The organism is Polaromonas sp. CF318, assembly GCF_000282655.1.
Lineage (GTDB): Bacteria > Pseudomonadota > Gammaproteobacteria > Burkholderiales > Burkholderiaceae_C > Polaromonas.
In genome coordinates this window covers 1-46,504 of the sequence record NZ_AKIV01000092.1, presented here as the reverse complement: position 1 = coordinate 46,504, position 46,504 = coordinate 1, and the positions used below count along the sequence as shown (strand labels likewise).

The 46,504-nt window shown below is 66.6% G+C and carries 38 protein-coding genes and 1 other RNA gene; 17 read left to right on the top strand and 22 right to left on the bottom strand.

The window, feature by feature from the left end:
- The 3 genes from PMI15_RS17290 to PMI15_RS17280 form a co-directional block, all read right to left on the bottom strand.
- A partial coding sequence (locus tag PMI15_RS17290; RefSeq protein ID WP_007871905.1) for a ferredoxin--NADP reductase occupies nt 1-311 on the bottom strand: 311 nt, incomplete at its 3' end.
- A 36-nt stretch (nt 312-347) separates the two neighbouring features.
- Nucleotides 348-1,124, bottom strand: coding sequence for a GntR family transcriptional regulator (locus tag PMI15_RS17285; RefSeq protein ID WP_007871903.1), 777 nt, complete (start codon nt 1,122-1,124; stop codon nt 348-350).
- Between the two features lie 7 nt (nt 1,125-1,131).
- Nucleotides 1,132-2,226 (bottom strand): aromatic ring-hydroxylating dioxygenase subunit alpha, encoded by a 1,095-nt coding sequence (locus PMI15_RS17280; RefSeq protein WP_007871901.1) that lies wholly within the window; start codon nt 2,224-2,226, stop codon nt 1,132-1,134.
- Nucleotides 2,227-2,377: 151 nt separating this feature from the next.
- Between PMI15_RS17280 and PMI15_RS17275 the strand changes: the two genes are divergently transcribed.
- Nucleotides 2,378-3,493 (top strand): 5-methyltetrahydropteroyltriglutamate--homocysteine S-methyltransferase, encoded by a 1,116-nt coding sequence (locus tag PMI15_RS17275; protein ID WP_007871899.1) that lies wholly within the window; start codon nt 2,378-2,380, stop codon nt 3,491-3,493.
- A 25-nt stretch (nt 3,494-3,518) separates the two neighbouring features.
- Here PMI15_RS17275 and PMI15_RS17270 read toward each other — a convergent pair whose 3' ends face one another.
- On the bottom strand, nt 3,519-3,755 hold the full coding sequence (locus PMI15_RS17270; RefSeq protein ID WP_007871898.1) for a DUF2061 domain-containing protein: 237 nt from the start codon (nt 3,753-3,755) through the stop codon (nt 3,519-3,521).
- Between the two features lie 320 nt (nt 3,756-4,075).
- On the opposite strand from PMI15_RS17270, the gene PMI15_RS17265 reads away from it, so the two are divergent.
- The 8 genes from PMI15_RS17265 (at nt 4,076) to PMI15_RS17235 (ending at nt 21,900) form a co-directional block, all read left to right on the top strand.
- Nucleotides 4,076-5,803, top strand: a complete 1,728-nt coding sequence (locus tag PMI15_RS17265) for a ShlB/FhaC/HecB family hemolysin secretion/activation protein (RefSeq protein ID WP_007871897.1) — start codon at nt 4,076-4,078, stop codon at nt 5,801-5,803.
- Between the two features lie 39 nt (nt 5,804-5,842).
- Entirely contained in the window at nt 5,843-15,568 is a 9,726-nt protein-coding gene (locus PMI15_RS17260) for a YDG domain-containing protein (RefSeq protein ID WP_162130766.1), read from the top strand.
- Between the two features lie 120 nt (nt 15,569-15,688).
- Complete coding sequence (locus PMI15_RS17255) at nt 15,689-16,732, top strand: SPFH domain-containing protein (RefSeq protein ID WP_007871893.1); 1,044 nt, start codon at nt 15,689-15,691, stop codon at nt 16,730-16,732.
- A gap of 38 nt (nt 16,733-16,770) precedes the next feature.
- Nucleotides 16,771-18,288, top strand: a complete 1,518-nt coding sequence (locus PMI15_RS17250) for a DUF4178 domain-containing protein (protein ID WP_007871891.1) — start codon at nt 16,771-16,773, stop codon at nt 18,286-18,288.
- Between the two features lie 63 nt (nt 18,289-18,351).
- A complete protein-coding gene (locus PMI15_RS17245; RefSeq protein ID WP_007871890.1) occupies nt 18,352-18,573 on the top strand; it encodes a DUF350 domain-containing protein in 222 nt (73 codons plus the stop codon).
- Between the two features lie 53 nt (nt 18,574-18,626).
- Nucleotides 18,627-18,702: non-coding RNA, sX9 sRNA (locus tag PMI15_RS24430), on the top strand.
- Between the two features lie 52 nt (nt 18,703-18,754).
- A complete protein-coding gene (locus tag PMI15_RS17240) occupies nt 18,755-20,302 on the top strand; it encodes a polyamine aminopropyltransferase (protein ID WP_036839640.1) in 1,548 nt (515 codons plus the stop codon).
- Nucleotides 20,281-21,900 (top strand): FAD-dependent oxidoreductase, encoded by a 1,620-nt coding sequence (locus tag PMI15_RS17235; protein WP_007871888.1) that lies wholly within the window; start codon nt 20,281-20,283, stop codon nt 21,898-21,900. Before PMI15_RS17240 ends, PMI15_RS17235 begins: the two co-directional genes overlap by 22 nt.
- A 103-nt stretch (nt 21,901-22,003) precedes the next feature.
- On the opposite strand, the gene PMI15_RS17230 is transcribed toward PMI15_RS17235, so the two are convergent.
- On the bottom strand, nt 22,004-23,395 hold the full coding sequence (locus PMI15_RS17230) for an aminopeptidase P N-terminal domain-containing protein (RefSeq protein WP_007871887.1): 1,392 nt from the start codon (nt 23,393-23,395) through the stop codon (nt 22,004-22,006).
- Nucleotides 23,396-23,426: 31 nt separating this feature from the next.
- Nucleotides 23,427-24,158 (bottom strand): N-acetylmuramate alpha-1-phosphate uridylyltransferase MurU, encoded by a 732-nt coding sequence (gene murU / locus PMI15_RS17225; protein WP_007871883.1) that lies wholly within the window; start codon nt 24,156-24,158, stop codon nt 23,427-23,429.
- 64 nt (nt 24,159-24,222) lie between these two features.
- Between murU and PMI15_RS17220 the strand changes: the two genes are divergently transcribed.
- On the top strand, nt 24,223-25,008 hold the full coding sequence (locus PMI15_RS17220) for a nucleotidyltransferase domain-containing protein (RefSeq protein ID WP_036839634.1): 786 nt from the start codon (nt 24,223-24,225) through the stop codon (nt 25,006-25,008).
- A gap of 6 nt (nt 25,009-25,014) precedes the next feature.
- Here the strand turns inward: PMI15_RS17220 and speD are convergent, their stop codons facing one another.
- Nucleotides 25,015-25,392 (bottom strand): adenosylmethionine decarboxylase, encoded by a 378-nt coding sequence (gene speD / locus PMI15_RS17215; RefSeq protein WP_007871879.1) that lies wholly within the window; start codon nt 25,390-25,392, stop codon nt 25,015-25,017.
- A gap of 120 nt (nt 25,393-25,512) precedes the next feature.
- On the opposite strand from speD, the gene tkt reads away from it, so the two are divergent.
- The 3 genes from tkt to PMI15_RS24095 all read left to right on the top strand — a co-directional run bounded on the left by tkt (nt 25,513) and on the right by PMI15_RS24095 (nt 30,020).
- Nucleotides 25,513-27,555 (top strand): transketolase, encoded by a 2,043-nt coding sequence (gene tkt, locus PMI15_RS17210; RefSeq protein WP_007871876.1) that lies wholly within the window; start codon nt 25,513-25,515, stop codon nt 27,553-27,555.
- Nucleotides 27,556-27,605: 50 nt separating this feature from the next.
- On the top strand, nt 27,606-28,604 hold the full coding sequence (gene gap / locus PMI15_RS17205; protein ID WP_007871874.1) for a type I glyceraldehyde-3-phosphate dehydrogenase: 999 nt from the start codon (nt 27,606-27,608) through the stop codon (nt 28,602-28,604).
- Between the two features lie 162 nt (nt 28,605-28,766).
- A complete protein-coding gene (locus tag PMI15_RS24095; protein ID WP_007871872.1) occupies nt 28,767-30,020 on the top strand; it encodes an adenylate/guanylate cyclase domain-containing protein in 1,254 nt (417 codons plus the stop codon).
- Between the two features lie 28 nt (nt 30,021-30,048).
- Here PMI15_RS24095 and PMI15_RS17195 read toward each other — a convergent pair whose 3' ends face one another.
- From PMI15_RS17195 to PMI15_RS17150, 10 genes are all read right to left on the bottom strand, one after another.
- A complete protein-coding gene (locus PMI15_RS17195; RefSeq protein WP_007871869.1) occupies nt 30,049-30,513 on the bottom strand; it encodes a hypothetical protein in 465 nt (154 codons plus the stop codon).
- A 44-nt stretch (nt 30,514-30,557) separates the two neighbouring features.
- Nucleotides 30,558-31,118 (bottom strand): hypothetical protein, encoded by a 561-nt coding sequence (locus PMI15_RS17190; RefSeq protein WP_007871868.1) that lies wholly within the window; start codon nt 31,116-31,118, stop codon nt 30,558-30,560.
- Between the two features lie 28 nt (nt 31,119-31,146).
- Nucleotides 31,147-31,944: a hypothetical protein gene (locus PMI15_RS17185; protein ID WP_007871865.1), complete on the bottom strand. Its 798-nt coding sequence runs from the start codon at nt 31,942-31,944 to the stop codon at nt 31,147-31,149.
- Between the two features lie 174 nt (nt 31,945-32,118).
- Nucleotides 32,119-33,192, bottom strand: coding sequence for a pirin family protein (locus tag PMI15_RS17180; protein WP_007871863.1), 1,074 nt, complete (start codon nt 33,190-33,192; stop codon nt 32,119-32,121).
- 97 nt (nt 33,193-33,289) lie between these two features.
- Nucleotides 33,290-34,051, bottom strand: coding sequence for an ABC transporter permease (locus PMI15_RS17175; protein WP_007871861.1), 762 nt, complete (start codon nt 34,049-34,051; stop codon nt 33,290-33,292).
- Nucleotides 34,048-35,004: an ABC transporter ATP-binding protein gene (locus tag PMI15_RS17170; RefSeq protein WP_007871859.1), complete on the bottom strand. Its 957-nt coding sequence runs from the start codon at nt 35,002-35,004 to the stop codon at nt 34,048-34,050. The genes PMI15_RS17175 and PMI15_RS17170 overlap by 4 nt, the downstream gene beginning before the upstream one ends.
- Nucleotides 35,005-35,402: 398 nt before the next feature.
- A complete protein-coding gene (locus PMI15_RS17165; protein ID WP_007871857.1) occupies nt 35,403-36,032 on the bottom strand; it encodes a glutathione S-transferase family protein in 630 nt (209 codons plus the stop codon).
- A 24-nt stretch (nt 36,033-36,056) separates the two neighbouring features.
- Nucleotides 36,057-36,404: a YciI family protein gene (locus PMI15_RS17160; RefSeq protein ID WP_007871855.1), complete on the bottom strand. Its 348-nt coding sequence runs from the start codon at nt 36,402-36,404 to the stop codon at nt 36,057-36,059.
- A 10-nt stretch (nt 36,405-36,414) separates the two neighbouring features.
- Entirely contained in the window at nt 36,415-36,846 is a 432-nt protein-coding gene (locus tag PMI15_RS17155; RefSeq protein WP_007871845.1) for a VOC family protein, read from the bottom strand.
- Nucleotides 36,847-36,927: 81 nt separating this feature from the next.
- Nucleotides 36,928-37,401, bottom strand: a complete 474-nt coding sequence (locus PMI15_RS17150; RefSeq protein ID WP_007871843.1) for a VOC family protein — start codon at nt 37,399-37,401, stop codon at nt 36,928-36,930.
- Between the two features lie 146 nt (nt 37,402-37,547).
- On the opposite strand from PMI15_RS17150, the gene PMI15_RS17145 reads away from it, so the two are divergent.
- Complete coding sequence (locus PMI15_RS17145) at nt 37,548-38,231, top strand: TetR/AcrR family transcriptional regulator (protein ID WP_007871840.1); 684 nt, start codon at nt 37,548-37,550, stop codon at nt 38,229-38,231.
- 9 nt (nt 38,232-38,240) lie between these two features.
- Here PMI15_RS17145 and PMI15_RS17140 read toward each other — a convergent pair whose 3' ends face one another.
- The 3 genes from PMI15_RS17140 to PMI15_RS17130 form a co-directional block, all read right to left on the bottom strand.
- On the bottom strand, nt 38,241-39,275 hold the full coding sequence (locus PMI15_RS17140) for a porin (RefSeq protein WP_007871837.1): 1,035 nt from the start codon (nt 39,273-39,275) through the stop codon (nt 38,241-38,243).
- 184 nt (nt 39,276-39,459) lie between these two features.
- Nucleotides 39,460-40,452: a tripartite tricarboxylate transporter substrate binding protein gene (locus PMI15_RS17135; RefSeq protein ID WP_007871836.1), complete on the bottom strand. Its 993-nt coding sequence runs from the start codon at nt 40,450-40,452 to the stop codon at nt 39,460-39,462.
- On the bottom strand, nt 40,449-41,333 hold the full coding sequence (locus tag PMI15_RS17130) for an N-formylglutamate amidohydrolase (RefSeq protein ID WP_007871834.1): 885 nt from the start codon (nt 41,331-41,333) through the stop codon (nt 40,449-40,451). Before PMI15_RS17130 ends, PMI15_RS17135 begins: the two co-directional genes overlap by 4 nt.
- 79 nt (nt 41,334-41,412) lie before the next feature.
- On the opposite strand from PMI15_RS17130, the gene PMI15_RS17125 reads away from it, so the two are divergent.
- The gene (locus PMI15_RS17125; RefSeq protein ID WP_007871832.1) at nt 41,413-42,315 is read left to right on the top strand and encodes a LysR substrate-binding domain-containing protein; all 903 of its coding nucleotides are present in this window, start codon (nt 41,413-41,415) and stop codon (nt 42,313-42,315) included.
- A gap of 18 nt (nt 42,316-42,333) precedes the next feature.
- Here PMI15_RS17125 and PMI15_RS17120 read toward each other — a convergent pair whose 3' ends face one another.
- Nucleotides 42,334-43,284, bottom strand: coding sequence for a LysR family transcriptional regulator (locus tag PMI15_RS17120; RefSeq protein ID WP_007871827.1), 951 nt, complete (start codon nt 43,282-43,284; stop codon nt 42,334-42,336).
- Nucleotides 43,285-43,393: 109 nt separating this feature from the next.
- Between PMI15_RS17120 and PMI15_RS17115 the strand changes: the two genes are divergently transcribed.
- The gene (locus PMI15_RS17115) at nt 43,394-44,602 is read left to right on the top strand and encodes an MFS transporter (protein ID WP_007871823.1); all 1,209 of its coding nucleotides are present in this window, start codon (nt 43,394-43,396) and stop codon (nt 44,600-44,602) included.
- A 62-nt stretch (nt 44,603-44,664) separates the two neighbouring features.
- Here the strand turns inward: PMI15_RS17115 and PMI15_RS17110 are convergent, their stop codons facing one another.
- Nucleotides 44,665-45,531: an oxidoreductase gene (locus PMI15_RS17110; protein ID WP_007871822.1), complete on the bottom strand. Its 867-nt coding sequence runs from the start codon at nt 45,529-45,531 to the stop codon at nt 44,665-44,667.
- Between the two features lie 133 nt (nt 45,532-45,664).
- On the opposite strand from PMI15_RS17110, the gene PMI15_RS17105 reads away from it, so the two are divergent.
- A partial coding sequence (locus PMI15_RS17105) for a LysR family transcriptional regulator (protein WP_007871820.1) occupies nt 45,665-46,504 on the top strand: 840 nt, incomplete at its 3' end.

Below are 46,504 nucleotides of genomic sequence, written 5' to 3'. Positions count from 1 at the left end.
TGTTTGTGGGGCCCGCTGAGCTCCAGCCGGTCGCCGGCGGCCAGCTGCCACATCGCGCGCGAGCCGCCGCGGCCGTCGTCCAGCCGTTTCACCGCGATGCGCCAGCTTTGCCCGTCGGGCTCGCCGACCAGGGAATAGGAACGCTGCTGCGGTCTGCCGCCCACCAGCAGCTGCACCTGCAAATGGCTGCCGGGTTCGTGGCGCGGCACGCCCTGCCCGTCCGCGGGGCGTATGCGGAACTCGCGCACGGTAGGCGTGAGGTCTTCAAAAGAGTCAATGACCGCGTCGGTCCAGGTAGCGTTGGCTTTCATTCAGTTTTCCGTGGTGTGGGCTCTCGTCCGCAGACGTCATTTCTTCCGGATAAGGCGCACGCCCGGCATCTGGTCCAGGTTGTGGCTGGCCACGGCGGCGCGCAGGTTGCGCTGGGCCAGGCGCGAGTGCTCGCGCATGATGGCTTCGGCGCGCGAGCCCTCGCGCTGCTCGATGGCGTCCAGCACCTGGCGGTGCTGGTCCTGCGCCACGATGAGCATGTCGCGCGCGCGCGGCGAGTTGGCCTGCACCACCACAAAGCCCGAGGCCGAGGCAAAAGGCAGGCTGGAGACACGGTCCAGTTCTTTCGCGATCACCTCGCTGCCCGCCATTTCGCTGAGCAGCGCGTGAAAGCGTTCATTGAGCGCCACGTAGTCCGAAAACGCCTCGTCGTTCAGGGCCGGCTGGCTCAGCACCGCGTCGATGCGGTTCAGGCATTCGCGCGCTTCGCCCAGCACCACCGTGGGCGCGCCGCGCTCGGCCGCCAGCCGCGCCGACAGGCCCTCAATCGTGCCGCGCAGCTCGATGGCCTCGGACACATCACGCTCGGAAAAGGTACGCACCGCAAAACCGCCGTTGGGCAGCGATTCGAGCAGGCCTTCCTGCTCCAGCCGCATCAGCGCGGCACGTATCGGCGTGCGCGAAACACCCAGCTTTTCGACGATGGACAGCTCGGCGATGCGCGCGCCGCCGGGCAGCTCGCCCGCCAGGATCATCTCGCGCAGCTGCAGTTGCGCCCTTACTTGCGCGCTCTCCAGGCTGTTGCCGGGGGCGTTGGCTGGGCTGCCTGCGTTGGCCATATTGAGTGTTTTCATAGAAGGTTCAGGCCGCGAGCCGTATCGGGATCACAGGCGCCGGCGGCGCTTCCTGCGCGACCATGCGGTCTATCAGGCGCCTGGCCCACATGGAGCCGGCATCGATGTTGAGGTTGTAAAACTGGTGGTCCGGGTGTTCCTCAATCGCGACCTGCTGGGCCTCCAGCACATGCTCATCCTCGCGGAAGATGCCGGCCACACCTTCGCGCAGCTGGTGTGTCAGGCGTTGCTCGGCGAGGCAATAGTTGCGCGCAAAGGCCCAGAAGTAATGGCAGCTGCCGTCGGTCTCGGGCGTCACCGTGTTCAGCACAAAGCCGTTCACGCCCTTGCTGCGGTCGCCCGGCCGGCCGTCTTTGGGCGGCGCGCCCGATCCGGCCTCGGCCACACCGACGTCGATATTTACGGTGCAGGGCGCTTCAAATTTGATGATCTGCCAGCGGTCCACCTTGCCCTTGTAGCCGCGCGCATGCTCGATCTGCCCGGCCCAGAAGGGCGGCGCGTCGATGTTTTCCATCCAGCGCGTCACGGTGGCGGTGCGGTCGCCGTGCGTGGCCACAAAAGGCGCCTCGGCCACGGCGCGCTGGCCAATGCTGGAGCCGTGCACAAAGGTCTCGTGGGTCAGGTCCATGAGGTTGTCCACCACCAGGCGGTAGTCGCACTTCACGGTGATCAGCTTGCCGTCGCCGGCCCAGTCCGGGTCGTCGTTCCAGTGCATGTCGGGCACCAGCGCCGGGTCCGCCTTGGCCGGGTCGCCGGGCCAGATCCAGACGAAGCGGTGTTTTTCCAGCACCGGAAAGGCGCGCACGCAGGCCGAGGGGTTCAGGGTTTCCTGGCTGGGCATATGGGTGCAGCGGCCCTGGGCGTTGTAGACCAGGCCGTGGTAGCCGCAGGTCACTTCGTCGCCGTCCAGCGAGCCCATGGACAGCGGCAGCAGCCGGTGCCAGCAGGCGTCTTCCAGCGCGGCCACCTGGCCGTCGGTGCGGCGGAACATCACGAGCTTTTGCTTGCAGATCGTGCGCGCCAGCAGCTTGCGGCCGACTTCAACGTCATAGGCGGCGGCATACCAGGCGTTGAGCGGGAAAGTGGGTTTTTTAGCATCCATGGATACTCAATGTATACATAAATCGCCAAAAAGCCAAGTAAATGGCCAAAACTCAGGGTAAATACGGAGTCATTGTATTCAATGAGCTTGCTTCTAGCTGGAATACCATGATGCCTGTATTTGCCAACTCGCCAACCCTGGAGACTTTCCCATGACCGCCAAACTACCCGCCCGTTACGACCATGTCGGCAGCTTTTTGCGCCCGCAATACCTGCTGGAAGCCCGCGAGCAGAAAGCCAAGGGCCAGATCACGCCCGAACAGCTGCGCAAGGTCGAAGACCAGGCCATCACCGAAATCGTGAAGTTCCAGGAGGACGTGGGCCTCAAAAGCATCACCGACGGCGAATTCCGCCGCACCTACTTCCACATCGACTTCCTCGAGCAGATCGGCGGCGTGAAGACCGACATCCCGGTCACCATACAGCGGCCCGACGGCAGCATGGAACTGGCACCGCCCGTGATGCGTGTGATCGACAAGGTGCGCCACGTCAAGGACATCCAGCTTGCCGACTTCCAGTACCTCAAAAGCCAGGTCAGCGCCGGCAACACGCCCAAGGTCACGATTCCCTCGCCCACCATGCTGCACTTTCGCGGCGGCCGCGCCGGCATCAGCAAGGAGGCTTATCCCGAGCTCGAGCCCAGCTTTTACGACGACGTGGCCAAGGCCTATGGCGACGAGCTGCGCAGCCTGGCCGCGGCCGGCTGCACCTATGTGCAGATGGACGACACCAACCTGGCCTACCTCTGCGACGAAAAAATGCGCGAAGCGGCACGCCAGCGCGGCGACGATCCCAACGAGCTGCCGCACCGCTACGCCAAATTCATCAACAAGGTGGTCGCGCAAAAACCCGCCGGCATGACCCTGGCCATGCACCTGTGCCGCGGCAACTTCAAGAGCACCCATGCCGCGGCCGGCAACTACGAGCCGGTGGCCGAGGCGCTGCTCAAGGAGATGGACCTGGACGCCTACTTCCTCGAGTACGACGACAGCCGCAGCGGCGACTTCCGGCCGCTGCGCTACCTGCCCAAGGGCAAGACCGTGGTGCTGGGCCTGGTCACCACCAAGTTCGGCGAAATGGAAAGCAAGGACGACCTCAAGCGCCGCATCGAGGATGCCGCGAAATACGCGCCGCTCGAGCAGCTCGCGCTGTCACCGCAGTGCGGCTTCAGCAGCACGGTGCACGGCAACAATATCGCCGTCGAGGCGCAGCGCAACAAGCTGCGGCTGGTCGTAGAGACCGCACGCGAAGTCTGGGGCACGGCCTGAGCCGTATCACCCGCTACATTGAACGCTAGGCGCCCGCCGCCGCGGGCGCGGCCGCTCGCTGGCCGCCCCAGCGCTGCCAGGCCTTTTCATGGAAGAAAAAAGCAAAAGCCTGCACTGTCGGCTCCAGCAGGCTGAGCGTGATCGCCAGCAGAAAGCTGCCGGTCACCGCATAGGCCACCAGCGCCGCCACTGTCACGTGCACCACGTAATAGCTGGCGGTTTTTTTTAGGGTGGGCAGGTTGGCGCGCACAAGTTCAGTCATCAGCCTCTCCTTTGAAATAGCTAAAAGCGATTGATCTGCTACTAATAGTAGAGATTGACTAATCTTCTGGCCAATTGATTCGGCCTAAACAATCCATAGCGCCTGGGCCTGCAAACAGCCATCGGGACGGGTTTTTACAGATTGCAACATTCTGAGGGTCACCTCATCGCCTGACCCGATCGACACCAAAAAAGTGTGAAAAAACAAACAGATACGCGCTAAAACTGCGCCCCGAACAGGGAAACTGTTGGACAGAATGAACCCAAAAGACTACAACCTGTTTACAACATTTTGTTGCAATCTGGCTTAGGGGTTTGCTCTTGTCCCGTCCTCATGTTTTGCCGCTTCGGGCCCTGGCCTGGTTTGTTCTGGCTGCCTGCGCCGCCGGGGCTGCGCCTGCGCTGGCCCAGCTGCGGCCGGACGCCGGCACCTTGCTGGAGTCGCCTGGCGCCCTGCCCCTGCTGCCGTCGCGCAGCGAGCCACCGCTGGAACTGCGGCAACCCCAGGCCACGCCGCCCGCCCCCGGCGCGGCCCGCATCACGCCGGCGGCATTCAGCTTCACCGGCAACACGGTGTTCTCCGGCGAGCTATTGGCCGCCCTGCTCGCGTCCCGCCTTAACCAGCCCACCGACATCGCCGGCCTGACCGAAGCGGCCAACAGCGTCAGCGCCTATTACCGGCAAAAGGGCTACCTGCTCACGCAGGCCTATTTGCCCGAGCAGGCTTTCGCCGCCCAGGGCGGCAGTGTCACCATCGCCATCCTCGAAGCGCGCGTGGGCCGCGTCACGGTGCGTGTGGAAGGCGCGGGCATTTCGCAGGCCTTTGCCGAAGGCCTGGTGGCCGGCCAGCTCAAGACAGGCGACGCCGTCACCGAATACGCGCTCGACAAACCCGTGCTGCTGCTGCGCGACCTGGCCGGCTTCGAGGCCGCCGCGACCGTCCAGCCCGGCGAGCGCCCGGGTCAGGCTGACGTGCTGGTCACCGTGCAGGCCAAGGGCCCGCGCATCGACGGCTCCGCCAGCATCGACAACCACGGTGCGCGCACCGCCGGCGCCGTGCGCGCCGTGCTTAACGCCAATCTCAACAACCTGCTGGGCCGCGGCGACGTGCTGGCCCTGAGTGCCCAGGGCAGCGACCAGGCCGGCTCCACCCTTTACCGCCTGGGCTACACCGTGCCGGTGGGCGCTTCCGGCACGCGGCTGGGCCTGAGCCTGGCGCGGCTCGACTACGCGTTGGGCAAGCAGTTCGAGGCGCTGGGCGCCAGCGGCAGCGCCGACATCGCCGGCATCAGCCTGTCCCAGCCCCTGCTGCGCGGGCGCGGCGCCAATCTTTACGGCTTCATCAGCGCGGAACAAAAAAAGCTGGTCGACGAGACCCGCACGCCTGCGCTCAAAAGCGAGCGCGACATCCGCGCGCTCAGGCTGGGCCTGGCGGGCAACTTCGTCGACGATGCGGCGGGCGGCAGCGGCCTGAACAGCTACGCCCTCAATCTCACCTTGGGCCGGCTCACGCTCAATGCCGCCGACCAGGCGCTGGACGACGGCCTGGGCGGGCTGCGCACGGCGGGCGGCTTCAGCAAGCTGAACCTGGAATTCCAGCGCGCGCAGTTTTTTGACGCGCCCCACAGCTTTCACTTCGCGGCCCAGGCCCAGCTCGCCTCGAAAAACCTCAGCTCGGCCGAAAAAATGGTGCTGGGCGGACCCAACGGCGTGCGCGGCTATCCGGTGGGCGAAGGCGTGGGTGACGCCGGCGTGCTGCTGAACCTCGAGGCGCGCTACCAGTTCCCGCAAGCACCCTGGGGCGAGCCCCTGACTCTGCTCGCGTTCTACGACTTCGGGCGCGTGCGCTTCAACCAGAACGGCGCCACCGTGCCCGGCAATGCCAATACCTTGAGCCTGGGCTCCTTCGGCGTCGGCGCCACGCTGGGCCGGCCCGGCAAGTTCCTCATCAAAAGCTACCTGGCGTGGCGCACCACGCCCGCGCAGCCCTCCACTGGCGATCCGGACCGCGCGCCGCGCGCCTGGCTCTCGGCCCAGACCTGGTTCTAGTACTAGACCCGGCCTACCCCCCACTTCCGAATGTCCATCATGACCACCACCGCCTCCAGCTCCCACGCCGCCTACCGCCCCTGGGCCGTGCGCACGGTGGTGGTCCGTCTCTCGCGCAAGCTTCGCGCCACCTACCGCATCCGCAGCGGCCGCCGCCTGTCGCAACTGCTCGCGGCTTTGCTGGCCGCTGTCTCGCCCTGGGCTACCGCCTTGCCCGAAGGCGCGCAAGTAGTGGCCGGCCAGGCCAGCGTCAGCACGCCCTCGGCCAACGCCATGGTGGTCAACCAGGCCAGCGACAAGGCCGTGCTCAACTGGCAAAGCTTCAACATAGGCGCCGGCCAGTCCATGCAGTTCGTGCAGCCCGGCGCCGCGTCCGTCGCGCTGAACCGCGTCATCGGCAACGGCGCCTCGTCCATCTTCGGCTCGCTGAGCGCCAACGGCCAGGTCTTCCTGGTCAACCCCTCGGGCGTGATGTTTGCTCCCGGCGCGCAGGTCAATGTAGGCGGCCTGGTCGCCTCCAGCCTGGACATCAGCAACGGCGACTTCATGGCCGGGCGCTACAACTTCAGCGGTACGGGCACGGGCGCCGTCAGCAACCACGGTGGCATCGCCGCCGCGCGCGGCGGCTACGTGCTGCTGGCCGCGCCACAGGTCACCAACACCGGCGCCATCAGTGCCGAAGCCGGCTCCGTCGGCCTGCTGGCCGGCTCGCGCGTGTCCGTCGACGCTTCGGGCGCGGGGTTGGTGCGCTTCTCGGTGGACGCCGCGGCCGCGCAGGCCGCGATCAACAACAGCGGCAGCATTGCCGCCGCGGGCGGCCAGGTCGCCGTGCTGGCCAACGCCATGGGCGACGCGATGGCCACCGTCATCAACCAGTCGGGCGTGATCCGCGCCAACTCGGCGGTGGAGCGCAACGGCATGATTGTGCTGAGCGGCGGCGGCACCGGCGTGGTCCATGTCTCGGGCACGCTGGATGCCAGCGGCACGGCGCCCGGCCAGAGCGGCGGCACGGTGCGGGTGCTGGGCGACAAGGTGGCGCTGGACAGCGGCGCCTCCATCGACGTGTCCGGCCCCGCCGGTGGCGGCACCGCGCTGGTGGGCGGCGACTACCAGGGCGGCAATGCGGCCGTGCAGAACGCCTCGCGCACCTACATCGCCGCGGGCGCTGCGATACGCGCCGACGCGACCGACAGCGGCAACGGCGGCAAGGTCGTGGTCTGGGCCGACGGCGACACCCGGCACAGCGGTGCCATCAGCGCGCGCGGCGGCGCGAACGGCGGCGACGGCGGTTTTGTCGAGGTCTCGGGCAAACAGCTGCTGGACCTGCACGGCAGCGTTGACGTGGCCGCGCCGGCCGGCAGCGGCGGGCGGGTGCTGCTGGACCCGCAGGACATCCTCATCAACACCTCGGTCCAGGCCTCACCGCCCAACAATGCCGACGGCACGCCCGACGTGGCCTTCGCCGACCCGCCGGCCGCCGGCACCTACACCATCCAGGTCGCCGACGTTACCGGCTATAGCGAGCTCTACCTGCAGGCCACGAACAACATCACGCTGGCCAGCGCACTGGCCATGACGGCCGGCAACAAGGTCCGCTTTGAAGCCGGCAACACGATTGCCCTGAATGCCGCGCTGACGGCCTCCGGCGGCGTGAACCTTTCCGGCGCCAGCATCACCAGCACCGCCGCCGGCACCATCACCACCACCGGGGCGGCCAACACCAACGCCGGCAACGTCACGCTCAACGCGACCGGCACCATCAACCTGAGCGGTGCCATCACTGCCACCGGCGGTGCGACCGGCGCCGGCAACCCGGGCCGCAGCGGCGGCGCCGTCAGCATCACAGGTGCGGGCGTCACGGTTGCCGCCGTCACGGCCAACGGCTCCGCCGGGTCGGGCGCGGGGCAAACCGGCGGCGCCGGCGGCAACATCGGCATCACTTCCACCAACGGCATCAGCGCCACCGGCACCCTCACGGCCAGCGGCGCCGCAGGCGGCACCGGCCCATCGGTGGGCGGCAACGCGGGTAGCATCAGCCTCTCCAACAGCGGCGCCGGCAATATTGCGGTAGCGGGGTTGACGGCGAATACCGGCAATGCCCTGACCACCGGCGCCGGCGGCACGGCCGGCAGCATCTCGGTCACCAACAGCGCGGCGGGCGCCAGCCTGGGCACCGGCAATATCAGCACCGTGGGTGGCAGCAATGGCGACGGCGGCGCCATTACGCTCAACTCCGCCGGCGCGCTGAGCGCGGGCACCGTCACCAGCACCGGCGGCGCGGCCCTGGCCAACACCTCGGGCCGCAATGCCGGCGCGATCAACATCACGGCGGCGGGCGCCATCACCGCGCTGGGTGCCGTGACGGCCAGCGGTACGGCCGGCAACACGGCCGGCAACGGCGGCAATGCGGCCGGAGTCTCCATCAGCGCCACGGGCGGCATTGCCGGCGCGGCCATTACCGCCAGCGGCGGGGCTGGCGTGGGCGCCAGCGGAACGGGTGGCAATGCCGGCGGTATCACCGTCAGCAACAGCGGCAGCGGCAACATCGTGACGGCGGCACTGGCCGCGCAAACCGGCGCGGCCACAGGCACCGGCGCCGGCGGCACGGCCGGCAGCATCAGCGTCACCAATAACGCGGCCGGCGCCAACCTCAGCACCGGTGCCATCAACACCGCGGGCGGCGCGGGCGGCAGCGGCGGCGCGGTGACACTGGCCTCGCAGGCCGGCGTGACCGTGACCGGCACCCTGGGCACCAGCGGCACGGTGCTGGCCGCGGGCACGCGCGCCGGCAGCAACGCCGGCAATATCACCATCACGGGCGTGAACCGTTCTGTCACGGGCCTCATCACCGCCAGCGGCAGCGCGGCCAACGGCACCAACCAGGCGGGCGGCAATGCCGGTGTGGTCAGCATCACCGGCAGCGGCACGCTGGGCACCGTGGCCATCGCGGCGTCAACAGGCGCGGCCACCGGTACAGGCGCGGGCGGCACAGCCGGCAGCATCACGCTGAGCGGCACGGCCGTGACCACGGGCACGCTAACCACCACGGGCGGTGCCAACGGCGACGGCGGCAGTATCAGTGCCACTTCGACCGCCGGTGTGCTCACTGCCGGCGCCATCAACGCCAGCGGCGGCGCAGCCAATGCCGCAACCGCCGGCCGCAACGCCGGCACAGTGACCTTGCAAGCCACAGGCGGTTTGTTGACCGGCACGACCATCACCGCCAGCGGCACAAGCGGCGTGCTGACGGGCGACCAGGCCGGCGGCAACGGTGCGGCGATTGCCGTCACCGGCAACAGCGGCATCACGGTCACCAACCTGGCCGCCAACGGCGGCGCGGGCGTGGGCACCAACGCGGCCGGTGGCAATGCCGGCAGCATCACGGTCAACAACAGCGGCAGCGGCAATATCAGCACCGGAACGCTGACGGCGCAAACCGGCAATGCCGTGGGCGCTGGCGCCGGCGGTGTGGCCGGTAGCATCAGTGTGGCCAACACCGCGGCGGCGGGGACACTATCGACCACCGCTATCACCACCACGGGCGGCACCAAGGGTAACGGCGGCAATGTCAGCCTGTCGGCGCTGGGCCAGGTGTCCGTGTTCAACAACAACATCACCACCAGCGGCGGCACCACGGTCAGCGGTCTGGCCGGCCGCAATGCCGGCAGCGTCACCATCAGCGGCGGCGGCCTCAACATGGGCACCGGCACCATCACAGCCTCTGGCGGTGCGGCGGCGGCCACGTCCAGCCAGAAGGGTGGCAGCGGCGCGGCCATCAGCATCACGACAACCGATGCCGTGACCACCGGCGCCATTAGCGCCAGCGGCGGCGCGGGCGGCACGACCAACGGCGACGGCGGCGATGCCGGCAGCATCAACGTGCAGAACAACTCCGCCACTACCGGCGCGATTGCGCTGGGTGCGCTCACGGCGCGCACGGGCGCGGCGGTGGGCACCGGCGCAGGCGGCGCGGCCGGCAGCATCAGCATCACCAACAATGCGGCCGGCGCCAACCTCAGTACCGGTGCGATAGACAGCAGCGGCGGTGCCGGCGGCAACGGCGGCGCGGTCACGCTGGCCTCGCAGGCGGGCGCCACGGTCACCGGCACGCTGAATACCAGCGGCACGGCGCTGGCCGCAGGGACGCGTGCCGGCAGCAACGCCGGCAACATCACCATCACGGGCGTGAACCGCTCCGTCACCGGCCTCATCACCGCCAGCGGCAGCGCGGCCAACGGCACCAACCAGACCGGCGGCAGTGCCGGCCTGGTCAGCATCACCGGCAGCGGCACGCTGGGTGTCGCCGCGGGCATCACGGCTTCGACCGGCGGCGCCACCGGCACCGGTGCCGGTGGCACGGCCGGCAGCATCACGCTGAGCGGCAGCACCGTCACGGCCGGCGCGCTGACCACCACGGGCGGCGCCAACGCCCACGGCGGCGTCATCAACGCCACCTCGACGGCCGGCGTGCTGACGACGGGCGCCATCATCTCCAGCGGCGGCACGGCGAACGCCGGTACAAGCGGGCGCAACGCGGGCGCCGTCACGCTGCAGGCGACGGGCGGTTTGCTCACCGCCACCACCATCGCAGCCAACGGCTCCAACGGCGTCGCGGCCGGCGACCAGGCCGGCGGCAACGGTGCGGCGATTTCCATCACCGGCAACAGCGGCATCACGGTCACCAACCTGGCGGCCAGCGGCGGCGCGGGGGCCGGCACGAATGCGGCCGGCGGCAATGCCGGCAGCATCACGGTCAACAACAGCGGCAGCGGCAACATCGGCACCGGCACCCTGGCCGCGCAAACCGGCAATGCGCTGGGCACGGGTGCGGGCGGCACGGCCGGCAGCATCAGCGTGAGTAATACTGCGGGCAACCTCACCACGGGCACGATTTCCACCTTGGGCGGCACCTCGGGCCACGGCGGCAATGTCAGCGTATCGGCCGCGAGCGGTACGGTGGCCGTGGGCGCCATCACGACCACCGGCGGCGCAGCCACCGGCACGGCAAACGGCCGCAACGCCGGAACCGTGGACATCTCCGGCGCAGGCGTCACCACGGCCGCCATCACGGCCAACGGCAGCAACGGCAGCGGTACGGGCACGGGCGGCAACGGCGCCGCGATCACCGTGAGTTCCACCACGGCCATCAGCAGTAGCGGCACGCTCAGCGCCATAGGCGGCAACGGCGTCGGCGCCGGCCAGGCCGGTGGCCAGGGCGCGGCGGTATCACTGGCCTCCACCGGCGGCAATGTGTCGGTCGCGGCGATCACCACCACGGGCGGTAACGGCGGCACGGGCGTGGCGGCCGGCGGCAACGCGGGCAGCATCACGCTCGATGCGGCGGGTGCCACGCCCACCATCACGCTGGCCGGCGGCCTCACGGCGCTGGGCGGCAACCAGGCCGGCGGTGCGGTCTCAGGCGCCGGTGGTGCCATTCGCATCAAGGACGATGCCTTGCTCAACGCGGCCAGCATCACGTTGGACTCGCGCGGCGGCAATGCCGGCGCGGGTGTCGGTGCCAACATCCAGTTTGACGGCGCCGTCAACAGCCAGGCTTCGGGCCGCGCGCTGGTGCTGCAGGCAGGCAATGGCGACGTCGCCATCACCGGCACAACCGGTGCCAACCTGGCCCTGTCGGCGCTGACCGTGACGGCCAACGACATCGCGGTGGGCGCCATGGGCGGCGCCTCGGCGGGTGTCACCGGCGCCACCTCCTTGACGGCCACCACCAGCGGCGCCGACACCGGCGACATCAGTCTCAATGGCGCGCTCAATGTCAATGCACTGGCCCTGACGGCCGGAAGCGCCCTTACACAGACCAGCGCCATCAAGGCCAGTACCGCCACCCTCACGGCCGGCGCCGGCAACAACATCACGCTGAACAACGCGGGCAACGATTTCACCGGCGCGGTGTCGGTGGTGTCGGGGCTCAACGTCAGCCTCACGGATGCCAACGCGCTGACGCTGGGCACTTCCACCGTCTCGGGCACGCTGGCCGTGAACACCAGCGGCGCCATCACGCAAAGCGGCGCGCTTACCGTGACCGGCGCGACCACGCTGGCGGCCGGCGCGGCCAACGACATCACGCTGGCGACGGCGACGAATAACTTCTCCAGCGTCGCCGTGACCAGCGGCAACAATGTCTCGCTGCGGGACAGCAATGCCATCGCGCTGGGCACGTCCACGGCCGCCAGCAGCCTGACGGTCGTGGCCGGCGGCGCCATCACCCAGACGGGCGCCATCACCGCGCCCACGCTGAGCGCCAAAACCCTGTCCGCAGCCGCGGCGAACATCACGCTGAACAATGCCGGTAACGAAGCCGGCACGGTGGACCTGCGCGCCCGCAACGCCGCCGACACGGCCAATGCCGCCGGCGCCATCAGCTACCGCGACGCTACGGGCTTTGACGTGGCCGCAGCGAGCACGACTGGCGCGCTCACCTTGCAATCCGGCGGCAACATCACGCAATCCGGCGCTGTGGCGGCCGCTTCGCTGGCCGTGGCCGGCACCGGTGCGGGCTCGCTCAACTTCGGCACCCAGGCCAACAACATTGCCACGCTGAATGCGATCACGGCGGCGGGCGGCTTCGCGTTGAACAACGGCAACAACAGCACGGTGGTGGCGGGCAACATCAGCGCCACCAACAACGCGGTCGCCATAGACACCGGCACCGGCACGTACACGCAGAACGCCAACATCGACGTGACGGCCGGCAGCGGCCCCATCACCATCACGGCCGACACGGTCGCCATCGCCGCGAACACCGGCAACAATGCGCTGGCCACCAGCGGCGTGCTCACGCTCAAGGCCAAGACCGCGAACCGCGCCATGTCGCTGGCCGGCGCTTCCGGCTTTGACCTCACGGCCGCGGAAATCACCGCCTTCGCCACCGGCGCCACCGGCCCCATCGTCATCGGCGACACCGCCAGCACCGGCGTGATGACGATAGGCGGCCCGGTCAGCCTGGCCGGCAAGACCCTGACGCTCAATGCCGGCAGCATTACCGATGCGGGCGTGCAGACCATCACCGCGCAGAACGTCTCACTCAATGCCAACGGCCAGATCGGCACGGACGCCAGCAACGGCATCGACGTGGCGGCCACCAGCCTCAGCGTCAACACCACGGGCAACGCCAGCGCCTTTGTGCGCAGCGCGGGCGCCATCAACCTGGGCGTGGGCGGCACCGCCTCGAACGTGGGCAGCGGCACGCTGGACCTGGTCGCACTGGGCGCGGTCACCCAGACGGCGGGCACCGGCAACATCACGGCCGGCACGCTGAAGGTCAAGACCCTGGTCAACGCCGGCGGTGCCATCACACTCAACAACAGCGGCAACGCCAGCACCGCCATTAACCTGCAGTCGCGCAACGCCGCGGACACGGCCAATGCGGCGGGGGCCATTCAGTACGGCAGCGCCGCCGGATTTGACGTGGCGGCACTGGCCACAACAGCCAACGCCACCTTGTCCGCCGGCGGTACTGTCAGCCAGTCGGGCGCCATTGCCGCCTCCGGACTTGCGTTAACGGGCACAGGCGGCTACACGTTCGCAAACGCAGGCAACGCCGTCACGACGCTTGCCGCCAACGCCGGCAGTGTGGATTACAAACAGGCGGGCGCGCTGGCGGTGGGGACGGTCGGCGCCACGGCGGGCGTGACGGCCAGCGGCGCGGTCAAAATCGAAACTACCGGCGCGGCTTCCAACCTCACGCTGAACAACGCCGTGAGCTCTTCCGCCACCGGCGATGCCGTGGTGCTCAAGGCCGGCAGTTCCAATGCGGCCGGCGTCAGTACCGGCGGCCAGCTCATCAACAACGTGGGTGCGGGCGGCATCGTGGCTGCTTCCGGCCGTTACCTGGTCTACAGCGGCGACCCGGGCGCGACGCTTGAAGGCGTCACCGGCTACAGCAAGCGTTACAACAGCGACGCGAGCTATGTGCCGGCCGGCGGCGCCAACACCTTCCTCTACCGCATCGCACCAACCCTGACCGTCACGGCCGACAACAAGACCAAGGTCTATGGCGACAGCAACCCGCTGCTGACCGGCGTGGTCAGCGGCCTGATCGACGGCGACACCGCCGCCGGCGTGGGCGTCGGCTACAGCACCACCGCGGTGGACAGGACGGCCGTCGCCGCCGGCCCGGTGGCGATCACTACCAGCGTCACCAACAACGAGAACTACACCCTGGCGACCACCAACGGCGCCCTGACCATCACCCAGCGGGCCCTAACCGTCACGGCCACCGGCCAGAACCGCGTCTACGACGGCGGCACCACTGCCACCGTGACGCTGGTCGACAACCGGCTGGTCGGCGACGTGCTCAGCGCCAGTAACACCTCGGCCGCCTTCCTCGACAAGAACGTGGGCATCGCCAAGACCGTCAACGTGGGCGGCATCAGCATCAGCGGCGCCGACGCCGGCAACTACAGCGTCAACAGCACGGCCGCGACCACGGCCGACATCACGCAGCGCGCCCTCACGGTCAGCGCCACCGGCCAGAACAGGGTCTATGACGGCGGCACGGTTGCCACGGTCACCTTGACCGACAACCGTGTCGCGGGCGATGTGCTGACTGCCAGCAACACCGCTGCCAGCTTCGGTGACAAGAATGTGGGTACCGGCAAGGCCGTCAGCGTGAGCGGCATCGCCATCACCGGTACCGACGCGGGCAACTACAGCGTCAACACCACGGCGGCCACCACGGCCGACATCACGCAGCGTGCCCTCACGGTCAGCGCCACGGGAAGCAACAAGATTTACGACGGCAACATCACCGCCGGTGTGACCCTGTCCGACAACCGCGTCGCGGGCGATGTGCTGACCGCCAGCAATACCAGCGCCAACTTCGTCGACAAAAACGTCGGCACGGGCAAAACGGTCAACGTCGGCGGTATTGCCATCACCGGCACTGATGCCGGCAACTACAGCGTCAACACCACGGCCGCGACCACGGCCGACATCACGCAGCGCGCCCTCACGGTCAGCGCCACGGGAAGCAACAAGGTTTACGACGGCAACACCACCGCAGGCGTGACCCTGACGGACAACCGTGTCGCGGGCGACGTGCTCAGCGCCAGCAACACAGCCGCGAATTTTGCCGACAAGAATGTGGGCACGGGCAAGGTTGTCAGCGTCAGCGGCATCGCCATCACGGGCACCGATGCCGGCAACTACAGCGTCAACAGCACGGCCGCCACCACGGCCACCATCACGCCGGCCTCGATCGCGAACGTCAGCGGCATCACCGCCGCAGACAAGGTGCAGGACGGCACCACCGCCGCCACGCTGGCGACCGGCGCTGCCGCATTTACCGGCCGTATTGGCACGGACGTGCTCACGGTGGGCACGGCGACCGGCAACTTCGACACCCCCGCCGTCGGCAGCGGCAAACCCGTCAGCATCACCGGCATTACCTTGTCGGGTGCGGACGCCGGCAACTATGTGCTCCTCAATCCCACGGCGGCTACGACGGCCAGCATTACGCCGGCGCCGGCCAATATGGCCGAGCGCACCGGCGACGTACGCATGGCCAACGGAACGGCGCTGCCGGTGCTGGAGGCCGACGACAGGCGCGAGCAGGCTTTCCGCCGCGCGGCCGGCATACGGCCCGCCACAGAGCTGGCCGAAGCAGCGCAAACGCCGGCTTTTCGCCTGGCGGGCTTTCCCGATACACGCAGCCCCGACGGCCCGGCCCAGGCCGATTGCACGGGCGCGGGCAGCCGTGTGGCATGCCTGGCCGACCCGGTGGAAGCAGGCCAGGGGCAGTAAACGGCGCCGTCCGGCGCCGCCTTCCTTTTTCAGCTTGTTTCTACGGACAGAAATGGCTGCCCGGGCGCCATTTCCGGCGGTTATCATGTGGCCGATAACTCACTTCAAAGGGAGCGCGCCATGGCCTTAATGGACTTCATCAAGAAACAGTTCATCGACATCATCCAGTGGACCGAAGCCGATGACGGTACGCTGGCCTGGCGTTTCCCGATGGCCGACATGGAAATCCAGTACGGCGCCTCGCTCACCGTGCGCGAGTCGCAGATGGCGGTGTTTGTCAACGAGGGCAAGGTCGCCGACGTGTTCGGCCCCGGCATGTACAAGCTGACCACGCAGACCATCCCGGTGCTGACCTACCTCAAGAACTGGGACAAGCTGTTTGAATCGCCCTTCAAGAGCGACGTTTATTTCTTCAGCACGCGCCAGCAGATAGACCAGAAGTGGGGCACGCCCCAGCCGATCACCATACGCGACAAGGACTTCGGCGCCGTCCGCCTGCGCGCCTTCGGCAACTACAACTTCCGCATTGCCGACCCCAAGCTCTTCCACAGCGAAATCTCGGGCACGCGCGATCGCTACACCACGGCCGACCTCGACGGCCAGCTGCGCGGCTTGGTGCTGCAGAACATTTCCGCCGCCATCGCTTCCAGCAACATCGCCTTCCTGGACCTGGCCGCGAACCAGCTCGTGTTTGCGCAGGCGCTGGCGGCGCAACTCGTGCCCGAGTTTGCAAAAATAGGCTTGAAGCTCGAAGGCATGACGGTGCAGAACCTCTCGCTGCCCGAAGAGCTGCAAAAAATCCTCGACCAGAAAATCGGCATGGGCATGGTCGGCAACGACATGGGCAAATTCATGCAGTACCAGACGGCGCAGGCGATTCCCAAATTCGCCGAGGGCGCGGGCTCGGGCGGCGGCATTGCCGGCGACGCCATGGGCCTGGGCGCCGGCGTGGCGTTGGGCCAGGTGCTGGCGCAAAACCTGCAGCAAGGCCTGCAGGGCGGCGGCAACGCGGCCCAGGCTGTCACGGCGGCCGCGGCGGCGGCCGTGAAGCCCGACGACGTGATGGCCACGCTCGAGAAGCTCGGCGAACTCAAGGCCAAGGGCATACTCACGCAGGAAGAGTTCGACGCCAAGAAGGCCGAGCTGCTCAAGAAGCTGGTCTGATGCCGGTCACGCCGCGCATCGTTCACTGACCGCCCATCTTGGCATCCGAGCCCCAGCAACGCGCCTACCGCGCGCCGTGCCCCGGCTGCGGCGCGCCTGTTGAATTTCGCAGCGCGCAGTCCACGCACGCGGTGTGCGGCTATTGCCAGAGCACCGTCGTGCGCGACGGCGACACCTTGTCGCGCATCGGCAAGATGGCTGAGCTGTTCAACGACTTCAGTCCGCTGCAGCTGCAGGCCTCCGGCGCCTGGCAGGGCCGCAACTTCACGCTGGTCGGCCGGCTGCAATACCAGTACGCGCAAGGCACCTGGACCGAGTGGTATGCGGTGCTGGACGACGGCAAAGCCGCTTTCCTGAGCGAAGACAACGGCGCTTACGTTTTCAGCCTGCCCACCAGCCTGCAGCGCGCCGTGCCTCCGGCCGAGAATTTTCGCGTGGGCGCCACCACGGCCATCAACGCCAAGCCCTTCAGCGTGGCGTCCAACGAACGTGTCTCACTGCTCTCGGCCCAGGGCGAGCTGCCGCGCCTGCCGGCGCTGGGCGCGCCTTTTGCGATGGTGGAGCTGCGCAGCGCCGACGGCGACGTGCTCAGCGTCGACTACGGCGCGGTGGCCGGTGGCGGCGTGCCCGCGCTGTCGCTGGGCCGCTCCGTGCTGCTGGAGGACCTCAAGCTCACGGGCCTGAAGGACGAGTCCGCCAAGGACGAAAGCGGCAAGCAGTTCAGCTGCCCGAACTGCGGCGCGCCGGTCGAGGTCACGCTGGCCGGCAGCAAAAGCATTACCTGCCGATCCTGCAATAGCATCATCGACCTCACGCAGGGCACGGGCGCCGCGCTCAAGCATGCGATCCAGGACGAGCCCGTCAGCCCGCTGATCGCGCTGGGCACGACGGGCCAGCTCGCGGGCGCACAGTGGCAGGTCGTGGGTTTCCAGCACCGCATGGGCTACGAGGCCGACGATCCGGACGAGCACTTTGGCTGGGATGAATACCTGCTCTATAACCAGAAGCGCGGTTTTACTTTTCTGGTCGACGCCGAAGACGGCTGGAGCCTGGTCAAGCCGGTCACGGGCGCGCCCATCTTCAGGCCCGGCGAGAAGAGCGCCGTGTATCTGAAGACCAACTACCGGCTGCAAAGCAGCTATCGCGCTGAAACCAGTTATGTGGCCGGCGAGTTCTACTGGCAGGTGCAGCGCGGGCAAAAGACCTTCAACCGCGATTTCGCCAGCGGCAGCGCCCTGCTGTCGCAGGAAGAAGCGCCCAATGAGATCACCTGGTCCAGCGGCAGCAAGCTGGACGGCGAGCTGGTCGCCAAGGCCTTCAAACTTGACGGCAAAAAGGATTTGTTCAAGCGTTCGGACGCCAAGCCGCTGAGCAGCTCGGCCGGCATGGGCTGCGGCACCATCATCATCGTGGTGCTGCTGATATTGCTGTTTCTGTTTTTGATAGGCCGCTGCTCAAGCTGCGACCCGAAGTATGAAAATTGTTCCTCGTCCAGCAGCTCGCGCAGTTCGGGCGGCTCGTACGGCGGTTTTTCCGGCGGGGGCGGCCACAAATGAAGGCCGCCTCTTTTTGCTTCTTCACCTTCTGCGCAAGCTGGCAGACCTTTTCTGGAGACCATCATGGGACTTGAATGGCTTAAACCCGCGGCCTTCCTCGGCTCTATCCTGTTCGCGCTGATAGGCGTGATCATCTTCTGGCTCAGTTTTGTCATCATCGACAAGATGACGCCCTATGACCTGTGGCTGGAGATTGTCGAGAAGCAGAATGTGGCGCTGGCGCTGGTTGTCGCCGCAATGGCGCTAGGCATCTGCGTAATAGTAGCCGCCGCCATCCACGGGTAATTCCCGGCTACTGCGCGAACTGGGGGCGGCGTTGGCCGGTGCTCGGAATCCTCATGTACCCACAGGTACATTCCGGTTCCTGCGCGCCGTCCGCCTTGCCCGCAGCTCGCTCGCTACGCCCTTGGGGCCGTCGTGATACCGGCTCGCTTCGCATCGCACCTTCGCACATCCCTTTCTTCCCTTGAGCACTGAATCCTCCCCTCCCCCCACCCCGCGCCCTCTCGAGGTCGCGTTGCTGGCCAGCGTCTTTGTCGTGGCGGCATGCGGGCTGGTGTATGAGCTGGCGGCGGGGGCTTTGGCTTCTTACCTGCTCGGTGATTCGGTGCTGCAGTTCTCCACCATCATCGGCAGTTACCTGTTCGCCATGGGTATTGGCTCCTGGCTGTCGCGGTTTTTCGAGCGGCAGCTGCCTGCCCATTTTTTGCGCATTGAGTTGATGGTGGCGCTGGTGGGCGGCGCCTTGCCGGCCCTGTTGTTTCTGGCGAATGCCTATGTCCCAGGCGCTTTCCGCTTTCTGCTGTATGCCCTGGTGCTGCTGGTGGGCACGCTGGTGGGGCTGGAGATCCCGCTGGTCATGCGCATACTGCGGCGCAACGTGGCGCTCAAGGAGCTGGTCTCGCAGGTGCTGACCTTTGACTACCTGGGCGCGCTGGCCGTGTCGCTGGCCTTTCCGCTGGTGCTGGTGCCGCAGCTGGGCCTGATACGCACTGGCCTGCTGTTCGGCCTCATGAATGCGGCTGTCGCGCTGTGGGCGCTGTGGCTGTTTCGCGCCGAGCTGCGGCATGTCAGGTCGCATGCACTCGCCTGCTTCGCCGTCCTGTGCGCGCTGGCCGCCGGCTTTGCGGGCGCCAACCAGATCACCTCGCTGGCCGAAGACCATTTCTACCAGGACCGCGTGGTCTTCACCGCCACCACGCCTTACCAGCGCATCGTGGTGACCAACGGCCGTGGCGGCCACAGGCTGTTCCTCAACGGCAACCTGCAGTTCGCCGAGCGCGACGAATACCGCTACCACGAGGCGCTGGTGCACCCGGTGATGAGCGCGCACGGCGCGCCCAAAAAAGTCGCCGTGCTGGGCGGCGGCGACGGCATGGCGGTGCGCGAGATCCTCAAGTACCCCGGGGTGGAGAGCGTCACGCTGGTCGAGCTGGACCCGGCCATGACGGATCTCTTCAGCCGGCAGCCGGCCTTGAAGCGCCTGAACGGCGAGGCGCTGCTCTCGCCCAAGGTGCATGTGGTGAACGCCGACGCTTTTCAGTGGCTGGACAAAAGCGCGGACATGTTCGACATCATCGTGGTCGACTTCCCGGACCCCACCAATTTTTCCATCGGCAAGCTCTACACCAACTCGTTTTACGCGCTGCTGGACCGGCATTTGTCGGCCAGCGGCTATGCCGTGATCCAGACCACCTCGCCGCTGGTGGCGCGCCGCAGCTACTGGACGGTGGTGGCCACGCTGGAGTCCGTAGGCCTGAAGACCGCGCCCTACCATGCCAATGTGCCCAGTTTTGGCGAATGGGGGTTTGTGGTGGCGAGCCGCCGGCCCTTCAGCCCCGTGACGCAAACCGGCGCCCTGCCCGCCGGCCTGCGTTTCCTGGATGCGCAAACCCTGCCGCTACTGTTTGATTTTCCGCTCGACATGGCCCGTGTGCCGGCGCCCGTCAACCGGCTGTCCAACCAGGAGCTGGTGCACAGCTACGAGCAGGAATGGGGCAAGGTGCTGCGTTGAAGCGCCGTGACTTTCTGGCGGCCTCCGCGTTGCCGCTGCTGGGCTGCCAGGAGGCCCGGCAGATCGAAGGCGGCTTCCTGGGCGCGAACCATGAACGCGGCCACCTGCTGCGGCCCGGCGAGCCCGGCAAAGACCGCGCCTGGCCCGCTCCCTCCGCCACCCGGCGCACCCGTGTGCTGATTGCCGGCGGCGGTGTCGCCGGCCTCGCGGCGGCACGCGCGCTGCGCCTGCGCGGCATGGACGATTTTGCGATGCTGGAGCTCGAGGACAGCGCCGGCGGCAACAGCCGCGGCGGCGTGGTCGGCGGCCTGCCCTGCCCGCTGGGCGCGCACTACCTGCCGGTGCCCGGCGACGCCGCGCGCGACGTGCAGGACCTGCTGGAAGAGCTGTCACTGCGCCGGCGCGTGGCCGGACGCTGGGAGTATGACGAGCGCCACCTGTGCCACAGCCCGCAGGAGCGCCTTTTCATCCATGGCCAATGGCAAGAGGGCCTGCTGCCCCTGCCGGACATGGACGCCGCCCTGTTGGCCGATTACCAGCGTTTTGCAAGGCTGGTGCAGCAAGCTTCGGCCGCCGCCCCTTTTTCGATTCCGCTGACAGCGAGCGCACCGGCGCCGCAACACCGCGCGCTCGATGCCTTGACCTTTGAAGCCTGGCTGGACCAGCACCAGCTCACACGCGCGCCGCTGCGCTGGTACCTGGACTACTGCTGCCGCGACGATTACGGCGCGGGCCTGGACACGGTCTCGGCCTGGGCCGGCATCCACTACTTCGCGAGCCGCCATGGCTTCCAGGCGCCCGGCGATCCGCCTTCAGCCGAACGCGATGCCGGCGTGCTGACCTGGCCCGAGGGCAACGGCTGGCTGACCCGGCAACTGGCCGCGCCGCTGGGTGAGCGCCTGCACATAGGCCGCATCGTGATCCGCATCGCTGCGGGCCGGCACGGTGTGGAGGTCGACGCTTTCAATGCGGCCACGCAATCGGTGGAACGCTGGCAGGCCGAACACTGCATCCTGGCCCTGCCACTTTTTGTGGCCGCGCGTGTCGTCGAAAACCCGCCGCCCGCGCTGCGCGAGGCCGCCGGCCAGCTGCATTACGCGCCCTGGCTGGTCGCCAACCTGCACATCGCTTCAGCCCTGCACGACAGGCCGGGCGCCGCGCCCAGCTGGGACAACGTGGTCTATGGCGACAACCCCGGCCTGGGCTACGTCGACGCCACGCACCAGAGCCTGCAGGCCGTGCCCGGCGCCACGGTGCTCACCTATTACCGCGCTTTTGGCATAGGCGCGGCCGGCCGCAAAACCTTGTACGAGCGGCCCTGGACGCACTGGCGCGACAGCGTGCTGGCCGAACTCTCGGTGCCGCATCCCGACCTGCGCGGCAAGGTCACGCGCTTGGAAGTCATGCGGTATGGGCATGCGATGAGTACACCGGTGCCGGGTGTGCGCAGCAGCGCGGCGCTGCGGGCGTTGCAGGGGGCTTTGCCATTGCCCTGGCGGCGGCTGCATTTTGCGCACAGTGACTTGTCGGGGTATTCGGTGTTTGAGGAGGCTTTTACGCAGGGGCACCGGAGGGGTCGGGCTTTGGTTCTGGCTTGAGGTGCTCCGGCGTTGTGCCCTCTGCTGAGGACGGCTGGCCGGGCAACCCCCGGCCAGCAGCACTCAACAAGGAGCGCACCGCCGGCACAAGACCCGGTCGGCGTCAACCGACCATCAAACGCTCAATCTCATCCCCATCCACAGGCACGCCCCGCGTCATCAACTCACACCCCTTGGCCGTGACCAGCGCGTCGTCTTCAATCCGGATACCAATATTCCAGAACTCCTTGGGAACATTCTTCCCGGGGCGAACATAGAGGCCGGGCTCTATCGTCATCACCATGCCGGGCCGCAGGATGCGCGAAGGCTTGCGCATGATGGGCTGGCCCATGGCGTCCTTGTCGGGGCGGGGTTTGCTGCCGGGTTCGGTGTAGTCGCCGCAGTCGTGCACGTCCATGCCCATCCAGTGGCTGGTGCGGTGCATGTAAAACTGGCGGTACGCGCCGGACTCGAGCACGTCGTCGACCTTGCCGTGTTTGGCCTTGGCCAGCAGGCCGGTGTCGAGCATGCCCTGGGCCAGCACGCGCAGCGCGGCCTCGTGCGGGTCGTTGAATCGCTTGCCGGGTTTGGTGGCCTTGACCGCGGCGTATTGCGCTTGCACCACGATGTCGTACAGCCTGCGCTGGGCCGGCGTGAATGTGCCGCCCGCCGGGAAGGTGCGTGTGATGTCGCTGGCGTAGCCGTCGAGTTCGCAGCCGGCGTCTATCAGGCACAGCTCGCCGGCCTTCAGTTCGGCGTCGCCGGCGCGGTAGTGCAGCACGCAGGCATTGGCGCCTGCCGCCACGATGCTGGTGTAGGCAGGGAACTGCGAGCCGTGGCGGCGGAACTCGTGCAGCAGCTCGGCCTCCAGGTGGTATTCGCGCAGGCCGCCCTTGACGGGATTGCGCAGCATGGCCGCGGAGGTCTGCATGGCCCGCACATGCGCGCCCGCTGAAATTTTTCCGGCGCGGCGCAGGATGGCGATCTCGTGGCCGTCCTTGAAGAGGCGCATCTCGTCGAGCACGCCGCACAGGTCGTTGTGGCTTTGCGGGCATTCGTCGCCCAGGCGCACGCGGGCGCGTACCTTGTCCAGCCAGCCGTCCACGCGCGAATCCAGGCCCTCGTGCGTCGCAAACGGGAACCATACCGACTTCCTGTTGGCCAGCAGGGCCGGCATCTGCGTGTCCAGCGCCTCGGTGCTGAAGGCCGCGTCCACACCCAGCCGGCCCGGCGCAGCCTTGGGGCCCAGGCGTATGCCGTCCCAGATCTCGCGCTCCAGGTCCTTGGGGCGGCAAAACAGCGTGGTCTTGCCGCTGGCGTCTATCACCAGCCAGCTTTCAGGCTCATCAAAGCCTGTCAGGTAATAGAAATAGCTGTCGTGCCGGTACGGAAAGTCGGTGTCGCGGTTGCGCGGGTATTCGCGCGCGGTGGGCAGCAGGGCGATGCCTCCGCCGGCTGCTTTGAGCGCGCGGGCCACGGCGGCACGGCGTTTCTGGTAAATCGTGGTGGTGCTCATGGTGCGCTGCGCTTTTGGGGTTGGTTGTTGCTCAGTATGTGGTGCTCGCCTGGTTCAGCTCGTCCAGCCGGGCCGGTGTGCCCACGTCGGTCCAGGGCCCGGGGTACAGCTGGGCGCTGACCCGGCCATTGTCCATCGCCGCGCGCAGCAGCGGCGCCAGTGGGGCTTTCAGGCCCTGCGGGTTGCCGAAAGGCATGGCCTCAAACAGTTCGCGGCGGTACAGGCCTATGGTGCTGTAGGTGAACCTGGGCTCAGCGCTGTCCTTGGGCAGGTTCAGCGCCAGGCCGTCAGCGCCCAGGCCGAAATCGCCTTTGGGGTTATGGGCCGGGTTGGGCACCAGCCACAGGTGCGCCAGCTTGCCGCCGGCGGCAAAGCGGTCCACCGCGGCCTGCGTGAATTCAAAGCCCGGCACAAACACGTCGCCGGCCAGCAGCCAGAACACATCGCCCAGCAGCGGCAGCGCGCGCGCGATGCCGCCCGCGGTTTCCAGTGCGCCGCCGAAATCCAGGCCTTCGCGCGAATAGGCTATCGACGGCGGCGTTTGGCTTTGCTGCCCGAAGTGGTTCTCAATCTGTTCGCCGAGCCAGGCGGTGTTGACCACCAGGTCGGTGAAGCCGCCGCGTGCCAATGCCTCGGCATGCCAGTCAATCAGCGGCTTGCCGCGCACCTTGAGCAGAGGCTTGGGCGTGTTGTCGGTCAGCGGGCGCATGCGCTCGCCGCGGCCGGCGGCCATGATCATGGCTTTGATGGGTGCAGAGGGCATGGCGGCAGTTTAACGGGAGCCGCTCATGCAGAATGCAGGGCCACCGAAACCTGAAAGCCTGAGCATGATTCCTCCCGAGATCCACGCTGAAATCATGAACCGCCTCGCGGCGACCGAACGCGAGCACGGTGTGCGCATCCTGATGGCGATAGAGTCCGGCAGCCGCGCCTGGGGTTTTGCCTCGCCGAACAGCGACTTCGACGTGCGTTTCATCTATGCACGGCCGGCCGACGACTACCTCTCACTGGACCTTGAGGACCGCCGCGACGTGATCGAGTACCCCATCGTCGACGACATAGACCTCAACGGCTGGGACCTGCGCAAGGCATTGCGCCTGTTCTGGAAGTCAAATCCCGGCTTTGTGGAATGGATCCAGTCGCCGATCAAATACATCGAAAACGGCGCTTTCGCCGAAGAGGCGCGGCGGCTGTTGCCGCGGGTCTACTCGTGCGAACGGGGCATCCACCACTACCGCAGCTCGGCAAAAGGCAACTACCGCGAGCACCTTCAGGGCGAGATGGTGCGGCTCAAGAAGTATTTTTATGTGTTGCGGCCGCTGCTCGCGGTGCGCTGGCTGGAGCGCTACGGCACGGCCGCGCCACTCGAATTCGCCCGCCTGCTGCACCTGATTGACGGTGAAACGGCGCTGCTCGCCGACATTGCCGACATGCTTGAACAAAAACGCGGCGCGCCCGAACTGGGCCTGTCGGCGCCGTATCCGCGGGTGAACGCCTTTATTGAGGCTGAACTCGCCAGGCTGGATGCGGCGATTCCAACACCCGACGACCTGCGGCCCGTGCTGCCCTCGCTCAATGCGCTGTTTCTGGCGACCGTGCGCGAAAGCTGGTGAACCGGCTTACTGTGTATCTCCCCGGTCCAGCGAGCGCTGCTCGGTCCATTCCGGGTTGAAACGCCGCACCAGCGCGTCCATCAGGCTGCGCGCCCGGGCCGAGTGGTCGCCGCCGAAATTGCAGACGTACACGTCCAGCGTTACGGCTTTTTGTTCGGGCCAGGTGTGCACGCAGACATGCGATTCGGCCAGCAGCACCGTGGCCGTGATGCCGCCCGGGCCGTGTTCGGTGTCGGGGAAGGTGTGGAACAGCTGGTTGACGGCCTGCAGGCCGGTGGCCTGCACGGCCTGCACGCACCAGTCGCCCAGGCGGGCGGCGTCGGTGAGCCAGGCGGGATCGCAGCGGCATTTGTAAAGGTCGGCGGTCAGGTGTAGGCCTTGCATCCCCCGACTTTAGACGATGAGTGCCCGGACGCAGGTCTAAATCCCGGCAAATTCCCCGGCCGGGGCCAGACGGTAAAATACCGGGTTACCCCTGATCTTTCCCCCTCCGGAGCAGCCTACATGGCAAACACGCAAATGATGGCGAATGCGATACGCGCACTCGCAATGGACGCCGTACAACAAGCCAATTCCGGACATCCCGGCGCCCCCATGGGCATGGCCGACATGGCCGTCGCCCTCTGGGGCAGCCACCTCAAGCACAGCCCGCACAACCCCAACTGGTTCGACCGCGACCGTTTTGTGCTCTCCAACGGCCACGGCTCCATGCTGATTTACGCCGTGTTGCACCTGACCGGTTACAAACTACCCATCGGCGAACTCAAAAACTTCCGCCAGCTGCACAGCAAAACCCCCGGCCACCCCGAATACGGCTATACCCCCGGCGTGGAAACCACCACCGGCCCGTTGGGCCAGGGCCTGACCAATGCGGTCGGCATGGCGCTGGCTGAAAAGCTGCTGGCCAAGGAATTCAACCGCGAAGGCCACAGCGTCGTCGACCACAACACCTATGTGTTCATGGGCGACGGCTGCCTGATGGAAGGCATCAGCCATGAGGCCGCGGCCCTGGCCGGTGCCTGGAAACTCAACAAGCTGATCGCGCTTTACGACGACAACGGCATCTCGATTGACGGCCAGGTCGCGCCCTGGTTCATCGACAACACCGCCGTGCGTTTTGCCGCCTACGGCTGGAACGTGCTGGGCCCCATCGACGGCCATGACGCCGAGCTGGTCTCGCAGGCCATCGAAGGCGCGAAAAAGTCCAGCGACAAGCCCACGCTGATCATCTGCAAGACCCACATCGGCAAGGGCTCGCCAAACCGCGCCAACACCGCCAAGGCCCACGGCGAGCCGCTGGGCGCCGAGGAAATCAAGCTCACGCGCGAAGCCCTGAACTGGCCCCACGCCCCGTTTGAGGTGCCGAAAGAAACCTACGACGCCTGGGACGCCAAGGCCAAGGGCCTGGCCGCCGAGGCTGCCTGGGACGCGAAATTCGCCGCCTACAAGGCCGCCCACCCCGAACTCGCCGCCGAACTGGTCCGCCGCATGAAGGGCGAACTGCCCAAGGCTTTCGCGCAGCTCGCGGTCGACACCGTGATTGGCGCGCACACCAAGGCTGAAACCGTGGCTTCGCGCAAGGCCTCGCAGCTCGCGCTCGAAGCCTTCACCGCCGGCCTGCCCGAGATGCTGGGCGGCTCGGCCGACCTGACCGGCTCCAACCTCACCAACACCAAGTCCACGCCCAGCCTGCGTTTCGACATGAACGGCGAAGTCGTGCTGACGGCCAATGCCGACGGTGTGAGCGCCATAGGCCGCCACATCAACTACGGCGTGCGTGAATTCGGCATGGCCGCCATCATGAACGGCATCGCGCTGCACGGCGGCTACATCCCTTACGGCGGCACCTTCCTGACCTTCAGCGACTACAGCCGCAACGCCATCCGCATGGCCGCGCTGATGAAGCTGCGCGTGGTGCATGTGTTCACGCACGATTCCATCGGCCTGGGCGAAGACGGCCCGACGCACCAGTCCATCGAGCACGCCGCCAGCCTGCGCCTGATCCCCAACCTGGACGTCTGGCGTCCGGGCGACACGGCCGAAACGGCCGTCGCCTGGGCCGTCGCGCTCGAGAACAAGAGCAAGCCGACCGCCCTGCTGTTGAGCCGCCAGAACCTGCCTTACGCACCCAAGAAGGACCTCGGCAACATCAGCCGCGGCGCCTACGTGTTGGCCGATCCCGACGAAGTGGGCCTGAACAAAAAGGCCCAGGCCGTGATCATCGCCACCGGCTCCGAAGTGCAGCTGGCGCTCAAGGCCCAGGAACTGCTGGCCGCCCACAAGATCGCCGTGCGCGTGGTCTCCATGCCCAGCACCACCACCTTCGACAAACAGAAGACCGCCTACAAGACCGAAGTCCTGCCCGAGGGCATCCCCCGCATCGCGGTGGAAATGGGCGCGACCGACGGCTGGTGGAAATACGGCTGCGCGGCCGTGGTCGGCATCGACAGCTACGGCGAGTCCGCCCCCGCGCCCGTGCTGTTCAAGCACTTCGGCTTCACGGCCGAGAACGTCGCCGACACCGTGCGCACGGTGCTGCGCAAGTAAGCGCGGCCCGCCGATCCAACCCGAATTTCAACTTCCAGGAGCAACAGCAGATGACTATCAAACTTGGCATTAATGGTTTCGGCCGGATCGGCCGCAACGTGTTCCGCTCGGCGATCAAGAGCTTTAACGACATCGAAATCGTCGGCATCAACGACCTGCTCGAGCCCGACTACCTGGCCTACATGCTGAAGTACGACTCGGTGCACGGCCGCTTCGAGGGCGACGTGTCCGTCGACGGCAACACCCTCATCGTCAACGGCAAGAAGATACGCCTCACGCAGGAGCGCGATCCCGCCAACCTCAAGTGGGGCGACATCGGCGCCACCGTGGTGCTGGAATCCACGGGTCTCTTCCTTGACAAAGCCTCCGGCGAGAAGCACCTGGCCGCCGGCGCGAAGAAAGTCATCTTCTCGGCGCCGTCCAAAGACGACACCCCGATGTTCGTCTTCGGCGTCAACGACAAGACCTACAAGGGCGAGGCCATCATTTCCAACGCCAGCTGCACCACCAACTGCCTGGCGCCCGTGGCCAAGGTGCTGAACGACAAGTGGGGCATCAAGCGCGGCCTGATGACCACGGTGCACGCCGCCACCGCCACGCAAAAAACCGTGGACGGCCCGAGCAACAAGGACTGGCGCGGCGGCCGCGGCATCCTGGAAAACATCATTCCTTCTTCCACTGGCGCGGCCAAGGCCGTGGGCGTGGTGATTCCCGAGCTCAACAAGAAGCTGACCGGCATGTCCTTCCGCGTGCCGACCTCCGACGTCTCGGTGGTCGACCTGACCTGCGAACTCAACAAGGAAGCCACGCTGAAGGAAATCTGCGCCGAGATGAAGGCGCAAAGCCAGGGCGCGCTGAAGGGCATCCTGGGCTACACCGAAGACAAGGTGGTCGCCACCGATTTCCGCGGCGAGACCTGCACCAGCGTGTTTGACGCCGACGCCAGCATTGCGCTGGATGGCACTTTCGTCAAGGTCGTGGCCTGGTACGACAACGAATGGGGCTACTCCAACAAGTGCCTGGAAATGGTGCGCGTCGTGTCGAAGTAATTCGCCGCGGCTTCACCCAAAAAAGCGCCTTCGGGCGCTTTTTTTTTCGGCTTCGCACATCAAAAGGCCGCGAGCGGTCAATGTCCGTTGACCCAGACCCGTCCAGCCCGTATGGTCCCCGCATGCCGCGCCCATGCCGCGCGGCGCAAGGGAGGAATGACCATGGCGCAGCAGCCGTTCAGGGATTGGCTTGTCCAGAAAAGCTGGGCACAGGGCGTGTATTACAGCAAGGCGGTGGCCTGGCTGTTGCCGCCGGCGGCGCTCGCCGCCGACGCGCCTTACTTCAGCATCGCGCAGCAGCACTGGCCGGCGGGTGTAGCCGGCCTGCTGGCCTGGCAGCTCACGGCCGAGCTGTTCTTCATCGCGGTCATCCTGGCGGACCGGTTTGTGCCCCGGCTGCGCGGCCAGGAAGGCGCGCTCAACGCCGCCTGCGCCGGCGCCATGCTGTTGGCCACCTGGATAGGCGCCGTCCACGGCGCGATGTGGGGTGATTTGTCCATCTATGCCGCGGGCGCGACCTTTGTCGCGGCCGTCATGTGCACGCCCAGCCCGGTGCGCAAGCCCATGTACCTGCTGAGCTTCGCGGCGCTGGGCCTGGCCGCCGCCCTGCGTGGGCACGCGGGCCTGGAGCTCCTCGCCGCGCTGGTCAACCCGTTCTGCATCCTGGTGCTGTGCGTGGCGCTCGACAAGCTCATGCTGGCGCGCAATGCCGAGCTGTACACCGAGACGCAGCGCGCCGAGAGCGAATGCGCGCGCGCCGACAAGGTGCTGTACAACGTGCTGCCGGCCTCCATCGCCGATGAGCTCAAGCGCGACGACAAGGTCAACGCGGTGAAGTTCGACAACATGGGTGTGCTGTTCGCCGACATCGCCGGCTTCACGAGCTTTTCACGCGCCCTGCCGCCGGACGCACTGGTGCTGGTGCTGAACCAGATTTTCTCGGCCTTTGACGGCCTGGTGGAAAAGTACGGGCTGGAAAAAATCAAGACCATAGGCGATGCCTACATGGTGGTGGCCCATCACCGGCTCGACAGCCTGGGGCGGCTGGCGCTGGACATGGGCGAGGCTTTGCGGTGCTACAACGCCGCCAACGGCACACGGCTGGCCATGCGCATAGGCATGCATGCGGGGCCCGCGGTGGCGGGGGTGATAGGCGTCAAGCGCTTTCTCTACGATGTCTGGGGCGACACGGTCAATGTGGCCAGCCGCATGGAGGCCAGCGGCGAGCCGGGCGCCGTCCACGTCAGCGAGGTGGTCTACCTGCAGACGCGGCAGCACTTCGCTTTTGCCGCGCGCGAACCCATAGAACTCAAGGGCCGAGGCCGCATGGCCACCTACTGGTTGCTGGGGCCGGTGCTGAAGGAGCATCCGGCAGCGGAGCGGCGCGGCGCCGCGGCGGAAACCCTCGCGGCCTGAAGCGGCGAGGTGCCGTTGAAAACCGCGGTTAGCTGCCCAGCAGTTCGGCCGGCAACGCCAGGCCGGGCCGCTCGTCGTCCCAGGCCATGGCACTCATCTTCCAGCCCTCAGGTGTTTTGATGAACTGCGTGGAGATCACGCCGCGCGCTTCGAAGGTCTTGCCGTCCTGCGTCCCGGCCTTGCCATAGGCGCTGTAGCGGTGGGCAATGTTGCCGAACATTTGCGTATGTTCCGACAGCTCCCATTCCTTGAAGCGGGTCAGCGCGCCGCTGTCCACCAGGGCCTGGCGCGGCGCGATGAACTCCGCGACGCTGGATATTTCGGGCGTGGCCCCCGTGTTCTTGATCAGCAGGCCGGTGGCGATGAACAGGCCGTGAATGTCGCCATAGGACGGCACCTCACCGGGTTCAAACGACACCGCGCGAAAGAATCGGGCAGCCAGAAGATCGAGTTCCCGCTTCACGGCAACATGGCCAGGGTCTTTGTTCAGCATACCGCAGTGTAGGAGCTTGCGGCAAATCCTGCAGGGCTGCGGTCTTACAGCCCTTCGAGCAGCGGCTTGAGCGCGGCCCCGGCCAGGGCGATCACCAGCGGGTGTTTCAGGAAGGCCTTGAGCCTGGATTTCGCGTCGGCCTTTTCTGCCGGCGTGGCAGCGGACTTTTCAATCTGCTCGACGATGTTGCCCAGTGCCAGCCGCAGCTGGACGGCAATGTCGGTGTTCGTGCTGCTGTCCTCGTTGTGGCTGCTGTCGCTGTAGCTGGCTTTGCCGCCGAACCACGGGAACTGGATCACCACGGTGGCCGCGTCCATTTTTCCGAAGGGGGCGGGCTGCCCCTTCTTCTTGAGCCCGTCCTCAAAACTCTCGATGCCAAAGGGCGTGAGTTCAAAGCTGCCCAGGATGTCGTCCAGCTCCCGCGCGGTATCGGGCATGGGCTGGCGCTGCCGCAGGTAACCGGTCTTCACCAGTTCGCTGCCGGCCTTCAGGAAGTCGGCGGGGCTTGCGTCCCCGGCGGACACGCTGCTCAGGCGGATGGGCCCGGGGATCGAATGCTTGATGTAGCAACTGCCCATCATGAGATTGCGTACGTTGTCATTCATCATGCTCTCCTTGCGGTGTTTGCCCGCCTCAGCGGACTTCCAGGTATTGCGCCTGCTCCAGCAGCGATGAGATAAAGCCGTTGATGGTCTCCTGCCCGCCGCCCAGGTTGTTGTAAACCCCGACGACGCGCGGGTTGATGCGCGTGCCCGCGTCGTAAATCTTGGCCTTGATGGCGCCAAGCGCCATGATGGCGTTCTGGATGGTGGAGGCGTTGATCTCGCTGGGCATGGGAATGATGGTCGAGACGCTTTCCCCGCTGATGCCCAGGGTCTGCACCACCAGCGTTCCCGACACCTGCTTGGCCTGCGCGGCCGCGCCCAGCGCGAACAGGTTGCCCAGGTCGACCGAACCTTCGTTGACGGTGATGTTCGCCGTCAGGCGCAGGCCCACGCCGACGTACACCGGCACGATCACGGGCGGGCTTTTCTGGGCCGAGAGCGAGGCGGTTTTTTTGCCGTCCGAAACGGAGATGTCCACGCCGAAGGATTTGGTCTCGAACTTCACATAGTCCAGCACCACCACATAGCTGTTGCCGGCCACGCCGGCCTTGGCCGGGCCGAAGGTGATGCCGCCGTTGGCCTGGATCTGCCCTATCGCGATCCGCATGGTCTCGTCGGGAAGCGCGTCCAGGATTTTGGTGTTGCTGGGTGCCGTCTCGGCCTTGAGCCGGACCGGTAGTGGGTCTATGGGGTGGTAGCCGTAAGACGGCGCCAGTTGCGGATCACCCGGCGTCCTGGGAGGCGGCATGGGCCATGAGGTACAGCCAGCCAGCAGGGTGGCGAGCAGCAAGGCAGGCAGTGAAAGCAGCGGGGGAAGGCGACGCATGTTCAGATCCTCCTGATGTGCGTCCGCCGGGACAGCTTTTTTCCGGCACCGGATTCAGGGTCGGCTCGCTGTGCGAGGCAGACTGTGTCTACGCCCGCTCACACCTTAGTCCTCGCGCCTGAAAACAAAAAGCAAATATTCACCGAAAGAAGGGGCGGCGGTCGCCGCCCCCGCTCAGCCGCCGGCCGGCTTTTCTTCGCGCCCGCCCGGGTAGCGCGCAAAACGTGCCGGCTCGCGGCCGTGCACGGGCGCGTCGTCGGTGAAAGACCAGCCGCCAAACTGGGTGCGCTGGTAGTCGGCCAGGGTCTGCGCGATCTCGGCCTGGCTGTTCATCACGAAGGGGCCGTACTGCACCACGGGCTCGCCAATCGGCTTGCCCTGCAGCAGCAGGAATTCGGCTTCCTCGCCGCCGCTATTTTCCAGTTGCACGGCCTGGCCCGCACGCAGCGTGATCGCCGCCTGGCTGTCAATGGCTTGGCCGGCCACGCTAACGGAACTGCCCTTGAAGAAGTAGAGCTGACGCTGCGTGCCCTGGCCCGTGGCGGCCGGCAAAGTCCAGCGCGCGCCCGCCGCCATGCGGATGGTCCAGATCGCGACGTCGGCTTCGGCTTGCGCGGCCCAGGAGTCGGGCGGCGGCGCCAGCGGGGCGGCTTGGGCATCGCCCATGCGCCCGGCGATGAGGGCGACCTCGGTTGTGCGGCCCGCCTCGTCGGCCACCTGCTTGCGCGGGATGTCCTGTGACCAGAACATGGTGAAGTGCGGGGCCGACATCTTGCCGGCCGCCGGCAGGTTAAGCCAGATCTGGAACAGCTCCAGCGGGTTGGGATTGTCCGCATCGAGCAAGGGGAACATCTCGGAATGCACCACGCCCTGGCCGGCCGTGAGCCACTGCACGTCGCCGCGGCCGAAGCGCGCGGTCGCTCCCAGGGAGTCGGAATGGTCGACCAGGCCCTTGCGCACAATCGTCACGGTTTCAAAGCCGCGGTGCGGGTGTGCCGGAAAGCCCGGCACCGTGCTGCCGTGGTACATATTCCAGCCGTCCTTGCGCGCAAAGTCCTGGCCGATGTTGCGCCCCGCGAGCGAGGCGTCCGGGCCCATTTGTCCATTGGCCTTGGGGTAGGCGTCGTCGTGGTAGACGCAAAAGAGGAAAGGGTCCAGTGTCGCCCAGGGAAAACCCAGCGGCTGGACCTGGAGGACGGGGCTGGTGGCGGAATGGGCGCCGGCATGGGCGGCGTGGTCGTCAGGCATGGAAAAGCCTTTCTGGCGTGGAATGTTCAAAGAACAGATATGAGGCCGGCCGCTATTCCTTCAAGCGGCGTCGCCGGCCTGCGCCTTCCCGGCATTCTCAGGCCTTGAGCTTCCAGCCCGTGCGGAAGATCCACCACACCACGCCCAGGCACAGTGCCAGAAAGCCCAGGATGGCCAGCACGCTGAGGCCCACATTGACATCGGCCACGCCGTAAAAGCTCCAGCGGAAGCCGCTGATCAGGTAGACCACGGGGTTGAACAGCGCGATCTTTTGCCACAGCGGCGGCAGCATGTTGATGGCGTAAAACGCACCGCCCAGAAAGGTCAGCGGCGTCACCACCATCAGCGGCACGACCTGCAGCTTCTGGAAGTTGTCGGCCCACAGCCCGATGATGAAGCCGAACAGGCTGAAGGTCAGCGCGGTCAGCAGCAAAAAGCACAGCATCCAGAAAGGGTGGGCGATCTCATAGGGCACGAACAGCCGCGCCGTCGCCAGGATCAGCAGGCCCAGCATGACGGACTTGCTCGCCGCGGCGCCCACATAACCCATCACCACCTCCATGGAGGACACCGGCGCCGACAGCAGTTCGTAAATCGTGCCCGACCATTTCGGCATGTAGATGCCGAAGGCGGCATTGGAGATGCTCTCGTTGAGCAGCGACAGCATGACCAGGCCGGGGATGATGAAGGCGCCGTAGCGTATGCCCTCGATGTCGCCCATGCGCGAGCCGATGGCGGCCCCGAACACCACGAAGTAGAGCGAGGTTGAGATCACCGGCGAGGCGATGGACTGCATCAGCGTGCGGAAGGTGCGCGCCATTTCAAAGCGGTAGATCGCGCGGATGGCGTGCCAGTTCATGCGGCCTCCTTGTGGGTGGCGGGTTGGTCGGCATGCACCAGGCTCACGAAGATGTCCTCGAGCGAACTCTCGCTCGAGTGCAGGTCCTTGAAGTCGATGCCGAGTTCGGCCAGCTGCCTGAGCAGGGCCGCGATGCCGGTCTCCTCGGTCTGCGAGTCGAAGGTGTAGACCAGGGTATGGCCTTCCTGGGTCAGCTCCAGCGGCAACCCGGCCAGCGCGGCCGGAATGTCTTGCAGCGGTGTCTGCAGCTGCAGGCTCAGCTGCTTCTTGCCGAGCTTGCGCATCAGCACGGCCTTGTCTTCGACCAGGATCAGCTCGCCCTTGTTGATCACGCCTATGCGGTCGGCCATTTCCTCGGCCTCCTCGATGTAGTGCGTGGTCAGGATGATGGTCACGCCGCTGCCCTGCAGGTCGCGGACCATTTGCCACATGCCCTTGCGCAGCTCGACGTCGACACCCGCGCTGGGTTCGTCCAGGAACAGGATGGTCGGCTCGTGCGACAGCGCCTTGGCGATCAGCACCCGGCGCTTCATGCCGCCCGAGAGCGTCATGATCTTGCTGTCCTTCTTGTCCCACAGGGAAAGGTCGCGCAGCACTTTTTCGATATAGGCCGGGTTGGGCGCCTTGCCGTACAGGCCGCGGCTGAAACTCACGGTGGACCACACGGTCTCAAAAGCGTCGGTCGACAGCTCCTGCGGCACCAGGCCTATCTTGGCGCGGGCGGCCCGGTAGTCGCGCACGATGTCGTGCCCGTCGGCGGTCACCGTGCCCGAGCTGGGTTTGACGATGCCGCAGATGATGCTGATCAGGGTGGTCTTGCCCGCGCCGTTGGGGCCCAGCAGCGCGAGAATCTCGCCGCGTCGTATCTCCAGGTCCACGGACTTGAGCGCATGAAAGCCCGAGGCGTAGGTTTTGCTGAGTTGCTGTATGGAAATAATGGGATTGGCTTGCACGCGGCATCCTGATGAAAGTGGCACCGGAAGACCTGGTGCCGGAAGAGACCCGGATCATTCTATAGAGCGCGGGTGAAAAAGCGGGGACTAGGGTTTTCAGGGCAGTGCCGCGCGCCGCGCGGCCGTTTGTGAGGGCGCGCTACTGCCGATTGGGGACAGGGCGTCGCACGTCCGTCCTACAGCTCGTGCGGCCGCGGCTTGTCAACTTGGTCGCTCATCCTGTTGTCTGCATCAGCCATGGTTCTTTCAAGGCAGCCAGGCACCCAGTGGCCGGACCGGTGCCACCGGTGACACGGTCGTGATCGTTCCCGCCCCGGCCCGTTAAGCCTCCAGCTTTCGAATCGCGCAGGCCGGCGCACGCGCAAGCGTTCGCCGGCTTTTGTCCATTCAGCGGCGGATCACGCGGCCGTGGCGGCCTGCAATGCGGGAAAAGGCTCGCGCCAGGCCGGCAGTTCATTGAGTTGCGCATGCCAGCGCCGGATTTCCGGAAAGGCCTGCAGCGGCAGCCCGGTCTTGCCCGCATAGGGCAGGGTGATGGCCACCGCGAAGTCGGCCACGGTCAATGCGTGGCCGACGAGGTAGTCGCGCCCCTTGAGATGCGCTTCCAGCACGCCGGCGTAGCGTTCGAAGTCCGGCGTCACCCTCGCGATTTCGGCCGGGTCGGCTTCGCGGCGCAAAAAGCGCGGCTTGATGATGTGCTCGAAATAAAACGTGGCGGCGGCCGGCGCGAACTCGGTCGCATCCCACATCAGCCAGCGCAGCACCTCGATGCGGCGCTCGTCCCGCGGCCACAGGTCGGAGCCGGCTTTTTCGGCCAGGTGGCACATGATGGCGTTCGATTCCCACAGCGTGGTGGTTCCGTCCACCAGAACCGGCACCTTGGCATTGGGGTTCATCGCGCGGAACTCAGGCGTGCGGTGTTCGCCTTTTTCCAGCGTGACGTAGATGAACTCCACCGGCAGTTTCAGGTGCCTGGCGACGGCGCAGGCTTTTCGCGGGTTCAGCGTGTCCGAGTAATAAAGCTTCATGTGCTTCTTTCCATGCTGTGTGTTTTACGCGGCCATGCGCGGCAGGTCGGACCACACCGGCCTGACCTCTATGGTCGCGGCGCGGGCCATGGGGTGGCCGGCCGCGATGTCGATGGCTTCCTGCATGCCGGCGCAATCAATCAGCCCGTAGGCTGCCATTTTTTCCGCGCTGTCGGTGAAGGGACCACCGCTCACCACGCGTTTGCCACCCCGCACCCGCACCGTCATCGCGTCGTCGGGCGGGCGCAGCGGGTTGCCGTGCTGGAGGATGCCGCGGCCCTGCATGTCACGGACCCAGGTGCCTATCTCGGCGACCAGCGCCGGCGTGGGGGCAAAGGCCGCGTCATGGCAGATGATCAAAAGGAACTGCATGTGCCGCCGCTCAAGGCATGGGCCGCGGATTGATCACCATCCACGACACCCCGAAGCGGTCGACCACCATGCCGAAGGCCGAGGCGAAAAAGGTCTGGGTCATGGGCATTTCGACCTTGCCGCCTTCGCCCAGCGCCTTGAAGAGGCGCTCAGCCTCGGCATCGCTGGCTGCCGTCAACGACAGCGAGAAGCCCTTGAATTCGGGCTTGCCGGTGCCCATGCCGTCGGAGGCCATCACTTCGGTCTCGCCGATCTTGAAGCTCGCGTGCATGATGTTTTCGCCGGGGATGGCGCCGCCGTCGGGGCCGCAACCCTCGCTCGGAGGGTCGGGGTTTTCCTTGAAGCGCATCTTCATCGTGACTTGCGCGCCAAGCGCCTTTTGGTAGAACGCAATGGCTTCTTCGCAGCGGCCGTTGAAAAACAGGTAGGACTGGACCAGCATGGTGGGCTCCTTGGTGGGTTGATGGGGTTTGATGAGGGTTGATGGGTTTGGCTGTTTCAGCCACTCTTTGGCGCGGATTGCTCAGGCCCTGTCGTAAGCTTCCTTGAGGGCCTTGATATTGATCTTGCGCATCTTGAGCATGGCGCCCATGGCGGCGCCGGCCTTGGCCGGGTTCTTGTCACCCAGCATGTCGCCGAGCGCGGTCGGGATGATCTGCCAGGACAGGCCGAACTTGTCTTGCACCCAGCCGCACTGGTTGGGCGCGCCGCCGGCCGAGAGCTTGTCCCAGAGCTCATCCACCTCCTCCTGCGTCTTGCAGTCCACGAACAGCGAGATCGCCGGTGTAAAGCTGAAATGCGGGCCGCCGTTGAGCGCCATGAACTGCTGGCCCTCGAGCTCGAAGCTGCCGGTCATGACCGAGCCCTCCGGCCCCGGGCCTTCCTTGCCGTAGCGCCTGAGCATGGTGATCTTCGAGTTCTTGAAGATGGAGACGTAAAAGTTCATGGCCTCCTCGGCCTGGTCGTTGAACCACAGGAAGGGGGTGATTTTCTGCATGCTCGGGTTCCTTGTCAGAGCGGTTTCACAGGGGAAATCCGGGATTCGGGGTCTTGTGCGGTGGCCCAATCAGCAGTATTGTGTACACCGTCCACAAAAGAATAGCAAAGATAATGAACGCTGTCCACATAAATAAGTAACAAGCCATGTCGAGCGCGCCCCAGCTACCGCCCCCCCGCAGCACCTACCGCCACGGGGACTTGCGGCGCGCCCTGCTGGACGCCGCGGTGGAGCTGGCCCGCGCGGGCGGGCCCGAGGCCGTGGTGCTGCGCGAAGCCACGCGTCGCGCGGGTGTCGCGCCCAACGCGGCTTACCGCCATTTCGAGAACCGCCAGGCTTTGCTTTACGCGGTGCGCTCCGCCGCGCTGGCGGCGGTGGCCCGCGCCATGGAGGCCGAGCTGGCCGCCCTGCCGCAAGGCTTATCGCCCGCCGAATTCGCGCGGGCCAACCTGCGCGCGGTCGGCACCGGCTACCTGCGTTTTGCGCAGGCCGAAAGCGGGCTGTTCCGCACGGCCTTCGGCCCTTCGGATGACTTGAAGGAAAGAGCCCAGGGCACGCCCGCGGACAGTGAGCGCAAGGGCCAAAGCGGGCTGGACCCTTTTGAGCTGCTGGGCGCCGCGATCGACAAACTCGTGAGCGCCGGCGTGCTGTCGCCCGAGCGCCGCCCCGGCGCAGAGTTCCTCGCCTGGTCGGCGGTGCATGGCCTGGCCATGCTGGTCATAGACGGCCCGTTGGGCCCCATCCTGGGCCCGCAGATGCAGCAGATCGGCCAGCGCCTGATCGATATGGTGGAGAAGGGCCTGTGCGAGAAGCAGGCCCTGCCCAGCTGATCCGGCCGTTCAGAAGTTGTGCTGGATGCCCACGCCGTAAGCCCGGATCACGTCGTTGGCGACACGGTTGTTGGGGTCGGTTCGGTCATAGAAGGCGTACAGCGAGGTGCGGTTGCTCATCTTGTAGGAATAGCCTGCCTGGAAGCGTTTGAGTTTTCCGGCCGGATCGCTCTGCACATCCTTGCGGATGTAGTTGCCCATGACCTTGCTGGTGGGTGTCAGGTCCCAGGAGGCGCCGATCATCTGCGCATCGACCTTGCTGCGTGACAGCGGGCCCCCCGCGAAGTTGTCGCGGTTGTAGACCGCCCAGGCTCGCACCTCGCCGAAGTCGTAGGAGCCGACCAGCATCCATTTGTTCCTGAAGTCATTGAGCAACGCGCCGCCGCGCTTGCTGTCGGTGCCGTAACCGATGCCCAGGCCCAGCGGGCCGCCGCCTTCGCCGTAGCTCAGCGAGACATCGGTCTGCTTGTAGTCGCCCTCAAAGCGTATCGGGCCCGCCGGGTTTTCCGCCAGGCCTTCACCATTGAGGTAGTGGCCGGCGCGGAAAACAAAATTACCCATCACCGGGCTGGCGTAGCCGATGGCGTTCGACACGCGTGTGCGCGCGTTGAAGATGGAGGTGCCTATGGCCGTGGCGCCGGCGTCGTGGATCACATATTCCACGTTCCGGCTCAGGATCGCGTAAATCGGCGTGCGGCTGGGCGCGGCGGAGTCGATGCGGCCGATGTTGACCACCCCGAAGTCGCCGCCAATTCCGACAAAGGAATTGCGGTACATCGGTGTGCTCGAGGCACCGGTATCGGAAGAGATTCCCATCTCCAGCCCGAACAGGGCTTTAAGGCCTCCGCCCAGATCTTCGGTGCCCTTGAAGCCGAGCCGGGACGCATTGCCCGTGATCAGCGTCTGCGAAACGGAGCCGGTCTTCGAGTTCTCGAAGCTCGTGTCCATCCTCCCGTAGATCGTTACCGTGTTCTGTGCCAGCGCGGCCACAGGTGTTATTGCGCCGGCGGCTACCGCGGCCAGGCAGATCATTTTCAGTTTCATCCCTCACTCCTCAAAAGTTTTCTCGATGGCGGAGATTCATCGCCGCCGTTTGGGTTGTCGCGGGCAAAGCTCGCCCAGGCCGCGGAAGACCTCGTCTTCAGCGGGCGGAAAATCCAGGGGGAAGGCGTGGGTGTCAGCCGTCCGGCTGTGGCGTGACGCCAGGGTGGCGGGGATTCATGCGCGGCTAGTCCAGAACAATCTTGTTGGCCTGGGCGATGTTCTTGAAGAACTGAATGCGCTGAATCACCTCCTGCCGGTATTCGGCGGGCCGCACGTTCTCGGGAAGCATGGCGCCGCGCTTGCGCCAGATCTCCTGCGTCTCCTTGTCGCGCAGGATGCTGCGCATCGCGTCATAAAGTGTCTGGATGATGGGCTCCGGTGTCTTTGCCGGTGCCGCCAGTCCCGTCCATGAGGTGAGGTTCAGCTCAGGCAGCTTGAGCTCGTCAAAAGTTGGAACGTCCGGCAGCTGCGGCACGCGCAGCGGCGCCGCGACGGCCAGCGCGCGCAGGCTCCCGTTCTGCAGCATGGCGAGGTTGGACGAGAGGTTGTTCCAGGTCAGCTGCACCTGTCCCGACAGCAGATCCGTCAGCGCCGGGCCGGAACCCCGGTAGGGGATGTGCGTGATGAACAGGCCGAGCTTGGCCTTGAGCAACTCCATGCTCAGGTGCGCCACCGAGCCGTTGCCCGACGATGCATAGTTCAGTTTGCCCGGATTGGCCTTGGCATAACGCACACACTCGGCAAAGTTCTTGACGGGCAACTTGGCGCTGGCGACCAGCACATTGGGCAGCCTGTCGATCAGTGTGATGTAGGCAAAATCATTGACCGCGTCGTATGGCAGGTTGGTCGAGACCGCGGGGCTGACCACATGGGTCGACTGCGAGGTGACGACCAGGGTATAGCCGTCGGGCGCGGCCTTCGCGCCGATGCCTGTGCCGATGGCGCCGCCCGCGCCGGCCTTGTTGTCGATCACCACCGGCTGGCCCAGCAGCCTGCCCAGCTTGTCGGCAATGGCGCGTGCCGAAATGTCCACCGCGCCTCCGGGCGGAAAAGGCACGATCAGTGTGATGGGCCGGTTGGGCCAGGCGCGCGCCTGGCTGAATGCCGGGCAGGCCATCGCGCCGGCCGCACCGGCCGCCATGCCGAGAACCTGCCTGCGGTTGCGGATAAGTGTCATGCTGTGTCCTTGGCCTTGCGTTCGGCCTGAATGGTTTCTTCCCTGATGTAGTCCGCGATGTCCTGCAGCACCAGGTGAATGCGCTTCCTGAGTTCAGGAAACCGCCGCTTGGGCTCGCGTGTTTTTTCGTCGAGGTAGAGGCCTCTGTTGATCTCGATCTGCAGGCTGTGCTGTCCGAGCGCGGGCCGGCCCAGGCTGCGCACCAGGTCCTGGCCCGCGTAGGGGTCGTTCAGTGCCACTGAGTAACCGTGCCGCCGGAAGGCTTCGCCCACAAAATCCACAAACGCCGCGTCGCAGCTCGCGCCGTGCAGGTTGCCCAGCACGATGTCGGCCAGGGGCTTCTCCGGAAGTCCGAGGCGCGCATAGGCATTGCTGGGCATGGAATGAAGGTTCAGGTGCCACCACCCGCCCTGCCGCGTGCGGGCGCCGGCCAGTGCATCGGCCAGCGCGCGGCGATACGGCCGCCAGCAGCTTTCAATCCGCTGCGCGATTTCGCTGGCATGGAGCCGGCGGCTGTAGATCGGCTCCAGCGTCGGTGTCTTGCTGAACACCAGGCCGTTGCCAAGCCGCAGGCAGGGCTGCGAGGGCGCCACCGGCCCGGCCCATTCGCCGTCGAGCATCGCGACGTCTATGTCGTCCTCCGCGCGATTGGGGTCGATGTAGCTGCGTGGAAAGGTCGCGTGCACCAGCGTCGCGCCCACCAGCGGCGCCGTGTCCCACAGCTGCTCGACCAAGGTGTCCTCGCATTTGCGAAGCTGCTCCAGGCCGATGGTGAAATCGAAGTCCTGCGGATAGCAGGTGCCGCTGTGCGGCGAGTCGCATACCAGCGCGATGCGATCGCCGGCGGGGCGTATGACTTTGACGGGCGCGGTGTTGCTCATGGGCCGCAGTGTGCAGTCGCGCCCGCCGCAGGGCAAACGACAATTTCAAAGCAGGTGATTAGATGATCTAATGCGTCCCATGAAATTCAAGTCACCTTCACTGGCCGAGCTGCACGCCTTTCTCGGGGTCTGCCAGCTCGGCAGTTTTCGCCGCGCGGCCGAGGTTCTCTCCGTCACCCAGGGCGCCGTCAGTCAGGCCATCCTGCGGCTGGAACAAAGGCTGGGCTGCAGCCTGTTCGACCGGCAAGCCACGGGCGTTGTGCCCACGGCCCGCGGGCGTGAATTCCAGAAGCTGGTGGAAGTGCATGTGGCCGGGCTGGAATCGGCGGTCACGCAGTTCAGCGGCGCGCCCGCACAGCGCAAGGTCCGGGTCAGCGTCCTGCCGACCCTGGGAACACGCTGGCTGGTTCCCAGGCTGGCTGGCTTCCAGTCCTTGAACCCGGACATCGAAGTGGAGCTGCGCCAGTTCCGCTTCGATGAAGACTTCACGCGTGACGACGTCGACCTGTGGATCGCGCTCAAGCGGCCCGGCAAAAAGTGGCCGCGCGGAATCCAGGGGCGCTACCTGCTTGGCAAGGAGATCACACCGGCCTGCACACCCGCGCTGGCGCGCAACCTCCAGCAGCCGGCCGACCTGGCCACGCGCCCCCTGCTCCATCACATCAACTACCCGGACAACTGGGCCGTATGGATGGAAGGCGCGGGTGTGAAAAAACCCGTGCCCGCGCTGGGCCCCGGCTTTGACCTTGGCAACAACCTCATCGTCGCGGCCACTGCCGGCATGGGCGCCATCGTCATCCAGCCCTGCCTGATCGAGAGCGAGTTGCGCAGCGGCCAGCTGGTCCTGCCTTTCGATATCTGCGTTCCCACCGGCCGCGGCTACTACCTGTGCCAGCGTTCGGCCACCGCCAACACGAACCGCGCAGTGGACGTGTTTGCCGCATGGCTGCAACAGCAGGCTGTCGACACGGCCCGGGTCTAGCCCGGCAGCCGCGCCCGCTCAGGCGGCACCCGTCGGCCCCGGGCGCGAAGGCAGGCCCATGCCCGCGGGCAGCCCCTCGCGCAGCGCCTCCACAAAGCGGCGCAGCTTGGCCGGGTAAAAACTCGAATAGGGATAGATCAGGTAAACCGGCAGCGGCGCGGCGCACCACTGGGGCGCCAGGTGCAGCAGCCGGCCCTCCGCCACATCGTCGGCCACCAGCCAGGTCGAGGCGATGCTCGCGCCCAGGCCCAGCAGCGTGGCATTGCGCAGCGCGAACAGGCTGTCGGTGCCCAGGCGCGGCCGTATCGCGAAGCGGTAGTCTTCGTTGTCGCGGCCGGCGTGGCGCCGCGTCAGCGCCACCTCGTTGCGGTAAAAGGTCTGCAGCGCCAGCCAGGGCAGGGCCTGCAGCTCGGCCGGCTGCAGCGGCGGCGGCCGGCCCTGCAGCAGCGAAGGCGCCGCCACCACGATGCGCCGCACTTCCGCGATCTTCACGGCCACCAGCGAAGGGTCTTCCACCGCGCCTACATGCACCGCGCAATCTATGCCTTGGGCGATGAAGTCCGGCGTGCCGTCATGCAGCAGCCATTCCACCGTCACGCGCTCGTGGCGCCGCAAATAGTCGACCACAGGCCCCACCAGCTGCTGCTGGCCCAGCGCGTGCGGCACGACCACACGCAGCGTGCCCTCCGGCACTTCCTGGGTGCCGCGCAGGTCGGCTTCAAAGGCGTCCCAGTTGCCCAGCAACTCCTTGGCGCGACTGAAGCAGCGCTCGCCGTCCTCGGTCAGCTTCATCGCATGGGTCGAGCGCTGCAGCAGCTTGAGCCCCAGGGACCGCTCCAGCGCCTGCAGGCGCCGGCTCACCGTGGGCTGCGTCGCATTCATCTGCGCGGCGGCGGCCGACAGGCTGCCCGCTTCCACGATGCGCACAAAGGTCTGCATCAGTTCAATCCGGTCCGGCGCGGTTTTCATGGGTATCCGTATATGCGTTTGACGTATGACCATTGTGCCCAATAGCCGCCTTCACAGCGCAAAACCCGGCCCGCATACTCGCTTCCTGCTTCAAACCTGGACTCTTGCCATGACTTCCACTCTTTATACGCATGACCACGCCGCACCGGCGTTGCCGCTTTCCTTAATCCTCCTGCTCGCCACCGGCGCCGGCCTGGGCGCGGCTTCGCTCTATTACAGCCAGCCCATGCTGGCCCTGCTGCTCGCCGAATTCAAATCCACGCCCGCCGCCCTAGGCCTGGTGCCCACCTTGACCACGCTGGGTTACGCGCTGGGCATTGGGCTGCTCGCGCCGCTGGGCGACCGCTACGACCGCCGCCGCATCATCCTGGGCAAGGCCGCGGCGCTGGTGCTGGCCTTGCTGCTGGCCGCGACTGCGCCCTCGGTCGCGGTGCTCGCGCTGGCCAGCCTGGCGATAGGCCTGGCGGCCACGCTGGCGCAGGACATCGTGCCGGCCGCCGCCACGCTCGCCCCCGAAGCCCACCGCGGCAAAACCGTGGGCACCGTGATGACCGGCCTGCTGCTGGGCATCTTGCTGTCGCGCGTAGTGGCCGGTGTGGTGGCCGAGCAGCTCGGCTGGCGCAGCATGTTTGTAGCCGCGGCCCTGAGCATCGCGCTGCTGGGCATTGCCGTGTGGCGGCGCCTGCCGCGTTTTGAGCCCACCACGCAACTGCCCTACCTGGCGCTGCTGGGCTCGCTGGCCACGCTGTGGAAGCGCCACGGCGCGCTGCGCCGCGCCGCCCTGGCCCAGGGACTGATCAGCATAGGCTTTAGCGCCTTCTGGTCCACCCTGGCCATCATGCTGCACGCCGCACCCTTCAACCTGGGCAGCGGCGCGGCCGGCGCCTTCGGCCTGGCCGGCGCCGCCGGTGCGCTGGCAGCGCCGCTGGCCGGCCGCCTTGCCGACAGCAAGGGCCCGGAAGTCGTAACCCGGCTGGGCGCGGCGCTGGTGGCCGCCGCTTTTGTCGCCATGGCCGCTGTCCCCGACCAGCTGTGGCTGATCGCGCTGGGCGCCGTGGTGTTCGACCTGGGCGCGCAGGCCACGCTGATCGCGCACCAGACCATCATCTACAGCATAGAGCCCGCCGCGCGCAGCCGCCTCAATGCCGTGCTGTTTATCGGCATGTTCAGCGGCATGGCCAGCGGCGCCTGGCTGGGCAGTGTGGTGCTGGCGCGCGCCGGCTGGCAGGGCGTGTGCGTGATGGCCGCTGTGTCCGGCGTGGCCGCTTTGGCGGTGCGCATGTGGCCGGCGAAAAAATACGCGGCCTGCGCCGCCTGATCTTTGCCGCACGTCAAAAAAAAAGACCTCGCGAGAGGCCCTTTTTATCTGTGCACCGCAGCTCAGGCCGCCAGCGCTTCCCTGGGGAAATCCGTCGAAGCGGCCAGCGCCCCCCAGACCTTCAGTTCGCGGTCCACAAACGCATGCTTGTCCGCAATCGTCTGCAGCGTGTCGGTGCCCAGCGGCAGGCGCAGCGGCGGGGCGCTTGCGTCCACCAGCGCGAGCATGGCCTGCGCCAGCCGTAGCGGGTCGCCGGCCTGGTTGTGGTTGATGCGCGTGGCGGCCGCGCGCACCTGGCCGGCGCTGGCGGCATAGTCGTCCAGCATGCGCGGCGACACCGCCAGCGAGTTGCTGTCCAGGAAGTCGGTGCGGAAATAACCCGGCTCCACCACCGTCACATGGATGCCCAGCGGCGCAAGTTCGCCGTGCAGCGCTTCGCTCAGGCCCTCGACCGCGAACTTGGTCGAGCAGTACACGCCAAAGCCCGGGCCCGACTGGTAGCCGCCCAGCGAGGAGATGTTGATGACGTGGCCGCTGCGGCGCGCGCGCATGGCCGGCAGCACGGCGCGCGTCACATTGAGCAGGCCGAACACATTGGTGTCATACAGGCGCCGCACCTCGTCGGCCGTGGCTTCCTCCACCGCGCCCAGCAGGCCGTAGCCCGCGTTGTTGACCAGCACGTCGATGCGGCCGAAGCGCGCCAGCGCGGCTTGCACCGCGGCGGCGGCCTGGGCTTCGTCGGTCACGTCCAGCGGCAGCGCCAGCAGTGCGTCGCTGGCGGGAAAGCGCTTTTGCACCGAAGCCGCGTCGCGCGAGGTCGCCACCACCGCCTCGCCGCGTGCCAGCGCCGCTTCGGTGATACGCGCGCCTATGCCGCGCGCCGCGCCGGTGATCATCCAGACACGTTTGAAATCCGTCTTTGCATTCATGGTCAAGTCCTTCAAAAAATGTTGCTGAGGAGGGCAATGTAGGATTTCCATTAGGTGTTGAATAGCTGGCAGTCATTGGGTTCATAATCAAGTAAATCGTGACAATCGCCATCCACCCCCCGGGAGAAGCCGCATGGCTTTGAATGAACTGCGCGCCATCGCCACCTTCGTCAAGGCGGCCGAACTCGGCAGCCTGCGCCAGGCGGCCGCCGCCCAGGCCATCACGCCGCAGGCCGCCAGCCAGGCGCTGGTGCAGCTCGAGCGCCACCTGGGCGTGCGCCTGTTCCACCGCACCACGCGCAGCCTGAGCCTGACCGAAGAGGGCGAGCAGTTCCTGCAGGCCGCGCAGCCCGGGCTGTCCACCCTGCAGCGCGCCCTGCACGGCGCGCGCCGCGGCCGCGAGGAGATCGCCGGGCCGCTGCGCATCGCCGCGCCGCGCTCCATCATGCTGGAGGTGCTGTGGCCGGTGCTCGAGGAATACTGCCGCCGCCATCCGCAGGTCGAGCCCGACATCCAGATGGACGACCGCATAGGCAACTGGGTCGAGGACCGCGTCGACGTCGGTTTTCGCGCCGGCTCGCCGCCCGAGGGCGGCATCATCTCGCGGCGCATCCTGCCGCTGCAGCTCGTTGTCTGCGCCTCACCGGCCTACATCGCGCAACACGGCGCGCCCCAGACCATTGAAGACCTGGCCCACCACCGCTGCACCGGCTTTCACCACACGGGCACCGGCAAGACCATGCCCTGGGAGTTCAAGGCGGGTGAAGAAGTGGTGGCCCGCACCGTCGCGACCTCCTTCCTCAGCAACGACGTGGACCTCGAAGCCCGCGCCGTCGTCGCCGGCCAGGCCATAGGCCAGCTCATAGGCGTGACCGCCGCGCCGCTGGTGCGCGCCGGCAAGCTGGTGCCGCTGCTCACGCAACACGTCACCGAGCACCTGGGCCTGCATGTGTATTACGGCAGGCGCAACGCG

Bases quoted from the DNA above. Each gene is read 5' to 3' on its own strand.
- PMI15_RS17285 (WP_007871903.1), bottom strand. From the start codon at position 1,124: ATGAAAACACTCAATATGGCCAACGCAGGCAGCCCAGCCAACGCCCCC.
- PMI15_RS17280 (WP_007871901.1), bottom strand. From the start codon at position 2,226: ATGGATGCTAAAAAACCCACTTTCCCGCTCAACGCCTGGTATGCCGCC.
- PMI15_RS17275 (WP_007871899.1), top strand. From the start codon at position 2,378: ATGACCGCCAAACTACCCGCCCGTTACGACCATGTCGGCAGCTTTTTG.
- PMI15_RS17270 (WP_007871898.1), bottom strand. From the start codon at position 3,755: ATGACTGAACTTGTGCGCGCCAACCTGCCCACCCTAAAAAAAACCGCC.
- PMI15_RS17260 (WP_162130766.1), top strand. From the start codon at position 5,843: ATGACCACCACCGCCTCCAGCTCCCACGCCGCCTACCGCCCCTGGGCC.
- PMI15_RS17255 (WP_007871893.1), top strand. From the start codon at position 15,689: ATGGCCTTAATGGACTTCATCAAGAAACAGTTCATCGACATCATCCAG.
- PMI15_RS17245 (WP_007871890.1), top strand. From the start codon at position 18,352: ATGGGACTTGAATGGCTTAAACCCGCGGCCTTCCTCGGCTCTATCCTG.
- PMI15_RS17235 (WP_007871888.1), top strand. From the start codon at position 20,281: ATGGGGCAAGGTGCTGCGTTGAAGCGCCGTGACTTTCTGGCGGCCTCC.
- PMI15_RS17230 (WP_007871887.1), bottom strand. From the start codon at position 23,395: ATGAGCACCACCACGATTTACCAGAAACGCCGTGCCGCCGTGGCCCGC.
- murU (WP_007871883.1), bottom strand. From the start codon at position 24,158: ATGCCCTCTGCACCCATCAAAGCCATGATCATGGCCGCCGGCCGCGGC.
- PMI15_RS17220 (WP_036839634.1), top strand. From the start codon at position 24,223: ATGATTCCTCCCGAGATCCACGCTGAAATCATGAACCGCCTCGCGGCG.
- speD (WP_007871879.1), bottom strand. From the start codon at position 25,392: ATGCAAGGCCTACACCTGACCGCCGACCTTTACAAATGCCGCTGCGAT.
- tkt (WP_007871876.1), top strand. From the start codon at position 25,513: ATGGCAAACACGCAAATGATGGCGAATGCGATACGCGCACTCGCAATG.
- gap (WP_007871874.1), top strand. From the start codon at position 27,606: ATGACTATCAAACTTGGCATTAATGGTTTCGGCCGGATCGGCCGCAAC.
- PMI15_RS24095 (WP_007871872.1), top strand. From the start codon at position 28,767: ATGGCGCAGCAGCCGTTCAGGGATTGGCTTGTCCAGAAAAGCTGGGCA.
- PMI15_RS17195 (WP_007871869.1), bottom strand. From the start codon at position 30,513: ATGCTGAACAAAGACCCTGGCCATGTTGCCGTGAAGCGGGAACTCGAT.
- PMI15_RS17190 (WP_007871868.1), bottom strand. From the start codon at position 31,118: ATGAATGACAACGTACGCAATCTCATGATGGGCAGTTGCTACATCAAG.
- PMI15_RS17185 (WP_007871865.1), bottom strand. From the start codon at position 31,944: ATGCGTCGCCTTCCCCCGCTGCTTTCACTGCCTGCCTTGCTGCTCGCC.
- PMI15_RS17180 (WP_007871863.1), bottom strand. From the start codon at position 33,192: ATGCCTGACGACCACGCCGCCCATGCCGGCGCCCATTCCGCCACCAGC.
- PMI15_RS17175 (WP_007871861.1), bottom strand. From the start codon at position 34,051: ATGAACTGGCACGCCATCCGCGCGATCTACCGCTTTGAAATGGCGCGC.
- PMI15_RS17165 (WP_007871857.1), bottom strand. From the start codon at position 36,032: ATGAAGCTTTATTACTCGGACACGCTGAACCCGCGAAAAGCCTGCGCC.
- PMI15_RS17160 (WP_007871855.1), bottom strand. From the start codon at position 36,404: ATGCAGTTCCTTTTGATCATCTGCCATGACGCGGCCTTTGCCCCCACG.
- PMI15_RS17155 (WP_007871845.1), bottom strand. From the start codon at position 36,846: ATGCTGGTCCAGTCCTACCTGTTTTTCAACGGCCGCTGCGAAGAAGCC.
- PMI15_RS17150 (WP_007871843.1), bottom strand. From the start codon at position 37,401: ATGCAGAAAATCACCCCCTTCCTGTGGTTCAACGACCAGGCCGAGGAG.
- PMI15_RS17145 (WP_007871840.1), top strand. From the start codon at position 37,548: ATGTCGAGCGCGCCCCAGCTACCGCCCCCCCGCAGCACCTACCGCCAC.
- PMI15_RS17140 (WP_007871837.1), bottom strand. From the start codon at position 39,275: ATGAAACTGAAAATGATCTGCCTGGCCGCGGTAGCCGCCGGCGCAATA.
- PMI15_RS17135 (WP_007871836.1), bottom strand. From the start codon at position 40,452: ATGACACTTATCCGCAACCGCAGGCAGGTTCTCGGCATGGCGGCCGGT.
- PMI15_RS17130 (WP_007871834.1), bottom strand. From the start codon at position 41,333: ATGAGCAACACCGCGCCCGTCAAAGTCATACGCCCCGCCGGCGATCGC.
- PMI15_RS17125 (WP_007871832.1), top strand. From the start codon at position 41,413: ATGAAATTCAAGTCACCTTCACTGGCCGAGCTGCACGCCTTTCTCGGG.
- PMI15_RS17120 (WP_007871827.1), bottom strand. From the start codon at position 43,284: ATGAAAACCGCGCCGGACCGGATTGAACTGATGCAGACCTTTGTGCGC.
- PMI15_RS17115 (WP_007871823.1), top strand. From the start codon at position 43,394: ATGACTTCCACTCTTTATACGCATGACCACGCCGCACCGGCGTTGCCG.
- PMI15_RS17110 (WP_007871822.1), bottom strand. From the start codon at position 45,531: ATGAATGCAAAGACGGATTTCAAACGTGTCTGGATGATCACCGGCGCG.